At 51.7% G+C, this 47,732-nt stretch carries 48 protein-coding genes and 2 pseudogenes (1 of these 50 only partly in view); 17 read left to right on the forward strand and 33 right to left on the reverse strand.

Annotated elements, in window-relative coordinates:
- On the forward strand, positions 1-164 hold the 3' portion of the coding sequence (locus tag PSCS_RS16415; RefSeq protein WP_047011335.1) for a metal-sensitive transcriptional regulator. It extends 55 nt beyond the left edge of the window; only the last 164 of its 219 coding nucleotides appear in the window; its start codon lies off the left edge, out of view; its stop codon occupies positions 162-164.
- Positions 165-194: 30 nt separating this feature from the next.
- On the opposite strand, the gene PSCS_RS04265 is transcribed toward PSCS_RS16415, so the two are convergent.
- Positions 195-800 (reverse strand): recombinase family protein, encoded by a 606-nt coding sequence (locus PSCS_RS04265; protein ID WP_041932919.1) that lies wholly within the window; start codon positions 798-800, stop codon positions 195-197.
- Positions 801-894: 94 nt separating this feature from the next.
- Here PSCS_RS04265 and PSCS_RS04270 point away from each other — a divergent pair, with 94 nt between their 5' ends.
- The 3 genes from PSCS_RS04270 to PSCS_RS04280 all read left to right on the forward strand — a co-directional run bounded on the left by PSCS_RS04270 (position 895) and on the right by PSCS_RS04280 (position 4,984).
- Positions 895-3,783: a Tn3 family transposase gene (locus tag PSCS_RS04270; protein ID WP_068810563.1), complete on the forward strand. Its 2,889-nt coding sequence runs from the start codon at positions 895-897 to the stop codon at positions 3,781-3,783.
- A gap of 107 nt (positions 3,784-3,890) precedes the next feature.
- Entirely contained in the window at positions 3,891-4,298 is a 408-nt protein-coding gene (locus PSCS_RS04275) for a S24 family peptidase (protein ID WP_068810564.1), read from the forward strand.
- Complete coding sequence (locus PSCS_RS04280; protein ID WP_082866550.1) at positions 4,298-4,984, forward strand: Y-family DNA polymerase; 687 nt, start codon at positions 4,298-4,300, stop codon at positions 4,982-4,984. Before PSCS_RS04275 ends, PSCS_RS04280 begins: the two co-directional genes overlap by 1 nt.
- A 34-nt stretch (positions 4,985-5,018) precedes the next feature.
- On the opposite strand, the gene PSCS_RS04285 is transcribed toward PSCS_RS04280, so the two are convergent.
- The 6 genes and pseudogenes from PSCS_RS04285 to PSCS_RS04305 form a co-directional block, all read right to left on the reverse strand.
- Positions 5,019-8,006 (reverse strand): Tn3 family transposase, encoded by a 2,988-nt coding sequence (locus PSCS_RS04285; RefSeq protein ID WP_068810565.1) that lies wholly within the window; start codon positions 8,004-8,006, stop codon positions 5,019-5,021.
- Between the two features lie 9 nt (positions 8,007-8,015).
- Positions 8,016-8,987, reverse strand: a complete 972-nt coding sequence (locus tag PSCS_RS04290; RefSeq protein WP_068810566.1) for a site-specific integrase — start codon at positions 8,985-8,987, stop codon at positions 8,016-8,018.
- A gap of 24 nt (positions 8,988-9,011) precedes the next feature.
- Positions 9,012-9,446, reverse strand: coding sequence for a PIN domain-containing protein (locus tag PSCS_RS04295; RefSeq protein ID WP_068810567.1), 435 nt, complete (start codon positions 9,444-9,446; stop codon positions 9,012-9,014).
- The gene (locus PSCS_RS04300) at positions 9,443-9,664 is read right to left on the reverse strand and encodes an AbrB/MazE/SpoVT family DNA-binding domain-containing protein (protein ID WP_068810568.1); all 222 of its coding nucleotides are present in this window, start codon (positions 9,662-9,664) and stop codon (positions 9,443-9,445) included. Before PSCS_RS04300 ends, PSCS_RS04295 begins: the two co-directional genes overlap by 4 nt.
- Before the next feature lie 162 nt (positions 9,665-9,826).
- Positions 9,827-9,984: pseudogene (locus PSCS_RS16080) on the reverse strand (signal peptidase II); the annotation flags it as partial.
- A 3-nt stretch (positions 9,985-9,987) separates the two neighbouring features.
- Positions 9,988-10,884, reverse strand: coding sequence for a cation transporter (locus tag PSCS_RS04305; RefSeq protein ID WP_068810569.1), 897 nt, complete (start codon positions 10,882-10,884; stop codon positions 9,988-9,990).
- Positions 10,885-10,977: 93 nt separating this feature from the next.
- On the opposite strand from PSCS_RS04305, the gene cadR reads away from it, so the two are divergent.
- Positions 10,978-11,385 carry a Cd(II)/Pb(II)-responsive transcriptional regulator gene (gene cadR, locus PSCS_RS04310; protein WP_068810570.1) on the forward strand — a complete coding sequence of 136 codons (408 nt, stop codon included), beginning with the start codon at positions 10,978-10,980 and terminating at the stop codon, positions 11,383-11,385.
- Positions 11,386-11,614: 229 nt separating this feature from the next.
- Here the strand turns inward: cadR and PSCS_RS04315 are convergent, their stop codons facing one another.
- The 4 genes and pseudogenes from PSCS_RS04315 to PSCS_RS04330 form a co-directional block, all read right to left on the reverse strand.
- A complete protein-coding gene (locus PSCS_RS04315; protein WP_068810610.1) occupies positions 11,615-12,532 on the reverse strand; it encodes a cation diffusion facilitator family transporter in 918 nt (305 codons plus the stop codon).
- 74 nt (positions 12,533-12,606) lie between these two features.
- Positions 12,607-12,948, reverse strand: coding sequence for a P-II family nitrogen regulator (locus PSCS_RS04320; RefSeq protein ID WP_068810571.1), 342 nt, complete (start codon positions 12,946-12,948; stop codon positions 12,607-12,609).
- Positions 12,949-12,957: 9 nt separating this feature from the next.
- Positions 12,958-13,167 (reverse strand): annotated as a pseudogene (locus PSCS_RS04325) (efflux RND transporter permease subunit); the annotation flags it as partial.
- A gap of 121 nt (positions 13,168-13,288) precedes the next feature.
- A complete protein-coding gene (locus tag PSCS_RS04330; protein WP_068810573.1) occupies positions 13,289-13,651 on the reverse strand; it encodes a hypothetical protein in 363 nt (120 codons plus the stop codon).
- A 414-nt stretch (positions 13,652-14,065) separates the two neighbouring features.
- On the opposite strand from PSCS_RS04330, the gene PSCS_RS04335 reads away from it, so the two are divergent.
- Positions 14,066-15,085, forward strand: a complete 1,020-nt coding sequence (locus tag PSCS_RS04335; RefSeq protein ID WP_068810574.1) for a DNA-binding protein — start codon at positions 14,066-14,068, stop codon at positions 15,083-15,085.
- 269 nt (positions 15,086-15,354) lie between these two features.
- On the opposite strand, the gene PSCS_RS04340 is transcribed toward PSCS_RS04335, so the two are convergent.
- From PSCS_RS04340 to PSCS_RS04370, 7 genes are all read right to left on the reverse strand, one after another.
- Positions 15,355-16,212 (reverse strand): universal stress protein, encoded by an 858-nt coding sequence (locus tag PSCS_RS04340; RefSeq protein WP_068810575.1) that lies wholly within the window; start codon positions 16,210-16,212, stop codon positions 15,355-15,357.
- 16 nt (positions 16,213-16,228) lie between these two features.
- A complete protein-coding gene (locus PSCS_RS04345) occupies positions 16,229-17,716 on the reverse strand; it encodes a SulP family inorganic anion transporter (protein ID WP_068810576.1) in 1,488 nt (495 codons plus the stop codon).
- A gap of 383 nt (positions 17,717-18,099) precedes the next feature.
- Positions 18,100-18,726, reverse strand: coding sequence for a protein tyrosine phosphatase family protein (locus PSCS_RS04350; RefSeq protein WP_082866407.1), 627 nt, complete (start codon positions 18,724-18,726; stop codon positions 18,100-18,102).
- Between the two features lie 11 nt (positions 18,727-18,737).
- A complete protein-coding gene (locus tag PSCS_RS04355; protein WP_068810577.1) occupies positions 18,738-21,791 on the reverse strand; it encodes an efflux RND transporter permease subunit in 3,054 nt (1,017 codons plus the stop codon).
- A gap of 11 nt (positions 21,792-21,802) precedes the next feature.
- Positions 21,803-22,882 (reverse strand): efflux RND transporter periplasmic adaptor subunit, encoded by a 1,080-nt coding sequence (locus PSCS_RS04360; RefSeq protein WP_068810578.1) that lies wholly within the window; start codon positions 22,880-22,882, stop codon positions 21,803-21,805.
- Complete coding sequence (locus PSCS_RS04365; RefSeq protein ID WP_068810579.1) at positions 22,879-23,448, reverse strand: TetR/AcrR family transcriptional regulator; 570 nt, start codon at positions 23,446-23,448, stop codon at positions 22,879-22,881. The genes PSCS_RS04360 and PSCS_RS04365 overlap by 4 nt, the downstream gene beginning before the upstream one ends.
- A gap of 138 nt (positions 23,449-23,586) precedes the next feature.
- Entirely contained in the window at positions 23,587-24,936 is a 1,350-nt protein-coding gene (locus PSCS_RS04370) for a mechanosensitive ion channel family protein (RefSeq protein WP_068810580.1), read from the reverse strand.
- 247 nt (positions 24,937-25,183) lie between these two features.
- Between PSCS_RS04370 and PSCS_RS04375 the strand changes: the two genes are divergently transcribed.
- Entirely contained in the window at positions 25,184-26,344 is a 1,161-nt protein-coding gene (locus PSCS_RS04375) for a tyrosine-type recombinase/integrase (protein ID WP_232790079.1), read from the forward strand.
- A 103-nt stretch (positions 26,345-26,447) separates the two neighbouring features.
- Positions 26,448-28,850 (forward strand): carboxy terminal-processing peptidase, encoded by a 2,403-nt coding sequence (locus tag PSCS_RS04380; protein ID WP_068810582.1) that lies wholly within the window; start codon positions 26,448-26,450, stop codon positions 28,848-28,850.
- Between the two features lie 99 nt (positions 28,851-28,949).
- Here the strand turns inward: PSCS_RS04380 and PSCS_RS04385 are convergent, their stop codons facing one another.
- On the reverse strand, positions 28,950-30,128 hold the full coding sequence (locus tag PSCS_RS04385; RefSeq protein ID WP_068810583.1) for a DUF3089 domain-containing protein: 1,179 nt from the start codon (positions 30,126-30,128) through the stop codon (positions 28,950-28,952).
- A 265-nt stretch (positions 30,129-30,393) separates the two neighbouring features.
- Here PSCS_RS04385 and nhaC point away from each other — a divergent pair, with 265 nt between their 5' ends.
- The 5 genes from nhaC to PSCS_RS04405 all read left to right on the forward strand — a co-directional run bounded on the left by nhaC (position 30,394) and on the right by PSCS_RS04405 (position 37,825).
- Positions 30,394-31,854 (forward strand): Na+/H+ antiporter NhaC, encoded by a 1,461-nt coding sequence (gene nhaC, locus PSCS_RS04390; protein WP_068810584.1) that lies wholly within the window; start codon positions 30,394-30,396, stop codon positions 31,852-31,854.
- A gap of 31 nt (positions 31,855-31,885) precedes the next feature.
- Entirely contained in the window at positions 31,886-32,287 is a 402-nt protein-coding gene (locus PSCS_RS15825) for a hypothetical protein (protein ID WP_157885618.1), read from the forward strand.
- Between the two features lie 83 nt (positions 32,288-32,370).
- On the forward strand, positions 32,371-33,672 hold the full coding sequence (locus PSCS_RS04395) for a TolC family protein (protein ID WP_158662865.1): 1,302 nt from the start codon (positions 32,371-32,373) through the stop codon (positions 33,670-33,672).
- Between the two features lie 13 nt (positions 33,673-33,685).
- Positions 33,686-34,672 carry an efflux RND transporter periplasmic adaptor subunit gene (locus PSCS_RS04400; protein WP_068810586.1) on the forward strand — a complete coding sequence of 329 codons (987 nt, stop codon included), beginning with the start codon at positions 33,686-33,688 and terminating at the stop codon, positions 34,670-34,672.
- A gap of 9 nt (positions 34,673-34,681) precedes the next feature.
- Entirely contained in the window at positions 34,682-37,825 is a 3,144-nt protein-coding gene (locus PSCS_RS04405) for an efflux RND transporter permease subunit (RefSeq protein ID WP_068810587.1), read from the forward strand.
- A gap of 130 nt (positions 37,826-37,955) precedes the next feature.
- Here the strand turns inward: PSCS_RS04405 and PSCS_RS04410 are convergent, their stop codons facing one another.
- The 14 genes from PSCS_RS04410 to PSCS_RS04475 all read right to left on the reverse strand — a co-directional run bounded on the left by PSCS_RS04410 (position 37,956) and on the right by PSCS_RS04475 (position 46,392).
- A complete protein-coding gene (locus PSCS_RS04410) occupies positions 37,956-39,362 on the reverse strand; it encodes a M20/M25/M40 family metallo-hydrolase (protein ID WP_068810588.1) in 1,407 nt (468 codons plus the stop codon).
- A gap of 127 nt (positions 39,363-39,489) precedes the next feature.
- On the reverse strand, positions 39,490-40,227 hold the full coding sequence (locus PSCS_RS15970) for a MauE/DoxX family redox-associated membrane protein (RefSeq protein ID WP_068810589.1): 738 nt from the start codon (positions 40,225-40,227) through the stop codon (positions 39,490-39,492).
- 136 nt (positions 40,228-40,363) lie between these two features.
- Positions 40,364-40,711 carry a DUF1840 family protein gene (locus tag PSCS_RS04420; protein ID WP_068810590.1) on the reverse strand — a complete coding sequence of 116 codons (348 nt, stop codon included), beginning with the start codon at positions 40,709-40,711 and terminating at the stop codon, positions 40,364-40,366.
- Positions 40,712-40,844: 133 nt separating this feature from the next.
- The gene (locus PSCS_RS04425; protein ID WP_068810591.1) at positions 40,845-41,246 is read right to left on the reverse strand and encodes a GFA family protein; all 402 of its coding nucleotides are present in this window, start codon (positions 41,244-41,246) and stop codon (positions 40,845-40,847) included.
- Between the two features lie 464 nt (positions 41,247-41,710).
- Complete coding sequence (locus PSCS_RS04430; protein WP_068810612.1) at positions 41,711-42,046, reverse strand: cupin domain-containing protein; 336 nt, start codon at positions 42,044-42,046, stop codon at positions 41,711-41,713.
- Between the two features lie 70 nt (positions 42,047-42,116).
- Positions 42,117-42,809 (reverse strand): type 1 glutamine amidotransferase, encoded by a 693-nt coding sequence (locus PSCS_RS04435; RefSeq protein ID WP_068810592.1) that lies wholly within the window; start codon positions 42,807-42,809, stop codon positions 42,117-42,119.
- Positions 42,763-43,620: a sensor domain-containing diguanylate cyclase gene (locus PSCS_RS04440; RefSeq protein WP_068810593.1), complete on the reverse strand. Its 858-nt coding sequence runs from the start codon at positions 43,618-43,620 to the stop codon at positions 42,763-42,765. The genes PSCS_RS04435 and PSCS_RS04440 overlap by 47 nt, the downstream gene beginning before the upstream one ends.
- Positions 43,621-43,690: 70 nt before the next feature.
- Positions 43,691-44,035: a nuclear transport factor 2 family protein gene (locus PSCS_RS04445; RefSeq protein WP_068810594.1), complete on the reverse strand. Its 345-nt coding sequence runs from the start codon at positions 44,033-44,035 to the stop codon at positions 43,691-43,693.
- A 108-nt stretch (positions 44,036-44,143) separates the two neighbouring features.
- Positions 44,144-44,638 (reverse strand): AAA family ATPase, encoded by a 495-nt coding sequence (locus PSCS_RS04450; RefSeq protein WP_068810595.1) that lies wholly within the window; start codon positions 44,636-44,638, stop codon positions 44,144-44,146.
- Positions 44,639-44,737: 99 nt separating this feature from the next.
- Positions 44,738-45,145 (reverse strand): VOC family protein, encoded by a 408-nt coding sequence (locus PSCS_RS04455; RefSeq protein ID WP_068810596.1) that lies wholly within the window; start codon positions 45,143-45,145, stop codon positions 44,738-44,740.
- Between the two features lie 76 nt (positions 45,146-45,221).
- Positions 45,222-45,533 carry a type II toxin-antitoxin system RelE/ParE family toxin gene (locus PSCS_RS04460; RefSeq protein ID WP_068810597.1) on the reverse strand — a complete coding sequence of 104 codons (312 nt, stop codon included), beginning with the start codon at positions 45,531-45,533 and terminating at the stop codon, positions 45,222-45,224.
- Positions 45,521-45,778: a type II toxin-antitoxin system Phd/YefM family antitoxin gene (locus PSCS_RS04465; protein ID WP_068810598.1), complete on the reverse strand. Its 258-nt coding sequence runs from the start codon at positions 45,776-45,778 to the stop codon at positions 45,521-45,523. The genes PSCS_RS04460 and PSCS_RS04465 overlap by 13 nt, the downstream gene beginning before the upstream one ends.
- 91 nt (positions 45,779-45,869) lie before the next feature.
- Positions 45,870-46,139, reverse strand: a complete 270-nt coding sequence (gene brnA, locus PSCS_RS04470) for a type II toxin-antitoxin system BrnA family antitoxin (protein WP_068810599.1) — start codon at positions 46,137-46,139, stop codon at positions 45,870-45,872.
- A complete protein-coding gene (locus PSCS_RS04475) occupies positions 46,129-46,392 on the reverse strand; it encodes a BrnT family toxin (RefSeq protein WP_068810600.1) in 264 nt (87 codons plus the stop codon). The genes brnA and PSCS_RS04475 overlap by 11 nt, the downstream gene beginning before the upstream one ends.
- Before the next feature lie 179 nt (positions 46,393-46,571).
- On the opposite strand from PSCS_RS04475, the gene PSCS_RS04480 reads away from it, so the two are divergent.
- The 4 genes from PSCS_RS04480 to PSCS_RS04495 all read left to right on the forward strand — a co-directional run.
- Positions 46,572-46,844 carry a type II toxin-antitoxin system Phd/YefM family antitoxin gene (locus tag PSCS_RS04480; RefSeq protein WP_068810613.1) on the forward strand — a complete coding sequence of 91 codons (273 nt, stop codon included), beginning with the start codon at positions 46,572-46,574 and terminating at the stop codon, positions 46,842-46,844.
- Complete coding sequence (locus PSCS_RS04485; RefSeq protein WP_068810601.1) at positions 46,825-47,097, forward strand: Txe/YoeB family addiction module toxin; 273 nt, start codon at positions 46,825-46,827, stop codon at positions 47,095-47,097. Before PSCS_RS04480 ends, PSCS_RS04485 begins: the two co-directional genes overlap by 20 nt.
- A 74-nt stretch (positions 47,098-47,171) precedes the next feature.
- Positions 47,172-47,468 carry an addiction module protein gene (locus PSCS_RS04490; protein WP_082866404.1) on the forward strand — a complete coding sequence of 99 codons (297 nt, stop codon included), beginning with the start codon at positions 47,172-47,174 and terminating at the stop codon, positions 47,466-47,468.
- A gap of 2 nt (positions 47,469-47,470) precedes the next feature.
- The coding region (locus tag PSCS_RS04495) for a hypothetical protein (RefSeq protein ID WP_068810602.1) at positions 47,471-47,732 on the forward strand (262 nt) is incomplete at its 3' end.

Consider the following 47,732-nt stretch of genomic DNA (forward strand, 5'->3'; position numbering starts at 1 on the left):
TGCAACAAATTCAGGCCACGAAAGCCGCGTTGAAAAAAGTTGAAACCGAACTTCTACGTGATCATGCAAATTCCTGTATTGAAGGTGCACTTAGAGAAGGCTCTTTGGATGAGCAAAGAGATAAGATCGTTGAACTCGTCGATCTGTTTGAACGAGGTCGCTGAGGGTCTGGTACCGAGAAAAAGTGCCTGCGTCTAGGCCGCCTCGCGTGAGCGTTTTACAATCTCAGAGACCGTGTTCTTGCTAATACCGAGATCCCGTGCAATCCATCGATAGCTCTTACCTTGTTCAATGAGGTGAAGCACTTTAGGTGAAAGTTTGTCGGATTTTGGGCGGAAGCCCTTCTTTCGGCCCAGCTTTTTGCCGCGAGCTTTTGCTGCAGCAAGACCGGATTTTACGCGTTCACTAATTAAATCACGTTCAAATTCTGCGATGCCGGATAGAAAGGTTGCCATCATCCGACCATGGGATGTCGATAGATCAAAGGTCATGCCGCTTATGGCGACCACCGAGACTTTCCAGTTTTCCAGGTCGCGGAGCGTGTTGAGCAGGTCGATGGTTGATCGACCCCATCGAGACAATTCTGTCACGACTACCGCATCGATTTCCCGGCGTTGCGCCAAGGCCATAATTTTCTTTCGTTCTGTGCGATCCAATTTCGCACCTGACCCCGTTTCCTTGAAAACTCCAATGACGTCGTAGTTCGCTCGTTTAGCGAATGCTCGAAGATCGCGTGCCTGCCGCGCACACGATTGATCAGCTGTCGACACTCGACAATAAATGGCTACCCGGTGTCCCAATTAAACCTACCTCTCTTCATGGCTTGCAAAGCCGCATGTTTACTGGCTGGATTGGTGTCCTGTTTAGCCTTTAGTTTAACTGGGACAGTATCGCATGCCAAGACGCACCATTCTGACCGAACGACAACGGGAAGCACTGTTCGGATTGCCAGCGGATGAAGACTCGATGCTCCGCCACTACGTGTTGAGTGACGAGGACATGCAGCATGTCAAAACAAGGCGACGCCCCGGCAACCGATTGGGTTTCGCATTGCAGCTATGTGCCTTGCGGTATCCCGGTCGACTACTCCAACCAGGCGAATTCATCCCAGACCCAATTATCAAATTTATTGGGGCGCAACTGGGTTTGTCGAAAAGCGACCTTGCCGACTATGCGGAGAGACGGCAGACACGCTATCAGCATTCGGTGTCGCTCCAGAATCTATACGGCTATCGAACTTATCAGGCTTCTGACCTAGATTTCGCCCAGTGGCTGGCATCAGCCGCTGAACAGGCCCACTCTAACGAAGGGTTGGCACGCGAAGTGGTCGCCCAAATGCGCCTTCGGCGCATTGTTGTACCGGCACCTTCAACGGTTGAACGATTGTGTGCAGATGCTCTGGTCGCCGCCGACAATCGTATCTCTAGGCGCATCGCGGATCGTCTCGACAACACCACAGTGGACAGACTCACCGCATTGCTCAGCGAAACAACGGTGACAGGCGTCACCCGATTCGTCTGGTTGCGCCAACACGAACCGGGCAGCAACTCACGGGTGGTCAATGGGTTGCTCGATCGGCTGGAACGGATCGTTGATTTGGAACTCAGCCCTTCTTTGCTTCAGGGTGTGCCCTCGCACAGAGTAGCCCGCCTTCGTCGCCAGGGTGAACGCTACTATGCCGATGGCATGCGTGATCTACCTACGCATAGAAAACTGGCGATACTAGTCGTCTGTGGTGTTGAATGGCATGGCGCAATCGGTGACGCCATCGTCGAAACCCATGATCGAATTGTGGGTCGGCTGTACCGTGCTTCTGAGCGTGTTAGAGATGATCAAATTAACGATCAACGTGCGCTCATCCAACAAACACTCAAAACTTTTTCCGAAGTAGGCGCATCGATCATCGCGGCGCGAGAAGCCGGCGAGCCCGTCGACACAGCCATTGAACAGGATTGCGGCTGGGAGGTATTCAATCGCCTGGTCGAAGATGCCACCGCTGTGAATGCCAAAGTTGGAGCCGATCCTCTGGATTTTGTGAACAGTGGCTACGCTAGATTTCGTCGCTATGCACCACGGTTTCTGAACACACTCGCGATCGAAGGTGCGCAGTCAGCAGGACCGATACTCAAAGCAATTAACGCACTCCAACAACTGAACCGATCGAATAATCGGGGGTTACCAAACAATCTACCGATAGCCTTCGCTAGACCCAAATGGCGAAAGAGGTTGCAGCGCACAGACCGTCGAACTTGGGAAACTGCGATTCTTTTCGCTATTCGCGATGCATTTAGGGCAGGCGACATCTGGTTAAAAAATAGCCGTCGATATGCAGAGCCATCGAAAGAGTTGATACCGGTTAACGCCGTTGCAACGTCATCAGCACTGGCAGTACCGTTGGACCCTCTCGACTGGTTAACGCAACGGAAACAGGTGCTGGCTCAAGCATTTGAAGCCACAGGCGAAGCCGCACGCCGTGACCGGCTACCAAACGGGCTAATTCAAGACGGCGTACTCAAACTCTCCAAATTGGAGAAACAGGCGCCCGACAATGCCCATCAGCTAGTCATGGATTTGTACCGGCGTGTACCGCAAACACCGGTCACTGACATTCTGTTGTCGGTAGACCGTGAAATCGGGTTTACAGAAGCTTTCACAGATTTGCGAACAGGAGCGCCGTGTCGTGACCAAATCGGGCTCCTAACCGTACTACTCAGTGACGGCGTCAATTTGGGCCTTCGCAAGATGGGTGCCGTATCTACCACGCATTCTTTCTGGGAGTTGCTTAGGATTTCTCGGTGGCACGTACAAGACGATGGCTATCGGCAAGCACTTGCGATGATCGTAGACGCGCAAAGTCGACTGCCTATGTCCAAAGTCTGGGGGCCCGGAGAGTCCGCGTCGGCCGATGGTCAATTCTTCCGAGCCTCAGGGCCTGGCGAAGCCATGAATGTGGTGAACAGACGCTATGGCATAGACCCAGGGATAAAGGGGTATACCCATGTCTCCGATCAGTATGCTCCGTTCTCGACGCAAGCGATTCCGGCAACAGCACACGAAGCGCCTTATATTCTCGACGGACTGTTGTCGAATGACGCCGGACGGCGAGTGAAGGAACAATATGCAGATACCGGTGGGTTTACCGATCATGTGTTCGCCATGTGCTCACTGCTGGGCTACCGTTTTGCACCTCGTATTCGCGATCTACCGGCGAAACGCCTGTATGCATTTAATCCAAGCGAGGTACACAAGACACTGAGGCCGTTGGTTGCGGCCAAGATCAACGAAGACCTTATCGTACGCAATTGGCCCGACATCCTCCGGTTATCAGCAAGTGCAGCGGCAAACACAGTGAAACCCAGTCAGCTCTTAAAACGACTATCTGCTTACCCGCGACAGAATGAACTGGCTGTCGCCCTACGTGAGATCGGTCGAGTTGAACGATCGTTGTTTATGATGCAGTGGATGTTGGACGCTGAGTTGCAACAGCGCGTACAGATGGGGCTCAACAAAGGTGAGTCACACCACGCCCTAAAGCGCGCAATCAGTTTTCATCGTCGAGGTGAGATTCGTGATCGATCCTCTGAGGGACAACACTATCGAATTGCTGGGATGAATCTCATTGCGGCAATCATTATCTATTGGAACACCAAAAAGCTGGGGGAAATTGTCGAGACACTCACCAATGCCGGTGAGGCACCAAATCCCGATCTACTGCCCCATGTATCCCCTCTGGGGTGGGAGCATATCAATCTAACTGGTGAATACCATTGGCCCGATGCTTAGGGTGTCATTTCGCCCCCTCCCGCAAACAACCCCTTTTATATCTTGATCATACGTGTATCTCAGCGTCATAATATACTGTACATATATACAGTTTTATAGACCATACTATGATCAAATTCATTCCTATTGCCGCCCAAGCCGGGATTACTGGCTTTGAGTCCCCAGCAGCTGAATACACGCAGCTGGACTTGTCATTGGATAAAATTCTCATTGACCACCCTTCAGCCACGTATCTTGGCTTTGTAGAAGGTGAATCAATGACAGGCGTGGGTATATTCCCCAATGACCTGTTGATCGTCTCAAGGGCTGAGACGGTCAATACAGGGGATGTGATAGTTGCGACTCTCAACGGTGTGTTTGTCTGTAAGATCGCGGACACCAAGAATAAGCAACTGATTTCATACTCAAAACGGCATAAAAAGTACCAGCTTACAGATGGTGATGAGTTTATTGTTGAGGGTGTAGTGACACGCTCTATCCGGCTTCACAGGCCGCTTAAAAAGGGTTTCACCTGATGTACGCACTTTGCGACGTCAACTCTATGTACGCCAGTTGTGAGAAGGTCTTTGATCCCAGCATACGGAATAAGCCAGTTGTAGTGCTGACCAACAACGATGGCTGCATCTGCGCTGCCTGTCATATCGCTAAACGTGCAGGTATAGATAAGAAGTTCGTCCCCTACTTCCAGGTCAAACCAGAGCTAGAAAAAGCAGGCGCTGTCATCAAAAGCTCGAATTACGAGCTGTACGCAGACTTATCCCAGCGCATGATGGAGACCTGTACCCGGTTTGCTCCTTACAGTCATATCTACTCAATAGACGAGTGTTTTCTGTATTACGGCAAAGGGGCTTATCAGCCACCTGAGGGCTGGTTTGAACACGCCAGGTCAATCCGGCGTAGCGTGTGGAAAGAAGTGAGACTACCTATTGGTGTAGGCATGGGGCTAACACCAACGCTTGCTAAGGCAGCAAACCATGCCGCTAAACGTCTCGATGGCTTTCGTGGTGTGGCAGTTATTGAAACAGAACAAGACCGAAAATCGATACTCAGACAAATGGCAGTTTCAGATGTCTGGGGTATTGGCAGAAGAATCACAAAGCGACTTAACGACATTGGCATTCACACAGCACTAGACCTGGCAAACGCCAGAGCTGACAGTATGAGAGGTCCGGCCGGTAAAACTGTAAAATTCAGCCACTAGCCTCGTAAGCGATTGATCCAAAACCATTTTCCCGTTATTCGATCTCCAGCTCGAAAGCCATTGGTTTAAATTTCTTGGACAAATCAATTTCGAAGCTGCCCAGTCTACCAAGGTGCTCTGCGTGGTATGGCGAGAAGCTGGCCATGTGCTCTCGGGTAATGCTGTGCCCTTCTGCCTTCAATTGGTTAAAGACCTCCGTCATTGCATTCACGTTGTAAAGAATCGCAACATTGGCAAGTAAGTGATTGTATTTCACGATCTTGCTCTGCTCATGCCTGAGGTTTGCGCTGATCTTCCCACCGTTGGCAAAAAACAACCAGCGCGCAAATTCGTTGAACTCTTCACTCTTACATGTGGCGGCCTGAATCGTCCTCCGCAGGTCAAGGTCGGTAACATAGTCCAGCAAAAACATGGTTCTGACGACCCTTCCCAGTTCCCGAAATGCAAAGTACAGCTTATTCTTGCGGTTTTTGGTGCCAAATCGCCTGAGAATGGTCGACGCGGTGATCTTGCCCGTTTTTACCGACATGGCGGTCCTCATCATATCGGGGTAATGCGTCTGAATGAGCTCCCACCGAATGGGATCGCTGAATAGCGATTGGATATGCTGTAACACCAGTCCCCTGTCTGACTTGTAGAACGTTAGGTCTTTGATGTTGCGGATGCGAGGCATCAGTTTAATGCCCAGCAGGGAGGCCAACCCGAACACCGGCGTTGACTGCGCCTGAGTGTCGCCGTGCACGGTATCCGGATTGAAGTCGGATTTGTCGTTCAAGAGACCATCGAGAATGTAGATGGCCTCGTAAACACCGCACGGAATGAACCGGCTGAACAATGCAATATAGGTATCGGAGACATGGTAGTAAGCGATACCCCCGTAACTGCCGTATCGCAGATGGTATTCAGACAGCAGATTGTCCTCGTACAGGTCCCAAAGCTTGCCATCAGCAGAAACGCTGTTGCCTGAGCCCCAACACTCAATTAGGCCGTACTTCTTGTAAGCGTTGTTGACCTTGGCGATGGCCTTATCAAGGCGCTCTTCGGTCGTCCTTTTGAGACTGATCCAGGCGATCTGTTTGCGGGATATGCCTTTCACTGACCGGGCCGTTTCTGTCGGTCCGATGTTGGTTCCGTAGCAGAACAACGTCAGTACAAAGCGTAGAAAAGGGTCGTCGATACGTGAATCAAAGCCGGATAGCGGTCCGAATTGGTGATTCAAATTAAGCCATTTCTCCACGGTGATGGCCAGATCAAGCAGGTTAATCTTCTCCAGGCGATCTTTAAGCAAGGCAGAAATGGCTTCAATTTCGGGCGGCGGATCATCGGTTTTGGCTTTACCAATAACAAGCTTCCCATTTTCAATACGAACCAGTTCGTCATCCGGAAAACGCTGATCCGCTTTCTGACAAGAGTTTGTCATGGCGCTTTTCAATGCCTGTGTGAAGGCGGGGGCCCCGGCGACCAGGCCGACCTGCTCGCAGTACGGTCCTAACCCGGCCTCGTACTCTTCCCAAGTGATCATTTGCTCGCGATAGTCGTCGAAGGTTTCGCTGTAAGGGATGAACAAGTCACCCGTGCTCAGTTCCTCCGCGATTCGCTCGAATACGCATAGTTCGAAGCACAGTTTATTGACATGGGTAACAGTTGCAGACTTCGTGGACTTGCCGGTTACCAGCTTCCACCATTTATCTCGAATCCACCGGATGTTCATCACGTTCTTACTTGAAGGGGAGTCGGGGTCACTTAGAATGCACAGGGTTTCAGTGCGGCGCTTTTTGTGCTTGAGGATAAATCGGAAAGCCTTGAGAAGGTCTTTATCTTCAGTGGCCGACGCGAGGTTTAGTATCTCGATCGTGCGAAACAACGTGGCTCGCTGCTTTTTGTACAGCGGCATCATGAAAGGCAGGTAGTTGTTGCCAGCGTAGGCCATGTACTGTTCGCACATCTGCAAGATCAGCTTGCTGTCCTTGCCCAGCACAGGATCGAAGGCGGTCACCGTTTTGGGCTTATCCAGGTATATCTGGATTGTACCGGACAATATCGCAATGAGCCGATCCGTCTGCTTTTGGTGATGAGCCAGATACTCCTCCAGCTTCTTTTCCGCCGTGCGATCCATCTTCTGAAGGAGCTTGATGACGATCTCAGCGGCCTTATCCAGGGTTTGGGCGTACTGATGACGAATCAGCACGATCATCAGTGCCGTGCGTTTGCTCACCTTGAGTTTCATCAGTTCAGCGTGATCGAGAGCCTTGGCTTCGTTGATGAATTGCCGGTGCTTGACAGGTGGCAACCCCAGATCTATGGGTAAGCTATTTTGCAGGGACGTCAGCCATTCCAGATAGGTGATGTAGGCCTGAATATTTCGAGGCGTAGGCCGTTTGGGCTCGTTTTTCAGGGTGTTCCAGCCAAAACCACTCGCACCACCGGCAGATCGGAGCATTTGCCCGATGAGCTGGCGACCTCCGGCCGTCAGATAGCCGCAGAGCTGATCATAGTACCTGTCATTGACTTCTCGGCGCGCCGATTGGCATAGTCGGTCGAGAGCGCTAAATGCAGGCAGTTCGTACTTCTCCTTGACCAGGTACTCCAGGGTGACATTGATGATATCGGCCAATGCCTCTTTGGTGGCGGCCGCCTCCAGCGCCCAGCCCCGCACCAGAGCACCCGTTGTTTCGCTATCGAAAGGTCGAATATTCAGGTACTGGCGAATGAATTTGACGTGCCGAATTTTCGCGCCCGAGGCGAAATAGGTCTGCAGTTCCTTACGAGATGTTCGGGAACGACTGTGAGCTCTGATGTGGTTGAGGATAACGTCTGGCACCTCGCCCAGTGTGGCAAAGCGCCCCAGCCTTTGAACCAGTTTCAGCTGCACCAGTAATCCGAGATACGAGGCGCTGGTACGTTTACAGTGACGTTGGGCGAAGCGAAGCTCTTTGTCTGTCGGCGTATACACATCCCCGACCTCGTGTGGCGAGAGGTCTTTCCTAAGGCGCGGGTACGCGGTGTGGTAGATGGCTACCATGGCAAGTGCTTATTTTGTCTCAGGTGAGTTTGAGGGACCACCGCAAGCCTCGGCTTCGTTCGGCCCGCGTCCAATCCGAAGGCGGGCGAACGGATCAGGTGCATCGATGTAGCGCATTGCGGAATGAACGTCTCTCCATCCCACATACTCCATCAAAGACTTCGTGTCCCAGCGATGATCATTGGCCCAGTTCGCAAACCCTCGGCGCAAGGAATGACTGCTGAACGCGTCCGAACCCTCTATGCCTGCCTCTTGGCAACAAGATCTGACGATGGCGATGATACTGTTCGGGTGCAGTGCTTCGCCCGCAAGCTGACCCCAACGGTTAATGGCCCGGAATACCGGTCCTCGCTTGATCTGTGCCGCATTAGTCCATTCCAAATAGGCTTCTACAGGACACAGCTGTCTGAGTGCCGGCGCTTTGAAATAGCGCCCTTGCCCAGAGCGGTCACTTTTGGTGCGGGATAGGTAAATCTCCATGCCAGAGCCAGGCTCCACCTGGATATGCTCCGCATTGAGCCGCGCCAACTCGTCGCTTCGAAAAGCCCGCCAAAAACCGATCAGCATAAGTGCTTTGTTGCGAAGCGGTTGCAATGGCAACTGGTGTGCATCTTGTCGAGCAATCTGCTGATCAAGGTGCGATACGATGGCCGTCAGCTGCACCAACTGGATGGGCCTGGCCCGCTTTTCTGGGGCCGGGTGCAGTTCGGCAATGCCCTTGAGCACCTTTTTTACATGGGGTGCTTTGGTCGGATCGGGAAAACCTTGCTCAAGGTGCCAGGCCGCCAGACCCGCGAGCCGCTGGCGCAAGGTGTTTAATGAGTGAGTGCGGGCGTGGTCCACCAGGTAACGCGCAACGCTATTGGCCGTAGCTGGCAGAAACCCGCCCCATTGGTCCTCGAAGTGCTGGACGGCGGCTTGGTAGGCCTTGCGGGTGTTGGCGCGGGTAGCCGCGTGTATGTAGTGGTCAATGCTGCTCATGCCGACCTTTTAATCTTTATCGAATTATGGGCTTAGCGTCCTTGGTATCTCCCGGGCCGCGATATCGAAGGTGTAAACGCCTTTGAGCGCCTGGTGCCACTGCTGTGCTTGGTGCTGGGCCTTGTTCACAATAAGTGCGTCGGGAAAGTCGGCGCTTTTTTTCTTGCCACCGACCTTCACCGGCTGCGCTTTTTTATAGTCATTCAGAGCACGCCACACGGTCTGCCCATCCTCAAAGACAATGTTCGGCTCCTCAAACAGCGCACTGATCACGCCAGCAATGGCCTCACGGTCAAGCTTGTAGCGCTTACCCGTTAGAACCCACATTGTCTCCACCAGCACGACATCCGTCACCAGAACGGGTACAGGACCCGTGATCAGTGACATGGCCTTATGCGACTGAGCCTTATTGTCCAGCAGCAGGTACCGAAGCAGCACATTGGTATCAATGGCAATCACGCACGGATACCGCTTTGACGGGAATCGTCCTCACTCACCTGGCGATCCACGCGGATGCCCTTGAGAATCCCGCGCGCGGCGCCTGAGACTTTTTTGATGATAGTAATGTGCCCGTCGTTGTCCACGTAGCTTTCGTATTCATCACCAGGCTCGATGCCCGCCAGCCGGCATTGATCCACAGGTAGCGTGATCTGCCGCTTTGAGCTAACTTTTGGCATAGGACACCTCTTTACATTGCGCCGTTCTGTAAAGGATACCAATGCCTTTACAAGCGGTCAATACGTAAAGATTCTATATGTGGGGGCGTGTAACCGACCTTGATCAACGCGCTGCCAGCCTCCACCATTCGCAAAAAGACTGAAGGCGGCTCCGGTGTTTCATAGATGTACACAGGTAAAGAAAGGGGCCACCGGAGCGGACTCGCCATAAGTCATTGACTGTTGGACCAGCCATTTCACAACCTCGTCAGACGCTGCTAGCAGTTCAGAGTGGACAACAACAGGGCATATGGCGAGAGATTTTTGCCAATAATGATCATTATTTAACCCTTGAGCGCCAGAATACGCCTGGCACCGTTAAGCACGATGATCCCCGCGATGGTGCCGATAATCAGATCCGGATAATTGGATCCGGTCCACGCGACCAAGGCGCCAGCGGCGATGACACCCATGTTAATCACCACGTCGTTGGCCGAGAATATCCAGCTTGCCTTCATATGTGCGCCGCCTTCGCGGTGTTTGGAGATCAACAGCAGACAACCGGTATTGGCGATCAAAGCGACGGAGGCGATGGCCATCATCATCAGCGATTCGGGCTCACTACCAAATACAAAGCGTCTCACCACTTCTACGAGTACGCCGAGAGCCAAAATCAGTTGAAGTACACCAGCAAGATGCGCGGCACGTACCTGCATTTTCACGCTATGCCCAACCGCATAAAGGGCGAGCCCATACACTGCCGCATCGGCAAAATTATCTAGGGACTCTCCAATCAGTCCGGTGGACTGGGCGATCAGACCGGCAGTCATTTCCACCACGAACAGGAGTGCGTTGATGCCAAGCAACCAGCGCAGGGTGTCGGACTCCTGCGTAGCAGAGGCTGCTGAGCTCTTAGCGATCTTGATTGTCTCTGGGTCGGCAGTCACGGTTTCCTGAAGAGAGGCACCTAGCCCTAAGGTCGTCAGCTTCGCAGTAATGGGCACAACCGAGCCGTCATGCAAGACCTCCAACCGGCGGTTGGACAAGTCAAAGGACAGCATTCGGATCTCGTCAAAGCCGTTCAGTGCAAGGCGGATCATTCGCTCTTCAGATGGACAATCCATCTTCGGCACAGCATAGATGCTGACCCACTTCCCTGGCGATTCTGAGGAAGTCTGCAAATCGGAATCCGCTGCAGGTACTTTATCGCCGCCACAGGCGCCACCACAGGAGTTATTCATGGTACGGCTCCACTTGAATAATTTTGTGATATCATCATAAACCTTATAGCTACTATAGGGTCAATAGTAGAGAATCCGTTTAGGAGAAGCTTGGTGCGTATTGGTCAGTTGGCAGAGTTGGCTGGGGTCGATACACAGACGGTCCGCTTCTATGAACGTCAGGGTTTGTTACCGCCGCCTGATCGACAGGAGAATGGTTACCGTGTCTATACCGAGAAACATGGTGAGCGGCTGGCCTTCATCCGTCGGTGCAGAATCCTGGACCTGTCGCTAGCAGAAATTCACGAGCTACAGAGACATCAGGACGACCCTCACCAACCTTGTGCCGCCGTCAACGCCCTGCTCGATGAGCACATCTCTCATGTACGGTCGCGGATAACCGCTCTGCAAACGCTAGAGACACAACTCGTTTCGCTGAGAGCGAGCTGCAACGATGGCCGGGAGGTTGAGACTTGTGGAATTCTTGCCCGAATCAATGAGGAAAGCGTGCGTCAGCAGTAGCTTGAGCATCAACCAGATAATCCGGTGACAAGCTTGAACCAGCTCTGCTCAAACCGCCGTCGCCCGGCGTTTCGGCAACTCGAACCCCCGGAAAGAGGTGGTTTCTCGATTGACGGCCAAGCGACCCACTATGAGGAGGCTGTTTTTTAACAATGGCTAATGGTCAGGAGCATCCTTAATCAGGTAAGGCGGTATCCAACGCAAAAGTGGAAGCACCCGTAGGGCATGCTTACGCACCGCCGCGCTTACTGTTGGTCTGCGTATCGACACAGCCACTGCCTTCCTGCTCAATTTCAAGTGTTGAGTGGCTGACGTCGAATTGGTCATGAAGCATACGCTTTAAATCGGTCTTCACCCGTTCAATATCGGGCAGATTGGCCTTCTTTACGACAACATGTGCTTCCAGTGCGATTGTGTGTTCAGCGAGTTCCCAAACATGTACATGATGGACGCTCACAACATCGTCCACATGCTCCATGGCGCTGATCACGTCATCAATGGAGACTCCCTTTGGTGTGCCTTCCATCAGCAAGTGAATGGTTTTCGGTAGCATACTGAAGCCTTGCCACAGCACGTACCCAGCGATCATCAACGTCAGCACAGTGTCCGTCCAGTACCAGCCATACAGCAGTATCAAGGTCCCCGCTATAACAACACCGACGGACGCCATCGCATCCGACACATTGTGCAAGAACGCGGCCTTTATGTTCATGCTGTTCTTTGACATCGTGTAGGTGAGTATGGCCGTGGCAAGATCTACAATCAGAGCTATTCCTGCCACCACGACCACCGTCCAGCCTTCGATGGGCTGCGGGGCAAATAGCCGTCCTATAGCCTCGTAGACAAGGTACATACCGACAATGACTAGCGTGACCAGGTTGATCAAGGCCGCTATGGTTTCACTGCGTCGGTAGCCGAAGGTTTTGAAGGCATCGGGCGGTCTGCGACCGATTTTGCGCGCGATGAGCGCGATCGCGAGTGATGCGGCATCGCTCAGATTATGGAGTGCGTCAGCTATGAGCGACAGGCTACCAGAAAGTATCCCACCGACCACTTGCGCTAGTGTCAGGATTGCATTGACGCCAATTGCAGCAATCAGACGTTTATCGCCCATGGCCTTGGTGCTATGGTTATGCTCATGTCCCATGGGATAGCCGCTCCCTTGAATATACAATCTGAAAGAAGGGCTGGGATGCCCAGTGGCATCCCAGCTACTCAACATTAGATGACGCTTGAATCCTCAACACCATCCTGAATGCGGATTGCACGCCTGATATCGCTAACAAAGATACGACCGTCCCCCCTAAGCCCAGTATGGGCTTCGGTTTTCAGCAGCTCCACTACGGCATCGACGAGGTGGTCCTGACACACGATCTCCACCTTCACATGCTCGGAGAACTCCGACGCACCCGCAATCGGGTGCGTGGCGCTGCTCTGCGCCTTGCTGCGACCGAAACCCCGGACTTCCGAGACGCTCATCCCGGTAATGCCATCCAGGCGATGCAGCGCCAGAGTGACCGATTCCAGTTTACGCGTTTTGATGTAAGCTTTTACCTCTTGCATGGTGTCACCTCAAGACGTTGAGTTGTCGCCGTTGGAACGATCGGCGAACCAGGGGTAGAGAGCTGGCAGAATCACCAACGTTAGAATGGTCGCGGTTACCAGCCCACCAATAACCACGGCTGCCAAAGGTCGCTGGACTTCGCTGCCCGTCCCAGTGGCAAACAGCAATGGCGCCAAGCCCAGACCCGTGGTGACAGCGGTCATGATGACCGGACGGACGGGTGAATAGAGAGTGAAACATGTGTTACCTGCCTGATATTTCAGTGGTAGAAATGTGCCGATCTGCACCGGGTCAAGCGCCGGGCAAGAACAATCGACAGAGGATCTCTAGGGAGTGAAATCAGGCAATGGGAGGGGGCACATCCGGTGCCATAAAATGCTGAGGGGGTAACGGCAGTTGTTCCGCCTGCCAGCGGTGACCGGTGGGCAGGTGAGATCCATACCCGCCCGTCTCAACGAAAAACAGATGGGCGTGGGCGTGACAGCTATGGCTGTGAACGCAGCTACCCCCAGGGGGATGAGAGTGGTTGGCGTGGTCGGCGCTGACGTTACCGTCAGCGCTAGCCAAATGTTCCAACGCCGCCTCGTCTCCCGTCGCCAGCTCATGCAAATCCGCCGCGAACACGAGGTTCGCGACGGCTACCAGCATTAAAAACAGGATCAGAGAGCTTTTCTTCATGTAGTTGAGTTTACTTGCAAGCAATCAGACAATACAACTCCTTTCCCGTTTACGGGACCGCGCGTCTGGCTGTCACGGTCCGCTAGCCGCCTTCGACAAGCCGTAGGCGATGACTTCCTTGTAGAGCGGATAGGCCTTCGAAGTCGAGGTCATCTCTTGAGTTGTGTGGAGTAGAGCCATGCCCGCATCACCTTGAAGATCAAGGGATTTGAAGTCAGGGCTAGCGGTTTGCAGCAACCTCTTCATGACTTACTTGGTCTGGAAACATCTGTACCTGTACAGATTTTGGCGTCGGTTTGCGCAAAAAACGTTCTAACATCAGATAATGCTTTATTATCTTGGGTTAAATTAGGTCTATTCAAAGCTCCCATTACCGCCTAATATAGTACGTATATACATATTACGTATCACAGTACGAAATAAACAGGAGAGGACAGCATGGCTCGTGGCGGTATCAACAAAGCATTGGTGGCCAAGGCCCATCAGGCCGTTCTAGCCAGGGGAGAAAACCCCTCCATTGACGCGATACGCATAGAGCTCGGTAATACCGGCTCCAAATCAACGATTCATCGCTATCTCAAAGAGCTGGAGGAGGAGGCGTCCACCAGACTCGATGATGAGGCCCTATTGAGCCAGCCCATTAAGGACCTCATTGCGCGCCTGGCATCGCGCCTACAGGAAGAGGCACACGACATCATCGATGAAAGTAAAAGCCGCTATGAACACCGGATCAAAGAGCTCTCTGACCGCTGCGCCGCGCTCACTCAAGAGGCTGGCCAGCTGGCCGATCAGCAGACAGCGTTGAAATCGCGCCTTGATGAGACGAGTGAGCAATTGGCTGCCAAATCCGCGGCCTGCGATGCCTTAGATAAACAGCTCAACGAGGTGGGTCAGCGCGAGGCCAGCAGGGCGGCGCTGCTCAAGGAAAAGCAGGCTCATATCGAATCCCTTGAGGAAAAGCACCGTCACAGCCGGGAGGCACTGGAGCATTATCGTGAATCGGTGAAAGAGCAGAGGGATCAGGATCAGCGCCGGCATGAGCAACAAATTCAGCAGCTTCAGGCCGAGATTCGCACGTTAAACCAGACAATTTCCGTCAAGCAGGGCGATTTAACGCAGCTCAACAAGGACAACGCGCGCTTGGTCAGCGAGCTGAGCGCTGCACGCAAAGCAACACAGGACCTCGAATCGAAGCTTAATCGGACTGACGCGAAGCTTGAAGATGCCAATAAGCAATTGCAAACCCAGTCGACGGATCTGCAGCAGTACGCCGACAGCGCTCAGCGCCAGGCCTCGCAAATTGATGAGCTGACGCAACGCCTTGAATCGGCGCAAAGCAAGGTGCAAGATTTTACCGTCAGCCAGGCCAAACTGGAGGCTGAGCTATCGGTTAAGAACGATATGATTGAGCGCCTAATGGCTGAAAACCGGCGCCAATATGACGAACCGGCCACGTAAGCGGGAGGTGATCCAGGATTGCTTCTAGATGTCCAATATTTTCCTTTAAAATCAATGAGATGTAGAGTTAGTGGCTGGATTTTACAGCTTTACCGGCCGGACCTCAACATGAGTGAGGCATCCGTGCAATTGTTGTCATCCGGAGAAATCGACATCGATTTTCTGGATTATGACTGGCGGTTGAATCATGAAAAGTCTCTCAAATGATCAAAGGTGAGAGCAGCACCTGCGACTCCAACTTCTTCTTGAGAGAAATTGAGAGAAACGTCTTAGCGCAGAATCAAGACAGGTACTGTGCTCGTCGCCAGCATTTTCGTGGTATTGCTGCCGACAATAAATTCCCTGATGCGTGAGTGGCCGTAGGCGCCCATCACTTTCAGTTCTATATTCAAGCGGTTCTGGAAAGTCATCAGGCTCTCGATAACATCTCCCTGGATCAGATGCGGTTCGACATTATGGCCGCGCGCCGATAGCAACTCGGTAGCGTGGTTAAGCCGCTGCCGGTTTTCCTCAGTGTCATTAGCAACCATGACGATGTGGCCTGGCAATGAAGACAGCAACGGGCTATTGGCAATACGATCAATCGCCTTGTCAGCAGTTTCACTGCCATCATAGGCCAGCATGTAATTGCCCGGGGTAGAAAACTGCCCCGTGGCCATCAGAATCGGGGTATGAATAGCGCGAACCACATTCTCCACATGAGAGCCAATGGTTTCGGTCTGCAAGTCATGATCACCGCCCAGTCTGCCAATCACATAGAGGCGGGTTTCACTTTCGTATTTGAGCAAAGCATCCAGCAGTTGATCATGTCTTTGCTCGGTGCTCACATCAGTGGCTCCTGCAGCAACTGCCCTGTCTTTGGCATCGCTTAACAGGTGTTTGCCGTGCTCAATCTCCAGTTTCTTGCGCTTTTCATCCAGCTCGGTCAATTCTTCCAGCAGATGTTCCCTGCTCCCAAGACCAATTGCACCGGATAAGTCTTCATGTGCGGGAGAAACGGTTTTTTCCAGCACATGTAAAAAAGTCAGCGGTGCATTCAGCAGAGAGCTTGCCCATGCTGCGGTATCACAGACGGTATTAGATATGGCAGACCCGTCGATACAGGCAGTCACCTGGTGTTTTGTCATTATTATTCTCCCTCAGTTAATGGCCAGCCATCAGTTTTTCAACTTCTTCCGGTTTATCGTAGACACCGAATTTATCGACGACGGTACGAGTGGCTTCATTCATACCAACGATGTTGACTTCAGTGCCTTCACGCCGGAATTTGATAACGATCTTGTCCAGTGCGGCTACCGCAGTAATGTCCCAGAAGTGTGCCTGGTGCAGATCGATATGAACGCTATCCACCACCTCCTTGAAATCAAAAGAATCCGTGAATTTATCCGCTGAAGCAAAGAAAACCTGCCCGATCACCGTGTACTGACGCTGGCTGTTGTCCACCTTCTCACTTTTAACGACCATGAAGCGACCAATTCTGTTAGCGAAGAACATCGCTGCCAGCAACACACCTACAAAAACACCGATAGCCAGGTTGTGTGTGGCAACCACTACGACGACCGTTGTAATCATCACAATGTTGGTTGACCAGGGGTGCTTCTTCAGATTGATCAAAGAATCCCAGGAGAATGTACCAATGGACACCATAATCATCACGGCCACCAGCGCTGCCATGGGAATCTGTTTCAGCCACGTATCCATGAATACCACCATGAACAACAGAAAAACGCCGGCGGTGAGCGTGGAAAGACGACCCCTGCCCCCGGATTTAATATTGATCACGGACTGGCCGATCATGGCACAACCTGCCATACCGCCCAACAGGCCGGCACTGATGTTGGCGATGCCCTGCCCCTTGCATTCCCGGTTCTTGTCGCTGCCGCTATCTGTCAGGTCGTCAACGATGGTTGCTGTCATCAAGGATTCAAGCAGACCGACTACGGCCAGCCCCGCTGAGTAAGGGAAAATGATCTGCAGTGTTGTCAGATTAAGTGGGACATCTGGCCAGAGGAAAACAGGCAAGGTATCAGGCAATTCGCCCATGTCTCCGACGGTGCGTATATCCATACCAAGAAACAGGGCAATAGAAGTCAATGTCACAATACAAACCAGTGGTGACGGGATGGTTCTACCAACAACGGGTAACAGCGGGAACAGGTAAATGATGCCAAGCCCGGCTGCCGTCATTGCGTACACATGCCAGGTTACATTGGTCAATTCCGGTAACTGTGCCATGAAAATCAGGATCGCCAGGGCATTCACGAAACCTGTGACAACCGAACGGGAAACAAAGCGCATCAGACTGCCCAGTCTGAGATAACCGGCAGCAATTTGTAAAACACCTGTCAACAAGGTAGCTGCCAGCAGATACTCCAGCCCATGCTCTTTGACCAGCGTTACCATCAACAGCGCCATGGCGCCGGTGGCTGCACTGATCATACCCGGACGACCACCGACAAAGGCAATGACCACTGCAATACAGAATGACGCATAGAGGCCGACTTTAGGATCAACGCCAGCAATGATTGAGAAGGCAATTGCCTCGGGAACCAGTGCTAATGCAACGACGATCCCTGCCAGTAAATCTCCGCGAACATTGGAGAGCCAGTCTTTCTTAATAGTATCTATCATCTTCGCCTACAAATAACTATAACGGGGTCCGATCAAGAAGGAGCTGGACCAGTTGGTAAAAAATGCGTGTTTTTTCAGTACCCTATCGTGAAAACATAAAGAAGGTAATCAATCCATACGATGAGGGATGGGAAAAATAAAAAGGAAGGGAAAGGCTATGGCGGACTAATACGCAAAATTTGATCCTGCTCGACGGGTATTGAAAATCAATAATGTTGATGGCTGATCAACAGGGAAGCAGAATTGTACAGGAAGGGCGTTTTTTTTCAACGCTGGCTGCAACCTGTGTTGCTCCAGCACTGGTTGATTGAAGAACGCCTTTCCTCTTTGCTGTTTTGTTTTCGCTTTTGGTAAAAGGCCGGTAGCCCGGCCGAAAACCAGGGTTAAACGTCAGACGGCGTCCAGTCACAGTCAGGACACTCTGGCGAAATATCGTGCTCGGCAAGTACGTCGAAGATAAAATCGCGCCACGTGGTATTTGGCTGCCAGATAGTGTTCATGTCCGCTTTGGCAGTGGCCACGTCAACATCATCATAAATCACGCGATACAGAAAACTGAAGGCGCTGGCACGGGCGTTGACCTGGCAATGCAATAACGTTTTCCGCTCAGGGCTGTGCTGCATGGCGTCGGCAAATACATAAAAGTCCTGGGGTAACGGAGCTTCCCAGTCCACCGGAATATGCAGGTAATCCATCCCCAGGTTTTTTACCAGAATATCTTCGTCAGCGATGGCGTTACGATTATTGGTGAACGCGATGTAAACGATACGCTCGTAACCGGCCTCTTTCAGCGCACCTAACTGTTCCTGTGTCGGTTGACCGGCACTGGCAAAGTTAGGTGAATACTGACGCAGATTGAATACCTCGTTCACGCTTGCCTCCTCTGCCTGTAAATGTGCAGGCACTTCAGTGTCACCTGGCTGTGCAAGTGTCAATGGCGAAAGAAGGCAGCATGCAACCAGCAGCCCAGCGCTGAAACGTCCCGGCAATACCCGATTAATCAATGACATAGAAAAATTCCTTATACTTTATAATCCGATGCCGTGCGTATTCTGAAGAGCAAAGCGTAAAGTACAGGTACAGCGATTAGCGTCAATATTGATGCAAATGCCAACCCACCCATGATGGTAACTGCCATACTTGCAAAGAAGGCATCACCCAGTAGTGGAATCATACCAAGAATTGTCGTGGCTGCGGCAAGGAATACCGGGCGAATACGACTGACACTGGCATAAATCACGGCATCAGTGGATTCTCTGCCCTCCTCCAGTTGTGCATCAATCTCGTCAACCAGTACGATCGCATTTTTCATCAGCATACCTGAGAGACTCAGGAAACCCAGCAAAGCGGTGAAACTGAACGGCATTTGCGTCAGCAGCAAACCGGCTACCACACCACAGATTGACATCGGGACCACCAGCCATATAATCAGTGGCTGTCGAACTTTGCCAAATATCAATACCGAGATGCAGAACATCACCAGGAAGCTCAAGGGTAACTGAGAGCCCAGCGAAGCCTGCGCCTCACCGGAGGCTTCATACTCCCCGCCCCACTCAAAGTCATATCCGGCGGGCAGCGGGATTGCTTCGATATCCTGCCGGATCAGGGCCAGTACTTCTGCCGGCGTTCTGCCCGGGACAGGATCAGCCTGCACAGCCAGGGTGCGGTGGCGATTTCTGCGCTTGATCAATGTCTCTTCTGCCCGTGTCGAGAAACTGTTAACCACTTGCTCTACGGGAACGTAGCGTTGCTCGCTAGTGCTCCAGATCAGTCGCTCATCCAGACCTTCAACGCGCAACCGTTCAGAGGCTGGGGGCCGAATGATGATCGGTATGCTCTCATCACCTTCCCGATAGCTGCCCGCGGTAACCCCCTGTGTCGCGAAATCCAGGGTTTGCGCCAGGTCATTGCGGTTAATACCGGCCAGCCGGGCCCGTTCTTCGTTGAAATTGGGGACAATAACCAACTCTCGTTGCTGCCAGTCCTGGCGCAGATCCATCAGGAAATCTTTCTCCGCCATTATGGCCGTGGCCTGCTCTGCCAGACGGCGCAGCTCTTTGGCATCCGGCCCCATAAAGCGGGCTTCAATCTTGGCGCCGGCACCGGGGCCAAATACCAGCCGTCGGGTCTGCACATCGGCATTGGGGTAAGCCGCTGAGAGTTTTTGTCGTACCTCCAGTGCCAGCTCATCGATCAGGAATCGATCGGTGGTAGCGACAATTAACTGGCCATAGCCCGTATTAGGCTGCTGTGGTTCATAAGTGAGCATAAAACGGGAGGCGCCCTGGCCGATAAAACTGGCGACGCTTTCCACGCCATCCATTTCGAGCACCATCTGGTCGATTTCTGCAATATCACGCGCTGTAGCACGAATGTCTGCACCTTGTGGCAATTGGTAATCGACAAAAAACATGGGGGTATTGGAGTCAGGAAAGAATGACTGCTTCACAAAACCAAATGCCCAGAAACTGGTCACCGTGACAACCAGCAAGGTGACAAGGGCCAGCCAGCGATGCACCAGACTGAACTTCAGGACTTGCCGATAGGCCGCATAGATGACACCTTTGTAGGGGTCGTTCTGATCACCGGCACCCTTCACTTTCAGCAAATATTCACCAAATAAAGGTGTGACGGTGACTGCCAGAAGCCAACTTAGCATCAGCGACATACCGATCACAGCAAACAGCGAGAACAAGAATTCTCCCGTGGTATCCGGGGACAGGCCGATACCGGAGAAGGCCATAATGCCGATGACGGTTGCACCCAGTAACGGCCATTGCGTGCGACTGGCAGCCCGGCTTGCCGCTTTGTGTGCCTTCATGCCCATTTGCATGTTGATCAGCATACCCTCAGCAATCACGATGGCATTATCGACCAGCATGCCCATGGCAATAATCAGGGCGCCGAGGGAGATCCGCTCCATCTCGATATTGGCAATGCGCATCAGGAACACAGTGCCAGCAACGGTCAGCAGCAATGTCAGACCCACCACAATACCGACACGCCAGCCCATAAACAGACAAAGTACTGCGATGACAATACCGACCGACATCGCCAGGCTGATCATAAAATCATTAATCGCTGCATCAACAACTTCGTGTTGTGCATAGATGGGCTCCATCTGGACACCCAGGGGTATTTCGCTGCCAAGGGAGGCCAGCTCAGCACTAACGGCCTGGCCTACTTCGACAATGTTGACATCAGCTACCCCGGCAACAGCCAGGGTAAATGCACGCTGGCCATTAAAACGGATGATCTCCTGGGGTATCTCTCGACTTTCCCGGGACACGTTGGCGATGTCTACCAGGCTGATTTGGTCCGTACTGCCCGGCTGACCGATTCTGAGGCTTTCGATATTGGATACACTGTCAAATCCAGAGTCATTGCGGATATTGATGTGCATGTCACCGATACGGGAACTGCCAGCGGTAGTGACGGTATTTTCGTTCTGAATGCTGTCGATAACAGAGCCCAGTGGCATACCTGTATTGATCAGGCGATCATTCGGCACTTCGACGTAGATAACTTCGTCAGGAAGGCCGCGCGTTTCCACTTTTGCGACCCCGTCAACGAGTAACAATTCCCGGCGCAGGAAGCGGGCAATATCACGGATTTCATTGTCGCTGTAGCCAGGTGCAGTGACAGCATAGAACATACCAAACACATCGCCGAAGTCATCATTAACCACAGAGGGCCCGGCACCACTGGGTAGAAGACGTTGGTTATCGCTGACCTTGCGGCGTAACTCATCCCACACCTGGGGCATTTCAGAGCCATCATAGGTGTCATTAATTTCGACGGTGATCTCAGAGCGGCCAGGCAGCGATTTTGACATGATCCGCTTTAACTGCGGCAGTTGCTGAATCGCTGACTCCAGATTCTCTGTGACTTCCTGCTCTACCTCAGTCGCCGTGGCACCGGGGTATTGAGTGACAACAATGGCCTGTTTGATCGTAAACGCCGGGTCCTCCAGGCGTCCGATCGTCATCATGCCCCAGATACCACCCAGGAACAGAATCAAGATCAATAGCCAGGTGTTTACCGGCTTGTTAATAGCCGCGCGTGCAATATCCATATAACTCGACCTTAGATATTGGGTGTGTAGGGCTGAACGCGCATGTCATTGCGCAGAAGATGGGCACCGGCGGTCACGATTTGCTCGCCACCGGTTAATCCGGAGGTGACCGTAGCCCGAGAGCTGCCCAGTTCGCCAACAGAAACAATCTGAGGAGACACTGTCTGGGTATCAGCCTGGTAGATCCAGACTCTAAAGTCGCCGGCCGGATCGGTGTCCAGCGCAGCAACAGGTACACTCACCTGCTGCAAACTGCGGTTTGGTGCAGTGACAGTCACCGTGGCGGTCATTCCCGGCAATATGCCCTCCGCCATATCGTCAGGCAAGGCATAATCAACCTTGTATGTCTGTGTCACCGGATCAGCTTCAGTCGCGTGTTCGCGGTAGGACAGTTTAAATGCCTGCCCCGGCCTGGCATTAAGTTCTGCCTCAACATCAAGCTGACCTCGTAACTGCATGTCACTCATCAGGTTTTCCGGGATAGAGAAGCTGATGCGCAACTCTGTTACATCCTGGACACGGACAATCTGACTGCCCGCCTGCACCTGGGTAAACGGGTCAACGATACGTCGGGTAATCAGGGCATCAAAAGGCGCTTCAAGCGTGGCATAAGCCAGATTCCGCTCTGCCTGTTCCACCGCCAGTTGCCGAATTTCCAGATCGGCAGCGACCCGGTCATAGGTGGCGCGTGGAATGGCGCCGCGCTCCAGCATTTGTTGATTGCGCTGATGATCCAGCTGGGCAAGCTCAAGGGCGACTCTGGCCTCGTTGGCTGCACGCTCGTAATCGCGCTTGTCCAGCGAGGCAATCACCTCGCCTTCAGCTACCCGGCTGCCTTCCTGCACAGGAATGCTCACCACTCGGCCACCCACCTGAAACGCCAAATCAACGGTACTGAGCGCCTCAACGCGACCGACAAAGCGTCGTTGTCCGGTTAGCTGTTCACTGTCAACTGTTTCCAGCTTTACGGTTTGCACAATATCAGCTGGAGAGAATTCTGCAGTACTTTCCTGACAACCTTGAAGAATGGCACCTGTCATAAGAACCGGCATCAGACTGCGAAACATAAAGCCGGGGGTGGAGAATCTCATGTTAACTCCTCGGATAGAGATAAAAGACGTTGAAAGAGTTCATTGCGTGTGGCATTTGAATACGGCGCAATGCCCAGCACGTTGTGCAGTAACAAACCGTCCGCAGCGGCCCAGAGCAGAAGAGTCATGGTCGGGTCTGAAGACTCTTTGACCATTTCCTCGTAGTAGCGTGACAGCTTCTCTTTAATGGGCTCAAGCAACTCAGGGCTTTGCACAGAAGCAGCAATAATTGACAAATAAACCTGCGGATCTGCTGTCTGATGACAGGCGATACAGCGCAAAAGTGAACGCACCGTAACGTTCTTTTCACCTTCCAGGGCAGATGATTCGCTTGCCATCATTGCTTCATTTTGCTCAAGCAACCTTTCCATCATGCCTTCCAGCAATGCATCTTTACTGCGGAAGTTATACAGCAGGCCACCTTTGCTTAACCCACACTCTTTGGCCACTTTCTCGAGCGTGAGATTGGCAGCACCTTCCCGGCCGGCAACGCGTTGCGCCGCATCAAGAATGTCGTCTCTCGAGCTGCCGTTCTTGCGGGAATTCGTTTGTTGAATATCTGTCATAACTTAACCGTCTGGCTGGTACAGTGTGTAAATCAGTATAGCCACAGATGTTACCAATGGCAACACCCGTAAGCAATCAGACAGAAAAAAAGAATGCTTATTCAGGGAAAAAAAGATATCGGGGGAACGACAGAATGTTCAGTCGCTATCAGCTTGTGAAGGAAAATCCTGCATTGTCAACGATTTGCCGTCGGCCCAGGATTCCGGTAATCCACTCTTGATGTGCAGGTCACGCTGCGGGTAAGGAATCGTTATGTCGGCTTCCTTGAATGCTTTCCAGATGGCCAGATTGATATCTGAGCGAACCTGGGCGAAGCCGTTGATAGGATCATTGACCCAGACTCGCAACTCCAACGCAATGCCACTGTCTGCAAACTCGATCAGGCGCACTGCTGGCGCAGGGTCCTGCAGGACGCGGGAAGAGGCTTCGGCGCAATTAAGCATGATTTCCATGGCGTGTGCCGGGTCGTCGTCATAGCTGATCTGAACACTGACGCGAATTCGAACGTTAGGATCGGCATAACTCCAGTTAATAACCTGCGATGTAATCAGATTCTCGTTGGGAATCAGCGTATCAACCCCTTCCCGGTTACGAACCACGATGTAACGGGCTTTGAGTTCCTGTACCCAGCCAAATTTATCGCCAACGGTAATGATGTCTCCGGGTTTGATCGAGCGATCCAGCACCAGAATAAACCCGCTGATAAAGTTCGAGGCGATTTGCTGCAGGCCAAAACCCAGGCCGACACCCAGTGCCCCGCCAAAAATCGCCAGTGAACTCAGATTAATACCAACTGCATTGAGTGCTAAAAGAAAAGCCAGTGTAATCAACAGGAAACGACTGAATTTTGAGACCCCTACTTTAAAACTGGGGGTCACGCCAGGCATACGTTGCACTTGCTTGTTGATCAACTCAGCAAGCCATAGCGCAACAACAAACGCGACCGCGATAATCAGCAACAGGTTGATGGCAGACAGCACAGATATCCGGAATTCTCCGAAAGACACTGCCATGTTGTCCATCACGGTGAGAATGGTCGGTAACCAGCCCAGCAGATGAAGTATGACCAGCATCCAGATAAACAGTGTCAGCACATTTTCTGAAGACCTGAGCAGTACATTTGCTGTAAAGACTTTGCGCAGGGTGTAAACCGCCATTCTGACGGCTGCCAGCGCCGTCAGAATCGGAATAGCAATATCGAGCAGATTTACAGGCAGCATATAGCCGCGCATGATGGCGCGGGCAGGCACGATTAATAACAGAGCGACGACTGGCCAGAGCAGGCGCTGAAGGCTGCGGATGGCAATATGACGAATTCCGGTGAAGTGGCTTGAGTCCGAATGGGCTTTGAGCAGGCTCTGGATCCGACGGTTGATGAATGCAGAAATAACAATAGCCAGCATCAGTGCCAGAATCTGCCACCAGAAGTTGCTCTGCTGAATGATTGCCAACGTACTGTTGATGACAGATTGTATGGATTCGGGCATCGCAACCTCGCTGCTTTGTAGTATGCTTAGCATAACGACTGACAGGTGAAATGAGAAGCCTGGAGGGTGTTTAATACAGCCAGATTCGCATACCAGACTCTTTGGTTGGTAACTACTAACATTGTTTGAATACAATGTGTTGGAAACAAAACAATATGTTCATTATTAAAACAGCTGAGCAAGATTAATGGTATCTCCGGCGTATCAAAAGCGTGCCCCGCTCCCTTTGTTCGATACCCTGGAACAAATGCAAAACCCCTGGCAGCACCCGCCTGAATTACCCCGTCACCCCAAGACTAGCTGGCCTGATTATGCCATCCAGGACTTCAGGCGCAGTGCTGAATTTCTCTACTCATATCGCGGCAGCGCCGACACATTTTCTTCCTACCGAAGAGAGCTGGAGCACTTCCTGCAATGGCTGTTATGGGTGGCCGACAAGTCACTCAAGCAGGTTGAGCGGCAGGATGTTGAGCGTTACATCGAGTTTGCCAGGCGCCCGCCTGATGCCTGGATTGGTGAGAAACATGTTGCCCGTTTTATTGACAGCGAGGGTGCACGCCAGGCAAATCCTGACTGGCGCCCCTATGTGGTGGAGAACGAAAAAGAGTACGCCTTGTCACAGTCCGGACTACAGGCAATATTTGCGGTCCTGGGCAGTTTCTACAATTACCTTGTACAAGAAGGCATGGCAGAGGTTAATCCGGTTGCCAGGGTTCGCCAGAAAGGCAAGTTTCTGCGCAAATCCCAGTCACAGACGCGCATACGACGGCTGTCCCCCATTCAGTGGGATGTAGTATGGGAAACAGCAGAGAGCATGGCAGAGCAGGATCCGCAAACCCACGAACGCACCCTTTTTATTCTCAGTGCGCTGTTTGGCATGTATCTGCGGATCTCAGAACTGGTGGAAACAGATCGCTGGATTCCGCAAATGGGCCATTTCCAACGTGATATGGAAGGGAACTGGTGGTTTTTAACCGTAGGTAAAGGCAATAAAGAAAGAGAGGTCTCGGTCAGTGATGACATGTTGGTGGCGTTAAAACGTTACCGGCTGTCGCGTGGCATGACGCCTCTACCTGCCCCGGGCGAATCGACCCCGCTGATCCATAAAACCCGCGGTAAAGGCGGCATTACCAGTACACGACAAATCCGAGGCATTGTTCAATCTTGTTTTGATCGGGCCAGCGAGGTGCTGCGTAGTGAGGGTGCGGACGAAGAAGCTGACCGGCTGTCAGAGGCCACCGTCCACTGGTTACGCCATACCGGTATCTCTGAAGATGTGAAATATCGCCCCAGGGAACATGTTCGCGATGATGCCGGTCATGGTTCCAGTGCGATTACCGATCGCTATATCGATGTGGAGCGTGCCGAACGTCATGCCACCGCAAGACACAAACGGCTGGGCTCTTGATTGTGCAAAATCGCCAATTTGTCAGGTCTCCTGCCTTGACACCGAGGCCTTAAACATAATATCAAGAGTCTCTGTGACACCCATTTCACGGTGAGGTTGTATTTTGAATACCGTACATGAGAAAACTAACGCTAAACCACTGATTGAAAGCATATTTGTGGCAAGCCGCAAGCAGGCAACAAGACCTGCCGGTTATCTGCTATCGGCCCTGCTCATGCTGAGCACCCCCATTCAGGCACAAGATGCGGTTGATCCCGATACTGAAGCACAAGCGCTTTCAAGCAGCATTAATGACAGTACGGAAGAATCGCAGGGACTCAGAGAGCCCGATGTTCCGCTGGATGTAGAGGCGCTCTACGAAACCATGACACCCATTCCCGTGTACGGTCGCACTGCGATTGAATTACTGCGGGAACTGGAGACCAAACATTATTCTCCAGTGACCTTTGATGATGCGTTTTCCAATCAGGTATATGACCACTACATCGAAGCACTGGATGGTCAGAAGCTGTACTTTATGGGCGGTGACATCGAGCAACTGGATCAGTACCAGACAACGCTTGATGATGCATTGAAAAACGGCGATCTGCAGCCTGCTTATGAAATCTACAACCTTTACCATCGAAGGCTCCTTGAGCGTCTGGTCTGGACGGTTGAATACGTAGAGTCTGAAGTCGCTAACCTTGACTTCAGTGAGCAGGAGTACCTGGTACTGGATCGGGAGGATCAGCCATGGGCTGCTGATGAAGCTGAACTGAATGATATCTGGCGCCGCCGGGTCAAAAGCAGTGCGTTAAGCCTGACGTTGACCGGCATGGAAACCGATAAAGTGGTTGAGCGGTTGAGCAAACGCTACCGCAATCAGTTGAGTCAGATATCAAAAACCAATGCTCGTGATGTGTTTCAGGCTTACCTGGGCACGGTCGCGCGCACGGTTGATCCTCATACCAGCTATTTTTCTCCCCGTGACTCTGAAAACTTTAATATGAGTCTGCGTGGTTCCCTGCAAGGCATTGGTGCGCAACTGACGTCGGAAGACGAATACACCAAAGTAGCTGAACTGATCACCGGCGGGCCGGCTGAGAAACAGGGCGATCTGCGTGCCGGCGACCGTATTATCGGTATTGCCCAGGGCGAAGACGGCGAAATGCAGGACGTGATTGGTCTGCGTCTCGACGATGTGGTTGATCAGATTCGCGGTGAAGAAGGAACATTGGTTCGCTTGAATGTGATTCCCGCAGATGCCACTTCCGAAGCCGGTGCCAAAGAAATTGCTATCGTGCGTGACACAGTAGAACTGGCTGATCAGTTCGCCAAAAGTGAAGTCATCGAGGTGGAATCAGACGGTGAACTCTACCGGGTCGGCGTGATCAACCTGCCCTCTTTCTATTTTGATTTTGAAGCGGCTGCTGCCGGTTTGGAGAACTATCGCAGCTCTGCCCGGGATGTGAAAGCTGAACTGGAGTCGCTGAAAGAGCAGGATGTAGCAGCAGTGGTCGTCGATTTACGTTACAACGGCGGCGGCTCTCTGAATGAAGCCAACGAACTGGTTGGCCTGTTTATCGAAACCGGCCCAACGGTTCAGATTCGCTATTCCGGCCAGCGAAACGGCTTTGTCCGCTCCTATGGTGACACCAATAAAGAAGTGGCTTATGACGGCCCACTGGCAGTGCTTGTTAATCGTGCCAGTGCCTCAGCCTCCGAGATCTTTGCCGGTGCGATCCAGGACTATCAGCGCGGCATCGTGCTCGGTGGCCAGACCTTTGGTAAAGGTACTGTTCAGGAAATCATTCCGATGAACTATGGACAGGTCAAACTGACCCGTTCCAAGTTCTATCGTATTTCCGGGGCCAGTACCCAGCATCGAGGCGTATTACCGGATATCACCTTCCCGGACCGCTACCAGGCGATTGAAACCATGGGTGAAAGCAACCTGGATGGTGCCCTGCCGTGGGATACGGTTCGTCCGGTTGAACACCAGGACTATTATCCACTGGAGGACATCCTGCCAGAGTTGATGACGCGCCACGAGGCACGCGCGTCTGATGACCCTGACTTTGTTTTCCTGGAAGGTTCGGTGGAGCGTATGCAAACTGTAAGAGCACGCGAAACACTTCCCCTCAATCGGGAAGAGCTGAAAGCGCAACGTGATGCCGATCGTCGCGCCGCGTTCGACGCTAACAACGCTCGTCTGGCTGCAAAAGGTTTGCCACTGGAGGAATGGAAGGAAGAAAGCGAACTGGCTGCCCTGGAAGAAGCAGAAGAAGAGGAAGCCGCATCTGAAACCGATGAGGCTGACAACACTGAAGTCGCCGATGCTTCAGAGGCAACTGCAGAAGAAGAGGAAGCCGAAGAAGACGATCCGTTGTTGATGGAAAGTGGTCGTATTCTGGTGGATATGGCCCAGTTGCTGGGCCAGCCAATGGCGGCTGTTATGCCTGGCGATGGTATGCAGGCCGCTCAGGTTGAGGTTGACCGCTCAGAAGAGACAACAGAGGCGTTATAACAACGTCTCACTAACGTCACTAGAAAAAGAAAGGGAGCCCAAGGGCTCCCTTCTCTTTTTTCACGCAGGTATATCAACACCTGACCAAAATCATATCACTTAACGTTGCAGTTCCCAGGTTCTGGATTGCTCGTGAACAATTGCCTGCAAGTCACCCATTGCCACATTGACATCAATCAGGTGTAATCCCCAGCCGGCATTCACAGAGCCATCAGGGTTCATCACATCGCCCACAATTTCATCGGTACGCGGATCGTCCGGATCAGCATTAACAGTGATTTCCAGGTAATGAAAGCGGCCATTGTTAACGCATTCACCGCTTAATAAACCAGGCACGCTGACAAATGGTGTATGTATCGCCATACCACCGTCTACCCAGGGTGCCGGGCCTTCAGAGGAAAAGCCATCCGCCTGGGTATTGCTCAGATAAGCATGGAGTTCGTTAGCGCCTTTTGCCAGCTGTGCCGGGTTAGTGCAAACCGCATAGGTACCATTACCGTTGCGACCGAAGCTGGCATTGTCGGGCGGCGGTACATCGCTGCGGAATGTTACATAACTGATAATGCAACCAATCTGCCCGGCACTCTCGCAAACCGGCATGCTGGTAAACGTACCGCCAACGTTTCTACCATCAGGTACCTGAACCGTGGTACCCAGCAACATGGCAGAGAGAATTTGCTCCTGCACGGGTTTGTTCTCGATTTCATTAACAATCAGGCGGGTCAGTACCCCTGCGCCCTGGGAATGACCAACCAGGACTACGCCTCGGCCATTATTATAATTCTCCAGGTAATGATTCCAGGCATTGAGCACGTCGTTATAGCCCATTTGCGTATCTGGTGCTGCCATACTGTCGTCACCGGAAATACGTGCCCGAAGTGCTGGCAAAGTTACCTGCCGGTATAAAGGTGCAAATGTCCGGCATTCTGAACCCAGCCTGGCAAACTGGCTACGGACCACGTTGTACTCTTCTGGGCCGGCTACCATGTCACTGTTGGGTGAATTGTCCTGGGAGACTGTCGGGTAAACATAAAAGCAATCAATATGGGCCAAGGGGTTATCGCTCCATGCCTGCATACGGGTATTGCCATTGGCTTCTATAACCGTGGTGCTCATGTCAATTTCACAGGCTCGCGGATTTTCCGGCAAGCACAGCCAGTTTGATTCCTGGCTGTAATCTACGGCGTCCTGTGCAACAACAGGGTCAGTTGCGCTTAATCCTATTAATGCAAAGGCACTCAGTGCCAATGCCGGTTTGCTGAATATTCTGAAATCCATTTGGGACCCCCCAGAATTGAAATGTTCGGGAATATGGCGAAAGTCATCTGAAAGATAGCTGGCCGACAGACTGCGAGCATAATGGACTATTCCTGAGTGTACAACGGGCAGCAAGACAGGACTGTTTGATTTGCGACAAAGCGCTAATGCAGTTAAAAGGCGATAAAATCCAGATGATAAGGTGTATTTCAGTACCGGTTTCCGCTAATGTAGGTCAGATTAGAACAATAGCATCAGAATCGGCTGTATAAAGGATTCCTCGCCAATGAACGACAACGCTCAGCCACCCGGGCTGCTAACCGCGCTGACCCCACTTTTTCTGCTATTCATTTTGCTGGCCTACAATGTCGCTGTTTATGGAGATGACTCTCTCAGCGGTGCCAACCAGACTGCCCTGATTATCAGTGCTGCCCTGGCATCGGCCATGACAATGTTGCAGGGTACCAGCTGGGATAAAGTCCAGACACATATGCTGGATAACATTCGTGCCGCCACACCGGCGATTCTAATCCTGTTAATGGTCGGCGCCCTGACTGGCAGCTGGCTGATCAGCGGCATTGTTCCTGCGATGATTTACTACGGACTGGAAGTGTTCAGCCCACAGTACTTCATTGTCAGTGCCTGCGCGGTTACCGCAATTGCAGCCGTGGTCATTGGCAGTTCCTGGTCAACATCAGCCACGCTGGGTGTGGCGCTGATGAGTATCGGTTATGCCATGGGCATCAACCCCGGGCTGGTCGCTGGCGCACTGATCTCCGGTGCCTATTTTGGTGACAAAATGTCGCCTTTATCTGACACCACCAACCTGGCTTCCGGTGTCAGTAACGTTGATCTGTTTACCCACATTCGATACCTGAGCATGACAGCCCTGCCCTCGATTCTGATCACCTTGTTGCTTTATCTCATCATTGGTCTGATCACCGGCAGCGACGCGGCTTCGGTCAATGATACGGAACAATACCGGGCTATCATCCAGCAGCATTTCGCGCTGAACCCCTTGCTGCTACTGGTGCCAGCCGGCGTGATTTTCCTGATCATCCGTCGTGTGCCAGCCTTGCCGGCGCTTTTTGTCGGTACCCTGGCAGGCGTTCTCTGTGCCCTTCTCTTTCAGGGAGAACTGATTCAGCAGCTGAGCGAAGAACTTGGCAATACCTATCAGGTCGCGATGACAGCGCTTTATGGCGACATCGCAATTGCCACCGGCAATGATGTGCTGGATGAACTGTTAAGCACCGGCGGCATGTACGGCATGCTGAACACCATCTGGCTGATTGTGACGGCAATGGTGTTTGGCGGTGCGATGGAAGCTGCTGGCTACCTGTCCCGTATTACCAATGCGCTGATCAGTCGTGTTCACAGTGCAGCGGGGCTGATCACCGCAACCGGCGCCACCTGCATGGTTACCAATGTCTCAGCATCAGATCAGTACCTGGCCGTTGTGGTACCCGGCCGAATGTTCACCAAAGCCTACCAGGAGCGTAACCTGGCGCCGCAGAACCTGAGCCGCACGCTAGAAGACACCGGTACAGTCACCTCTGTGCTGGTACCCTGGAATACCTGCGGTGCCTACCATGCAACCGTACTGGGGGTGGCAACTTTCGCCTACCTGCCCTGGGCATTTTTCTGCCTGATCAGCCCGCTGATGACGCTCTTCTTTGCCTGGGCTGGCATCAAGATTGCCAAACTGTCTGATGACGAAGAGCTGGCAACAGAGGAAGTCGTTTGATTTTTACGCGTTTGTTGGCTAAAGTGTTTGAATGATGCGAAAAGTCGTTCTCTACTTCATGATCTTTCTGATCAGCCTGCAATCGGTTGCGCTGGCGTCTGACAAGCACCAGGTGCACCAGGCAGGCGAATCGCATGTGGATGAACTCATCGCGACCGAGCATCACCATGGCGCGCTAAAGCAATCCGATGAAAGCGATTTCGGGGTTTTTATTGCCAATAGTAGTCATAATCACCACGATCAGAGCTATGACGAAGCTGTGGTTTCTGATCTGGATTGTCAGCATTGCTGCCATTGTCATGGTGTACTGCATCTCATCCATGATGCGCACTTACCACTATCCGACGCCTCAACGGGGAACTCGGTTCCCTCCTATCACTACACTCTCATTCTGTCGGCGATAACGCCTGACCTTCCTCCGCCCATCGCCTGAGCAATAAGCAAAATCGTTATTAACACGAACAAATGTATTGTCATAACAATGCATTAGAAGCTTTTGTTCGGGAGAAATTACCCATGAAAAATCATTATGCTGTTCGCCTCTGGCTGACAGCCGTGCTGAGTGTGTACGTCGTCAGCGCTATGCCGCAGACGTTGGCGCAGTCAGTTGATAATACACTGACATTGACCCAGGCCGTTGAACGTACGCTTGAAGCTTACCCAAGCTTGCGGCGCTTTAGCATTCTGGATCGCCAGCAGTCGATGGAAGTCGATATAGCCGCATTAAAACCCGGCTACACCGTCGATGTTGAACTGGAGAACGCCTTTGGCAGCCGTCAATTTCAGGGCGTAGACAGTGCAGATCTGACCATCGCCCTGTCCTCTGTCATTGAACTTGGGGGCAAGCGGGAGGCGAGAACCTCGCTTGCGCAAGCTCGCATGCAAAAAACGGCGACCCAGCAACGCGTGATGACGCTGGATGTATTGGGCAAACTGGTTGCCGATTATATTGCGGTACTCAGTACCCAGGAAGATCTGGCGCTCAAGCGTGAAGCCAGGCAAATTTCTGCTGATATGCTTCGCTCTGTGCAAAACCGTTTTGATAATGGCGCCGCTTCGGAAGCGGAACTGATGCTGGCCAGGGCGCGTCTGTCACAAGCTGAAATAGCCCTGGATCAGGTCTCGGCTGAGCTGGAGCGTGGTCAAATATCTCTTTCCCTTTATTGGGGGGAAGCGAACCCCACCTTTGATCGTCTTGAAGGGAATTTTCTGCATTTTGATCCACTGAGGCCAGTTGACGGTTTGCTGGACCTGCTAAGTGAATCCCCTGCTCTGGAAATTTATGCCGACCGGGCGCGTATTCAAGCGGCTGAGCTAAGTCTTCAGGCCAGTCAAAGCCGCCAGGATGTTGCCTGGCAGTTTGGCCTGCGACACCTTGCCGGCAGCAACGATACGGCGATGGTAGCTGGCGTTTCCATTCCACTTTTTGTCGCGCAACGCAACCAGGCCTACCTGGAGCGTGAGCGGCTGGATCAGCAGTTAGTGTCCATAGAACGAGAGCAGGCATTACTCGATCTGCAAAGCCGATTGATGCGTGCCTATTCACTTTACCAGCAGGCAGTCGCAGCAGCGACTCGCATGAGAGGTGATGTCGTCCCCGACCTGGAACGAGCACTGGTCGTGACACGTGATAGCTACGAACAGGGTCTGCTGCGTTATCAGGAGCTGATTTTAGCCGAACAGGAACTGCTTGATGCCAGGGCCACCCTGATTGATCAGGCAACACGGGGTCACCAGAGTCTGGCGCTGATTGAACAGCTGACCGGCATGACACTGCGGATGACATCCGACACCACGCCCCCCCCTTCAGCTCAATAAACAGGATAATGATATGAATATTTTCAAAGATAGTTTTGCCGGTGTTGTTGCCCTGATGATGGTGGTTATGCTGGCACTGTTTTCGGCAGGAACGCTTGCGCAAGAACATAATGAGTCTGAGCATGAACACAACGAGTCGGAGCAAGAGTTTGATGAATCCGGGCATGAACACGATTCAGGCTTAGCCCACACAGAAGTTCATGAAACCGCAATATCGGCAGAGGCCGCACGACAGGCTGGTATAGAGGTCTCCCAGGCAGGTCCCGGTGTGATCTCACAAACCGTAACCGCCTACGGCAGACTGGCTGTGGGGCCAGAGCAAATCAGCCATGTCAGGGCACGTTATACCGGTACCATTCGCGAAGTTAACGCTACACTTGGAGAACGGGTCGAAGCCGGACGGCAACTGGCGCAGATTCAGTCGAATGAAAGCCTTTCCAGCTATGCGATTACCGCACCTATCAGTGGTGTGGTCCTGGAGCGGCATGCTAATGCGGGAGAAGTCACTCAGGATCAGGTGCTGTTTACCATCGTGGATTTTGATGGCTTATGGGCTGAGTTGCAGATATTCCCCCGCACCCAGCCAGGTGTTGAACCTGGCCAGTCAGTCACTGTCCTGGTCAACGATAACCGGATTCCCGCTGCAATTGATCAGTTGCTTCCCTCGCTCGATCGTCCTTATGTGACAGCCCGGGTCAGCCTGGCAAACAGCCCGCAAGCATTGATGCCGGGCGAACTTGTCAGCGCTGAAATCGAGATTAGCAGCGAGAGCAAAGTACTTGTCATTCCCCGGAAGGCCCTGCAAACCATGGAAGGTGAAACCGGCGTCTTTGTTCAGTCAGGTGAAGACTATCGTTTTGTGCCGGTGCAAATCGGCGAACAAGACAGTGTCAATGCTGAGGTCTTAAGCGGACTGCAGACGGGAGATACCTACGTGAGCGGCAACAGCTTTTTTATTAAGGCGGATATCCAGAAATCTCAGGCTGAACACAGCCATTAAGGAGCGCATATGATTAATTTACTACTGCGCTTCTCAATAGCGCGACGATACCTGATACTTTCTTTTTGCCTGGTGATTATCGCCGGCGGTGTCTGGAGCTATCAGCAATTACCTATTGATGCTGTGCCCGACATCACCAATGTCCAGGTCCAGATCAATACCTCAGCACCGGGTTACTCGCCGCTGGAGGTTGAGCAACGGGTCACCTACCCGATTGAAACAGCCTTGTATGGTCTGCCTGCTCTGGACTATACACGTTCGTTGTCCCGATACGGCCTTTCACAGGTGACAGTAGTCTTCGATGAAGGTACCGATATCTATTTTGCCCGGAACCTGATCAATACTCGACTGGCCTCAATTGGCAGTGTCATTCCAGAAGGTATTGAACCTGAGATGGGGCCGATATCCACTGGCCTGGGCGAAATATTCATGTATACAGTGACTGCTGAGCCAGACGCCAGAAAGCCTGACGGCAGTCCTTATACTGCCCAGGATCTCAGGGAAATCCAGGACTGGATCATCAAGCCACAACTGTCGCAGGTCAATGGCGTCGTTGAGGTCAACAGTATTGGCGGTTATGACAAGCAATACCATGTGTTACCTGATACAACCCGTATGCTCAACATGGGTGTGACGCTTGAGGATATCAATACAGCGCTGGAGGAAAACAATGACAACCGTGGTGCCGGCTTTATCGAGCGAAACGGCCAACAGTTGTTGGTTCGTTCCCCTGGGCAGTTGACCAATATCGAGGATATCGCCAATGTCATCGTGAAAAATGTTGACCAGGCACCAATAAGAGTCGGCGATATTGCCGAAGTTGCTATTGGCAGTGCTTTGCGAACCGGTGCCGCAACAGCCGATGGCAAAGAAACGGTATTGGGTACAGCCATGATGCTGCTCGGTGAGAACTCTCGCACGGTAGCCCAGGATGTGGCTGACAGCCTGGGCGTGATCCAGGGCTCATTGCCCGAAGGCATCAACGCCAATGCCGTGTATGACAGAACGGCACTGGTGGATAAGGCCATCGCGACGGTTAGCAAAAACCTCATCGAGGGTGCATTGCTGGTGATTGCAGTATTGTTTGTGCTGCTGGGCAACCTGCGTGCGGCACTGATCACAGCTGCGGTAATACCGTTGACCATGCTGATGACATTAACGGGTATGGTCCGTACCGGGGTTTCTGCCAACCTGATGAGTCTGGGTGCACTGGACTTCGGGTTGATTGTTGATGGTGCTGTCATCATTGTGGAGAACGCGGTCAGACGGCTGTCACAGCGCCAGACTGGTGAGGTGTTGCCGTTAAAACAGCGTCTGGAAACGGTTTATGTCGCCACGGCAGAAGTGATCCGGCCTAGTGTCTTTGGAATCATTATTATCACTGCTGTTTACCTGCCTATCTTCGCGCTGACCGGTGTTGAAGGTAAAATGTTTCAACCAATGGCGCTCACTGTGACCATTGCCCTGCTCTGTGCCATGGCGCTCAGTTTTACCTTTGTGCCGGCTGCAGTCGCGGTAGTGATGAACAAACCGGTTCAGGAAAAAGAAAATATAGTGATACGTGGCGCAAAAAGAATTTACGAACCGGTCTTGGCGCTGGCCATTAAAGGACGAGCGCTGCTAGCAGGCTTTACTGTTCTGCTGGTAGCAGGCTGTCTCTGGCTGGCCACACACATGGGAACCGAGTTCATTCCGCAACTGGATGAAGGTGACTTTGCAGTTCAAGCCATTCGGATTACCGGCACCAGCCTCGAGCAGTCGGTGGCAATTCAGCAGCGGATCGAAAAATCCCTGATTGCCATGCCGGAAATCGAGACGGCTTTTACTCGAATTGGCACAGCAGAAATTGCCACTGACCTGATGCCGCCGAATATTGGCGATGGCTATGTGATTCTTTCACCCAAAGACACCTGGCCCAATCCAGATAAAAGCAAAGCTGAACTGATTGCAGAGGCTGAACAGCGATTGAATCAGATTCCGGGCAGTAACTATGAATACAGTCAGCCCATTGAACTGCGTTTCAATGAACTGATTTCCGGGGTTCGTGCTGATCTCGGCATCATGTTGTTTGGTGATGACTTTGACATTCTTCGCAGTCGGGCAGATGACATTCTCGAGCAGGTAAATCAGACCCCTGGTGCCGCTGATGCTCGCATTGAGCAGGTTGATGGCCTGCCTACCTTGTCTGTCGTGCCCAATCGAACAGCGCTTGGACGTTATGGCTTGAATGTCAGTTATCTTCAGGAATGGGTAGCCACTGCGGTGGGTGGTCATACTGCCGGCATCATCTATGAAGGCGACAGACGGTTTGAGCTGGTTGTCAGGTTGCCCGAGTTAGTACGGCAGAACACGGAGAAGCTCAAGGTGCTTCCGGTTCCAGTGCAGGATCAGGCGGGTGATACGCTGTTTGTCCCGTTACAGGAGCTGGCCCGTGTTGAGATGTCACCTGGTCCTGCCCAGATAAGCCGGGAAAACGGTAAACGCCGTATTGTGGTCACAGCAAATGTCCGGGAACGAGACCTGGGCAGTTTTGTTGAAGAGGTGCGGGAGAATGTTGTCAGCAATGTCGATATTCCACCCGGTTACTGGCTGGAATATGGTGGTACATTTGAGCAGCTGGCTTCAGCGACTGAGCGCCTGTCGCTGGTCGTGCCACTGACGCTGGTAATGATATTGGGCTTACTGGTGATGGCCTTTTCCTCGTTTAAAGATGCGCTGATCATTTTCAGTGGCGTACCACTGGCGTTAACGGGCGGGATTCTCTCGCTGTATTTGCGAGGCATGCCGCTATCGATTTCTGCCGGTGTCGGTTTCATCGCCCTGTCTGGTGTCGCTGTGTTGAATGGTCTGGTGATGCTGACCTTTATCCGCAACCTCTGGCACGAAGGCCTTCCTTTGCAGGAGGCCATTCATCGTGGCGCACTAACCCGACTCAGACCCGTGCTAATGACAGCATTGGTCGCCAGCCTCGGCTTTGTGCCAATGGCTTTCAACACGGGCACGGGTGCAGAGGTACAGCGTCCACTGGCGACAGTGGTGATTGGCGGCATTATCTCTTCGACGTTATTGACATTGGTGGTACTCCCGGCACTATATGGCTGGGTGCATCAGCGGACTCAACGCAAGCAAGAGACTGAAAGTGGCTTTGCATAATCGCGTGATCGCGTAATTGGCATAATTGGTACGCCTTGAGATATTGAGTCAAAAGGATGAGCCAAATAACTGAAAAAGCCGGGCTGAACGATTCTAGCCCGGCTTTTTAACATGTAAACGATCAAACGGTTTATCTAGTCACGACGTTACGCAGTACCGTGTAAAAATCTTCTACACCCTGACGGAACAAATCAGCAGGCACACGTTCGTCATTGCCATGCACGCCGGTATGCTCACCAACATCAGTAATCATGGGATTGAACCCGTAGCTGATGATACCCAGGTCACGGGTAAAGTGACTGTCCGTAAAACCGGTACTGACTGAAGGCAATACTCGCGATCCCGGATGCAGCTCGCCAGTGACATTTTCAATGGCACGGAACAACTGGGTGTTAGTGCTTGAGATCGCTGGCGTGAATGCCATAATCACTTCCACCTCCACCCCGGCCGGTTCAATCAAGGCTGTTAACTCATCAACAAACTGTTCTGCCGGTTTGTCAGGCAGAATACGACAATCCAGTTCCGCCCAGGCTGTCGGTGGCACCACATTGATCTTGTTGGAAGCCTCGAAGCGGGTCATGGAGCACGTGTCACGTAACAACGCATGATGGCCGGGCCTGCTTTCGTGCAGTTGACTGATAAATTCAGGATCATTAATCGCTGAACGCACATCGGCATACCCGCTCGCTGCCCAGTCTGATGTCATGTTCGCTGACAGCCCCTGAAAATAGCGCTGGACCGGATCAATAACACGGGGAGGAAACGGATTTTCCAGCAGTAAATTCAGGGCAGTGACAATACGTGTCACAGATGAAGTGACACGTGGCGATGAACCATGACCTGGTACATCCACTGAATTCAGTCGCAGCCACACGGGTACTTTTTGAGTGACCTCGACACCGAAAGTGATGTCATCTTCAATACGCGTACCGCCACCACCTTCATTTAGCAGAAAACCGGCATCTGCAAAAATTTCCGGATGGTTTTCGATCAACCAGCCAACACCGTACATTCCACCGGCCTCTTCATCGGCAGTCGCCAGAAAAATCACATCGCGATTCAGCTCCACCCCTGAACGATGCAGGTTCAGAAAACTGACCAGGTGGGCAATGCCCAGCCCTTTCATATCCCGGGTGCCACGACCATAGATATAACCATCACTGAGATCACCGGACAGGGGCTCAAAGGACCAGTGTTCACGATCTGCTGGAACGACATCAGTGTGCTGCAAAAGTATGATGGCTGGTTCATCACCGCCCTCAAGCCTGGCCCAGATATTACCTCGCCCAGGTGCGCTTTCAGCCGTCTCGTATTCAATACCTTCACGGTCAAAGATTTCGCTGTAGAATTCTACGGCGCGGTACTCATTACCAGGTGGGTTAACCGTGTCGATGCGGACAAATTCCTGTAACCACTCCACGGCCTGTTGACTGTCAATGAGATCTGAACTGCTGCCCTGGGCCAGCGACGTACTGGCCAGACCAAGACAGCATGCAGGTAAAACGATATGGCTGATAAGTCGACGTGCCAGCTTCATCCTGTGCTCCTGGGTTGTATTATGTTGTCTCCCGAGCATAGCACTTGTGTAGCGTTTGTCGAATACCAGATGATACATCTATCTGAAAAGGTTGAAATTGCTCATATATGGTGCGGAAGTTGTCAGTTTATAAAACTGATAACAGCATCCAGGCACCAGCGCCAATCATGAAAAGGTTTTCAGTCAGTGAAATGAAGCCCAGTGGTACATTGCTGTCACCACCGACACAGGCGCACTTCAGCTCCCTTTTTTCGATATAGACTGCCTTGAATACCGATATTGCGCCAACGGTACCAATAAACAATGAAACCGGTGCGAACAGTAAATGCCAGACACCCAGAAGCATACCCAGACCAGCGTAGGCTTCGGCAAAGGGATAAACATAGGCGTACCTCACACGTCGCATGGCCAGCAAATCATAGGTAATAAACTGATTACTGAATGCTGTCAGATCCTGCAGTTTCTGCACCGCAAGAACCAGCATGCTTAACCCAACAAAGTGAATCAGAACGGGGCCTGGCTGCAGCCCGCTTTGGCTCGACCACACCAATGCCAGGGCAGCGAGAAAACAGGCGGAAAAGATGGCAATCACAGGTTTGTAGGTGGTACCACTACCGCCTTCTTCCTCCAGGCCAAAATGTTCTCTGAGGGCGTCATAACCACCTATACGTTCACCATCGATATATGTCTGAGGCGTGGTATCAACGTTGTGAGCTTCTTTAAATCGCTCGACTTCTTCGCGGGTTTTGAAGGTATTGTCATCGATTTTGAACTTTTTACGGCGCAGCAAATCTCTGGACTTCAGCCCGAACGGACAAATATGCTCGTCAGTTTCCATTCGGTAAAGCGTGGCATGTTGCGACATCGGTTACCTCCTGCTTGAAAGCTTCGTCAATCAGGGTAACAGGATGTTGTTCATTGTATCGAATTCAGGGTGGAGACAACTTAGTGGAACTACCCTTTAGCCAGGGCCAGAACCAGCGTTGGCGCCGGTGTCAGCGTCAGTCCGGACGCCACATGACATAACCGTCTGAGTCCCTGGCTCGACGCAGCATTGTCATCAGAGGTGCGGCCCGGGCTGACAGCGTCACTTCTTCGGCAGAGTCGCTGTCTTCATCTTCATCCCATTCGTCGTCTGCCTGGTTCTCATCAGCTTTCGTGCTGGCCGGTGATTTATCCTGCTCGCGCGCCATGGCGGACGTCAAGCGATCCATTGCCGAGGCCAGCGCCTCACCGCTGACCGACCCTTCCGTGCTGCCACCGTGGCCCATCATGGTGAGCAATTGATCGGCGGTGCTATCGAGCATGACGAATTCCGCTGACTCCTCACTGTAGAATTTGATCAACATCAGGGTATCTCCTTTGTTTTCTTGCCTTGGTATATGGCTACTCTGGGCTATTGCCGTCTTTTTTACTTACGCGATTCCGTGCAATTGCTGCGTCTTACGATACACGACGTGTAGCGCACCTTGCGTGCCGTTGCTATGTTGGCAGCGCCTCAAACGTTGGCAATGCCTCTAACTCTCTATCCCAGGCAGCTTTACTGGATGTAAATAGATGAGCTGTTGGCAACATAGTGAACTCAGTATCCAGGCATCCGGCAGGAACAACAAGCAGACCTGCCTGATGGGTGCTTGGCAATGCGGAACCACAAAACTTACAAAAACTTTTGTTGTGGCGAGTACCTGGTAGCGTAAAGGTAGTCACCGAATCTGCACCGGCTAACCAGGTCAGTTTAGCTGACTGTGAAAATAAGTTTGCCGCATGCGCAGACCCGGTATCTTTTTGGCAATGCTGACAGTGACAAAGGTAAAAACTATCAAACCGCCCTTGCACGGCAAATTTCGCCGTGCCACACAGACAAGAACCAGAGTAATCAGTCATCAAATTCCCTTATTCTAAGATATGTAGGTAATGCACAGGTTTAGCCGAAGTTAAACGACCGCGAAGTAGCGAGATCGATTAGCTTGACAGGAATTCACAGATTACTCTGGCATGCTCATTAAGAAATTCGGTCTTATTCGGCATGGCATCAACAATATGTGGTGGTGGCAAGTCCATATACGAGAAATGGCCGGCACCTTCATTAATCTGAATCTCGATGTTCTCCCGGTCGGGCATGTTTTCAGCTAACCACTCGCTTTGAGCCGTAGAAGCCAACCGCTCAAAGTGTGGTGCGATAACGAACCACCCTTCGGCGGCCAGAGTGTCCAGCAGAGTCGCGTGTCTTTCGGGGTTTCCCCCGACAAAACACTTGTTGCTGAAGAGTCTGGGCCGCGTACAGAGACCTCAAAGGATGCTGCCCCATCGTGTAAGATCTTGGTTTCCATCAATACTTCTTCCCTGAATCATTGCCCTGGCGCTGATGAATAATGAACTGCGAGCCAAACCGTTTCGGTATCTGGCTTTGTCCATGACACCCTGTGTTTTGTGTGAGCAGGTATATTGATAAAGCTACCTTCAACTAGTTTCGCCTGCTCACCTGACTCGTATTCAATGATGGCTTCACCTTTCAGGACAATGACCCATTCATTCCGGGTTTCGTCATACCAGCCTGATTCAGGTGATTGATGCCCTTTTGAGATGATTCGCTCTATTTTTACATTATTACTTTGCGCAAGCGTTTCAAAGATCTCTTTGTCAATGTTGTCGGGAATTGACTGGAATATGTTTTCTGAATTCATTTGGATTCCCAAGTTCATCTAAGTGCTCAGGAAAAGCGTCTTCGAGTTGTAAAATCATAATCGATTTCATTCATCCACTATTGCTTGCATGCAGATATTCGAGAATGCTTCCCATTAAGCGGTTTATTGATGAATAACGTTCTTCAGGAGCGGAAAGAATTTCAGTTTCAGTTTGAATATACAACCCTTCGACAAGCTCATCTCTACAATTCTCGACGATAGATTGTGCTGATACTGGTGTTGTTTCTAAATGAAACTGCAAACCGATAACATTGCTACCAATTTGAAAGGCTTGGTTGTTACAGCCTTGACTCTTTGCTATTTGGACTGCGCCTGCTGGCAGGCTGAAAGTTTCACCATGCCAATGGAATACTTCGGTTTCCTCTGGAAACCGATAAGCAGAAGAATTTTCCAGATCAACCGCTTCAACAGGAAACCACCCGATTTCTTTTTCTGAATTTGGACAAACTTTGCCACCCATTGCATCAGTGATTAGCTGAGCGCCCAAACAGATTCCAAGAACAGGCTTTCCGGCTTCAATAGCGCTTTTAATAAAGTTTTTCTCTTCTATGAGCCAAGGATATTGTGACTCATCATTTACACTCATTGGACCACCCGTGACAATGAGAAAATCAATCTCTTCAATACCAGGAAGCACTCCTGAATTGAAAAACTGGGTGTTCGATATCGCGTAACCAGCATTTAGAAGCCAAGGCTTAATACTGAGATCGCCGTTTCCGCCGGTACATATTAGCGTCAGCACGACTCAACAGGGTGTCTGCGTCTTCCCCGTCCGCTGGATAACAAGCCACTCCGATACTGCAAGATGGTGTCTTGATATTGCCGAATTCGGCACCCAGGGGAGCGGCCACTGCTGCGATGATCTGCTCCACTTTTCTGGATACGGTTTCCACCGACTGGATGTCCGTCAACAGCACAGTGAATTCATCGCCACCCATCCGGGCCACAGTGTCCGTCTCCCGAATGCAGTCCTTCAGCCGTCCTGCCATCATGCAAAGCACCCGGTCACCCATGGCATGTCCATGGACATCATTGATGTGCTTGAAGTCATTGAGGTCAAGAAACAACAAAGCCAGGCTGTTCTGATGGCGATGGGCCGCACGCATGGCTGATTCCAGTCTCTCATGGAACAGCAGCCGGTTGGCAAGCCCTGTTAAAGGGTCGTGATGGGCGAGGAAACGCAGTTTCTCCTCGGTCTGCCTCAAGGCCGTCACATCCCGCGCCACGCCGATCCGGACACCGTCTTCTTCGGAATAGCGGGCAGACCAGAGGATATAGACCGTAGTGCCATCCTTGTGGATATAACGGTTACAGAAGTCGTTGTGGGGCTGACCTTCCATAACTTGAATAATGGACGCACGTGTGGCCCCCTGGTCATCTGGATGCACATAGTTGCTGATCGACGTGCCCATCAATTCATCGGCACGATATCCGAGCAGTGGCTCGCATGCATCGCTCACATAGACGACCTGATCATCCTGGTCGACTACAAAGACAGCGTCATGTAACAAATTGGTCAGTTTGGGAAAGAGCGCTTTCAGATCAACAGGCATAGTTCAGGGAGATTTTGTGATTCATATAAGGCAAGTATAGTTCAATCGCTCAGCAGATTGTTGAAAAAACCTAACGAGTCGAGTCTCCAAAGCGATAATGGGCAAACGCCTCGATAACCTCGCCGTGCTCGTCGAATATGAACACCTCCGTCGCTAGTCGGTCATTGGATATTGACCGATAGTGAATCGTTGCGTCACTAAAGTCGAGCTCGATAATGCGCGGCGAACTCATACGGAACTCTTCGGTGTAGTGCGAGAGTATGCGTTCTAGATCATGGGCATTCCATGCCTCGATCCATTCCCTGGCGAAATGGTCAGCGAATTCTTGGTTCATCCGGAAGTCCGAATCCTGTGCTGAGAGTGATATTGGAAGTAAGGCAAGCAACAGCAGCGATGCTCGAATAGTCCTTTTCATGAGTTTTTCCTTTTCTTTCAGGGCAGTCGTACCCCTCAAATCCGAGGTCGTAACGCCCTGATAGTTATCCAAATGCCCAATCGACGATGATGGGCACTATTGCGATGGTTATGCATTTGCCTCAACTACGGTTGTGTTGAACCCCTCTTCAGGTGTGGGTGCAACAAAGTACCTTGTGACCATTTCAAACATCTCTTCCGTATCAGTTGCCGCTCTCTGAGGTTGTTCTATCCGCCTTTTAGCGATTTGCCCGAGGCAAATCTCATTTGGTTGATCAATGTAGATTAGTTCATGTGGAGCTTGGATCTCTGAAAAAATGCTTTTAAACCACTCTCGTTGCGGAATTGTATTTGCCGGAAAATCCATTACCACGTCAGATCCAGACACCAAGATCGATTGAACCAATTTCTTCATTTGAGGCTTAAGCCGGTCAGAATATTCAATGTAATCTTCTAAGGTCTTGATGCTATTCGGATAAATAGATGAAAGCCAATCGTCTTCTGAGAGCAGCACGGCGTTTCGCTCTTGGGAGATTTCACGAGACTTTGTAGTTTTCCCTGCCCCCATTTTTCCGCAGAAAAATGTCAATGCTCCTTTATTCATTTCTTACCTCGTATTGCATAACGCCGCGCATACCGACCGGCGCGAGCTTGCGAGCGTCCGGCTGCCGACGCTTGGTTATGTGTTGACTCTGCCGCCACGTTAATCCGATAGGTTGAGTTGCCAAGACACGCCGTACCTGTCCTTCAGCCACCCGAACTTCTGGCTAAAGCCATAGTTATCCAAAGGCATCAGCTCCGAGCCGCCGTCGGCTAAGGCCCGAAAAGCCCCCTCAATTTCGCTCAGGGACTCACACTCGACATACAATGACATGGAGGGAGTAAAACTAAATTGGTGATCAAGGTGACTGTCCAGCGCCATTAACTCGGTTCCGTTTATCGTAAACCGGGCCATTTTGGTCGAACCTTCTGGCTCATGCTCACCGGCTCCGTAGCGCTGAATATCGGTGATCTGTGAACCAGGAAATAAAGAGATATAGAACCTGATTGCCTCCTCGGCTTTCCCGGCCTGCTCCCCGACAAACATGAGCGAAGTCGTGATGGATTTCATCTGCTCCTCCAATCTGATGAGTACACATAGCGCCCGTATTCACGCGCCAGCATCGCTGGTCGCGTGCAATTGATTGTTAGCTGTCCAACTCAGGCTCTAAAAGAAATCTGCGAAGCTGCCTTTCTTCTCTCATGACATGCAAAATAAGAACAACTTCATCTTCGCTGCGATAAAAAATCCGGCAAGGTCTAACATACAGCTCTCGGTAGATCGAATCAGGCAGCTCTGGTGGAGCATGGCCAGACTCCGGAAATTGCTCAAGCCGTTCAACTGTAGAGAAGATCGTCTTCACAAGGTTTGAAGCCGCACTGGGCTTATCCAGAGCAATGTATTCCGCGATCTCCTCCAATTGGTCCAACGCCGGGTCTGTCCATATTACTTCAGCCACTTCTGCATCCGCTTCTTGGCTTTGCTATGGGAGGTTGTCTTGCCCTCCAGAATTGCCCGCTCTCCCTTGGACAATCCTTCCAGCAGTGCCAGTCTGCGCTGCATAAATTCATAGTCATGAACATCAACCAGATAGGCTGACGGCTGACCATGTTCGGTTATTAAGACGGCCTCTTTGCTTTCGTGCAAATCAGCCAGGATCTTCGTTGCTTGACGCTTGAGGTTGGTGACTAGTTCAACTTTCATGGGCTACCCCTCCTGAAGTATCACTATAGTATCACTTCAGCAAGGTTCCGACTACAGCGTACTTGTTGCGAATTTGACAGCTAACGCTCCGCTAATGTGCACCGCTTGCGGCGTCACCATTCAGCGGTTTGTTAGCAGCTTCTGCCTTTAAACGCTCAACCAGCCAGACTTTGATAATAGACTGCCGAGTAACACCAATACGAGCCGCCTCACGATCCAATGACTCTACTACCCATGAAGGGAAGTCGACGTTGATACGCTTCTGATCCTGGTTGGCGCGACGCGCCGTGGATAGGTCAAGATCATCAATGATGTCTTTTTTGCCTTGGTCGAACTTCTTGTCAAAATCTTTAGCTTTCATATAACTCTACCTCTCTTGTCCGGGAACGCCTTACAGAAATGAGCCGGATCGTTCCGTTTCTGTAGGTGACGACGGCAGACCAGTGCTTGGAGCCTATACGGCCTATGGCCAAAAACCGAGGTTCATCATCGGATCTGGCCCGAATCTCCAGTAGATCGGGATCTTCCCATAGCACTTGGGCATCCAGAAAGTCGATACCGTGTTTCTCCAGATTGGCCTGACTTTTGTCGTCGTCGTACTCGAAATTGCTCATGAGTATAAATTATCCCTTTTCTACTCAATTGGCAAGAGAGGTGGATTTCAGGTGGCTGTTAACGCCCATCAACAACGGCGCCAGCTTCGCTGGCGTCCGATTGCTTGTGATTGCTTGTGGTTGTTAGGGCAGCTAGAGTATACTTGTACGGCATTCCCGTACATATATTGGTGGTTGCGATGGAAACAGTAAGTGTAAATAAGTTCAGGGATAACCTGAAAAAGCTTGTAGAACAAAGTGTTAGTAGACATGAACCAATAAGGATCTCCCGACGATCTGGGCAAGACTTTGTGGTGATGAGCGCTGAAGACTGGGAGCGCGAGCAGGAAACGCTGTATGTTCTGCAAAACAGTAGTCTGATGCGGCAACTGGCTGAGTCGGCCAAAACCCACGCACAGCGTAAAGGATACACGCCGACCAAAGAGCAAATGGATGAGATCACTGGTATTTGAGAGCAAGACCTGGGAGGCGTATGAAGCCATGCGCCAAAAGGACAAAAAACTGCACGATGCGACTCGCAAGATAATTAAAGTGCTCATTCGCTGCGACAACCCCGCTGTTGGATTGGGTAAACCTGAACCGCTGAAGCATAACCTGTCCGGTTTTTGGTCCAGACGCATATCCCAGAAGGATAGGATTGTGTATCGGTTCGATGAATCATCAATCTACATCTTCGCTCTGGGTGGTCACTACGACGAGCCCTAACGCCGCCAACACGCGCAGCTTTGTAGTGGAGGTGAAGCCGCAGCGAAAAAGCTGTCGCTGTGCTTGGCCTTGTTATGGGATGTATTTTGCTGCATCATTTAACCATTACCGCTTTGTTATTTTTGGTAAATACGATGGATACAGCCCAACTTGAAAGTATTACAAACGCCGCTATGACACTGTCTGAGCGAGAGCGAGCCAAACTTGCGCATGATTTGGTAGCAAGTTTGGATGGCCCTGCCGATATTAGCGTCGCAGAGGCCTGGGATTCTGAAATTTGCCGTAGAATCAATGACATTGAATCTGGCAAAACAGAACTCATGGATGCAGATGAAGCCATTGCACGTGCTAGGGCTCGGATAAGGAGCTGATTTTGAAGGTAAAGGTTAGCACGGAAGCTACCGAAGAGTTGATCGAAGCCGTTGCGTGGTACGAATTGGAAGTCCCCGGCCTTGGAGGCCAACTGATCGATACGTTTGAGCAGGCTACAACCAGGCTCAGTAAACCAAACCCTCCGCTTATACCCATGGTTGGTGAAGCTTCCAAGCTGGGAGCTAAAAGACTTATTCTTCAACGATTTCCTTTCTCCCTTGTGACGATAGTCGATAACCAAACGATCACTGTTGTCGCTTTTG

The sequence above is a fragment of the Pseudohongiella nitratireducens genome, assembly GCF_001642735.1.
In the GTDB taxonomy this organism is placed as follows: Bacteria; Pseudomonadota; Gammaproteobacteria; order Pseudomonadales; family Pseudohongiellaceae; genus Pseudohongiella; species Pseudohongiella nitratireducens.

What these genes read in the sequence shown, in the direction of transcription:
- PSCS_RS04270 (WP_068810563.1), top strand. Translation starts at nt 895, where the DNA reads ATGCCAAGACGCACCATTCTGACCGAACGACAACGGGAAGCACTGTTC.
- PSCS_RS04275 (WP_068810564.1), top strand. Translation starts at nt 3,891, where the DNA reads ATGATCAAATTCATTCCTATTGCCGCCCAAGCCGGGATTACTGGCTTT.
- PSCS_RS04280 (WP_082866550.1), top strand. Translation starts at nt 4,298, where the DNA reads ATGTACGCACTTTGCGACGTCAACTCTATGTACGCCAGTTGTGAGAAG.
- PSCS_RS04285 (WP_068810565.1), bottom strand. Translation starts at nt 8,006, where the DNA reads ATGGTAGCCATCTACCACACCGCGTACCCGCGCCTTAGGAAAGACCTC.
- PSCS_RS04290 (WP_068810566.1), bottom strand. Translation starts at nt 8,987, where the DNA reads ATGAGCAGCATTGACCACTACATACACGCGGCTACCCGCGCCAACACC.
- PSCS_RS04300 (WP_068810568.1), bottom strand. Translation starts at nt 9,664, where the DNA reads ATGCCAAAAGTTAGCTCAAAGCGGCAGATCACGCTACCTGTGGATCAA.
- PSCS_RS04305 (WP_068810569.1), bottom strand. Translation starts at nt 10,884, where the DNA reads ATGAATAACTCCTGTGGTGGCGCCTGTGGCGGCGATAAAGTACCTGCA.
- PSCS_RS04315 (WP_068810610.1), bottom strand. Translation starts at nt 12,532, where the DNA reads ATGGGACATGAGCATAACCATAGCACCAAGGCCATGGGCGATAAACGT.
- PSCS_RS04320 (WP_068810571.1), bottom strand. Translation starts at nt 12,948, where the DNA reads ATGCAAGAGGTAAAAGCTTACATCAAAACGCGTAAACTGGAATCGGTC.
- PSCS_RS04335 (WP_068810574.1), top strand. Translation starts at nt 14,066, where the DNA reads ATGGCTCGTGGCGGTATCAACAAAGCATTGGTGGCCAAGGCCCATCAG.
- PSCS_RS04340 (WP_068810575.1), bottom strand. Translation starts at nt 16,212, where the DNA reads ATGACAAAACACCAGGTGACTGCCTGTATCGACGGGTCTGCCATATCT.
- PSCS_RS04345 (WP_068810576.1), bottom strand. Translation starts at nt 17,716, where the DNA reads ATGATAGATACTATTAAGAAAGACTGGCTCTCCAATGTTCGCGGAGAT.
- PSCS_RS04350 (WP_082866407.1), bottom strand. Translation starts at nt 18,726, where the DNA reads ATGTCATTGATTAATCGGGTATTGCCGGGACGTTTCAGCGCTGGGCTG.
- PSCS_RS04355 (WP_068810577.1), bottom strand. Translation starts at nt 21,791, where the DNA reads ATGGATATTGCACGCGCGGCTATTAACAAGCCGGTAAACACCTGGCTA.
- PSCS_RS04360 (WP_068810578.1), bottom strand. Translation starts at nt 22,882, where the DNA reads ATGAGATTCTCCACCCCCGGCTTTATGTTTCGCAGTCTGATGCCGGTT.
- PSCS_RS04365 (WP_068810579.1), bottom strand. Translation starts at nt 23,448, where the DNA reads ATGACAGATATTCAACAAACGAATTCCCGCAAGAACGGCAGCTCGAGA.
- PSCS_RS04370 (WP_068810580.1), bottom strand. Translation starts at nt 24,936, where the DNA reads ATGCCCGAATCCATACAATCTGTCATCAACAGTACGTTGGCAATCATT.
- PSCS_RS04375 (WP_232790079.1), top strand. Translation starts at nt 25,184, where the DNA reads ATGCAAAACCCCTGGCAGCACCCGCCTGAATTACCCCGTCACCCCAAG.
- PSCS_RS04385 (WP_068810583.1), bottom strand. Translation starts at nt 30,128, where the DNA reads ATGGATTTCAGAATATTCAGCAAACCGGCATTGGCACTGAGTGCCTTT.
- nhaC (WP_068810584.1), top strand. Translation starts at nt 30,394, where the DNA reads ATGAACGACAACGCTCAGCCACCCGGGCTGCTAACCGCGCTGACCCCA.
- PSCS_RS15825 (WP_157885618.1), top strand. Translation starts at nt 31,886, where the DNA reads ATGATGCGAAAAGTCGTTCTCTACTTCATGATCTTTCTGATCAGCCTG.
- PSCS_RS04395 (WP_158662865.1), top strand. Translation starts at nt 32,371, where the DNA reads ATGAAAAATCATTATGCTGTTCGCCTCTGGCTGACAGCCGTGCTGAGT.
- PSCS_RS04400 (WP_068810586.1), top strand. Translation starts at nt 33,686, where the DNA reads ATGAATATTTTCAAAGATAGTTTTGCCGGTGTTGTTGCCCTGATGATG.
- PSCS_RS04405 (WP_068810587.1), top strand. Translation starts at nt 34,682, where the DNA reads ATGATTAATTTACTACTGCGCTTCTCAATAGCGCGACGATACCTGATA.
- PSCS_RS04410 (WP_068810588.1), bottom strand. Translation starts at nt 39,362, where the DNA reads ATGAAGCTGGCACGTCGACTTATCAGCCATATCGTTTTACCTGCATGC.
- PSCS_RS15970 (WP_068810589.1), bottom strand. Translation starts at nt 40,227, where the DNA reads ATGTCGCAACATGCCACGCTTTACCGAATGGAAACTGACGAGCATATT.
- PSCS_RS04420 (WP_068810590.1), bottom strand. Translation starts at nt 40,711, where the DNA reads ATGTTGATCAAATTCTACAGTGAGGAGTCAGCGGAATTCGTCATGCTC.
- PSCS_RS04425 (WP_068810591.1), bottom strand. Translation starts at nt 41,246, where the DNA reads ATGACTGATTACTCTGGTTCTTGTCTGTGTGGCACGGCGAAATTTGCC.
- PSCS_RS04430 (WP_068810612.1), bottom strand. Translation starts at nt 42,046, where the DNA reads ATGAATTCAGAAAACATATTCCAGTCAATTCCCGACAACATTGACAAA.
- PSCS_RS04440 (WP_068810593.1), bottom strand. Translation starts at nt 43,620, where the DNA reads ATGCCTGTTGATCTGAAAGCGCTCTTTCCCAAACTGACCAATTTGTTA.
- PSCS_RS04445 (WP_068810594.1), bottom strand. Translation starts at nt 44,035, where the DNA reads ATGAAAAGGACTATTCGAGCATCGCTGCTGTTGCTTGCCTTACTTCCA.
- PSCS_RS04450 (WP_068810595.1), bottom strand. Translation starts at nt 44,638, where the DNA reads ATGAATAAAGGAGCATTGACATTTTTCTGCGGAAAAATGGGGGCAGGG.
- PSCS_RS04455 (WP_068810596.1), bottom strand. Translation starts at nt 45,145, where the DNA reads ATGAAATCCATCACGACTTCGCTCATGTTTGTCGGGGAGCAGGCCGGG.
- PSCS_RS04465 (WP_068810598.1), bottom strand. Translation starts at nt 45,778, where the DNA reads ATGAAAGTTGAACTAGTCACCAACCTCAAGCGTCAAGCAACGAAGATC.
- brnA (WP_068810599.1), bottom strand. Translation starts at nt 46,139, where the DNA reads ATGAAAGCTAAAGATTTTGACAAGAAGTTCGACCAAGGCAAAAAAGAC.
- PSCS_RS04475 (WP_068810600.1), bottom strand. Translation starts at nt 46,392, where the DNA reads ATGAGCAATTTCGAGTACGACGACGACAAAAGTCAGGCCAATCTGGAG.
- PSCS_RS04480 (WP_068810613.1), top strand. Translation starts at nt 46,572, where the DNA reads ATGGAAACAGTAAGTGTAAATAAGTTCAGGGATAACCTGAAAAAGCTT.
- PSCS_RS04485 (WP_068810601.1), top strand. Translation starts at nt 46,825, where the DNA reads ATGAGATCACTGGTATTTGAGAGCAAGACCTGGGAGGCGTATGAAGCC.
- PSCS_RS04490 (WP_082866404.1), top strand. Translation starts at nt 47,172, where the DNA reads ATGGGATGTATTTTGCTGCATCATTTAACCATTACCGCTTTGTTATTT.